Raw genomic sequence first — 56,883 nt, forward strand, 5'->3', positions numbered from 1 at the left:
ATCCTCACCATTTCCATTCCTACCCATAAAAACCGCTCTAACTATAGCCACTAATTTGAATATAGTACCTTCATGACTTGTTAGTTGAGTAGCACTCAGCCTGTTGTATCTACCCTTCAGATTCTAATCCATCCTGGCTCACTCTATGCAAGTGCTCAGATGAGACTGATAATTGACAGAGGTAAGTATGAGCGCAAGACAGAGGCTAATCCAAGCTCTGAAAGAGATGGAAGCAGAGGAAGGAATTGAAGCTGTAAGTATCACCCTGGCAGCATCGTTGCTGACCATAGCTGAACGTTCATCTAATGGACGTATTTCTTGGCAGATTGATTCAGGTATTGTTAGTGGAGATTTAGTTGCGGAGGTCAGGCAGAGAGCACTTGTCAGTTAAGACAATAGAAGTCTCCATGAATTATGTCGTAGCATTGCAATCAAGGTAATTAAGGAAGGACGACATGATGATTGAATTTGATTGGGATGTTCACAAGCCAGGGTTGAACCCGGTGGATATTATAGGAGCCAGCAGCACCACTTCCCATTCGGCGTGGCTAACGTCTGAGAACCAAATGTATTGTTATTTAGTGAAAATAACTGACTCAGACCGGTATGGGTTTCAGGGGGTTATCGAGCAGGTTATTCCTGGCCAAAACTTCCCTCGATGGGTTAGTGCAAATAGAGAAGTGCCCTTGCATACAGGACTAGAAGCTCAGTTTTTAGCTGAGCATGTGATGGAGCTTGTTGAGGAAATTTGATCCATACTTATGGGGCCACCTTGGGTCTGTACCCTCTATGGTTCCATAGCCTCCACCATAGCGCCAAGGTGGCGAACTGTTTTTCCAAGGATAGGAGAGACCATGTTCAAGAAACATCCTCAAGCCTATGAGATGATCCGGCAGGCGTTAACTTTCCTCGCTGAAACGGATGTTCCTCTCATCGAGAAAGCTGAGCATGTGGCCCCATATATTGCACCACTTAGCAGCATGTCAGACCTACCTGACTTTGTGGGTGAAGAGCTCAAGGTGTTACAGACACAGATTATGAAGTTACACATGGGAGCTCAGGATGAGTTGCTGGCAGATGATGTGCTTCAGTCGTTACTCAGTTTGTTTGAAGCAATCTGCGAGGCTGAGTTTTCGGATCGAGAGTAGGAGGTATTTATGCCAGGAAGGTTAAAAGAGCTCCCAACGGAAGAGCTTACAAGGGTCAGAGATAAGGTTGAAGCCGTTCTGAGGCAAAATGCAGGTGAATGGATGAGAGTCAAAGATGTTTCAGAGATTGTTGATATACCACCAGAGCGCACTCTACAAGCCTTAAGAGACTTATTCAATGTTGATACGAACTTTGAAAAGCTAGTAAAAGATGGTGTTAGCCTGTTTAGATACTCCCCATCAGCAGAGCTATGGAGAAAGGTCCTAAGTACGCCTCTGTGAGCACGCTATGCTTCAGGCGCTATACTACTTCACTAATTTGATAGGGGCTTGTCGTCGGGCAAAACTAGTGTATAGGAATCGTCTTTTTCAGCTTTGATTATTCGACCAGTCGGATAGAACTCAGCAGCATACTTTTTGGCCTCTTCAAGACTCCCACGCTCAAGCAAAATTTCGATGAGTTTATCCGGTGGGATTTCAACTACAACGGTGTATGTCGTCACTCTTTTACTACTCAGACTTGTTACTGTTAGATTTGACAGTAACAAGTCTGAAGAAGAATACCAAGTTGTTAGCTCTGCTATCATTCTATATAGATATATTTTTACTTCGATGCGCCCGGCCATACCGACTCATAGCATGACTCTGTGGTCGGGTATTTTTATCAGCAAACCACGCCGGGAGCCCCTCTGTATGGGGAGTGATCCGCAGGTACGACCGACCGCCTTTTATGATAGGCCCCTTAATTGAACGGATAGACTGAACCTGGCTGTCGTCTTTGATGGCACCGCACTGTACCAGGGCATCGAGTACCGCCTTGCTAAAGTTATCGCTGTCATAGCGCCTTTTGGTCGCGGGACACAGCACCAGCTCCACATCCACCAGGTCGGAGATCCGAGCGTTGTACGCCCCTGCTTCCCAGATAGAGACCTCGGCACGCTTCTGGAACCTCCGGGCCTCATCCCCTTTTCGGATCCGCAGCTTTCCGTTCTGAACGGTTGGCTTATGGTGCTTGTTAACGGATGGCGGGAAGTCGAACTTGATAGTGAGCGGTAGTTTTTCGTGTGGCATGACTGGCTCCTTTGGTGCCTATTTTACCAGTCATTCAGGGGGAAGCGCCCGTTAAAAAACCGCCAAAATGAGCGAGGTTCGAACAAGGCTAATATATACACAACCCGCTCGGGCTCCTTGCTGGGATTGGAGTTCAGGCGATTGATTGGCAAAAAAACGAACAACTTTCGTTCGGTTTTTCGTTCGGTATTGGGGCGGGAAGGATGTCAATTTCAACGGATCCTCTTCGCTTGCTCTCTTGCCTTGGCAGAATCAGACACCAGGCACCCGCAGCTTTGGGTAGCGCCCGCCCTCACCGTGGAGTTGTCTCGTACAATCTCAGCCCCACAGTCACAGCGGAAGCGGGATTTTGACTTGCCACGCTCAACAGGCACAGGCCCCAAAACAGTTAACCGGCCGTACCGCTCACCAGGTTGAAAGGACCGGCGCTTGTGAGCTGATTGTTCAGCCGTCCTCGGCCCTCGCAGTTTGCTCATGCAACCGCAACTGGTTGTGTGTCCGCCCCTGAGACTCTGCGCTGCCCTGGTGACTGTCCTCCCGCAGTCGCAGAGGCAGACGTAGTGGATCAGCCTTGATGGGTTGCCCTCATCTCGATGCAAAACAGTCAGGTGATTGAACCGGGTGCCCTTGGGGATCGCCCCTATCGCTCCCTTTTGGTGCCTGAGAGGCTTTACACAGCCACAGTGCCAGCGTTCCCCCGTGACAACTTGAGTATTCTTGAAGGTCTTAACCGATCCGCACCGACACCGGAACTCAGACAAGGACGGACCAGACTTAACCGGGACGTTCGCCACCACAGTAAGATGATTGAACACCAGCCCAGGTTCTAGGGTTTTCCTACCCGGCATCTATTCCCCTGGCTGGCTGCAATGAGCTTTTCAGCAATGCCCAGGGCAAACCCATCAGCTGTTGGCAGGCCGATTTGTTCAGCAGCAACCCACTCCAGGTACTTTGCGATCCGTTCTGCCCCAGCGTTCTCTGACACCAGCTGCATAACATCCGGCACATAAGAGCGGTATTCGTCCCTAGCGCACTCGGCATTGTCCATCAAAAATATCCTCTTAGTTAACTCTGCACCGGCAAGGGCCGGGGACCCCCGTCTTTAGGCGGGGGAGGAGGCGACGACTCAGGCATACGAATACCCATCGCACGAGTGAACCTTCGTGCAATACCTATGACTCACATCTCTTTTCCCTGCTGAATCTTGCAGGCTAAACGTACCTGTTTTTCTCACGGAGATTCGGCCTAGGTATTTGCCTGCATACTTACCAACAGGCACGACAGCTTTAACTACATCCCCAGTCCTGAACCCTTTAACCCGACTGCAACCTTTCGCTTTGGTTCTTGGGAAACCGTACTTATCAGGCAGCGTCATTTGCCGGGAGCCGTGACCGGTTGCTTTAATTGCCAGCGGCACAGCACTAGAAGGGATAAACACTTGCTGGCCAGTCTCACCCACGCAAGCAGCATCCAACCAGTGGTCTTTTTGATAACCTTGCTGCGACCGATTGAACTTGGTTCGTCCGCCACTCCAGAAAGTAGTGGGTAGGCCGGTCGCCTTCATCACATCGCCAATCCGATACCGGGTAGCATTAACTGCCGCCGCATCTCGCATTGAAGGGCTCCGGCCAGCTATGACCTTTGGTATTCTGGTTGCCCTTGCCTTGTTGAGTTTGGAGCGTGACTTGCTGACAGCTTTCAACCAATCGGATAGCAGTGTGGCCCCTTTATCCTCATTGCAGGTTCGGCATGAGGTGACTAGGTTCTTAGCGCTATCGCTGCCGCCTTTAGCTCTGGGTTGCACATGGTCGATGTTCAGAACAGGGTCACCGGAAGCGCCGCCGCAATATCGGCAAGTGTGCCCGTCCCGCTGCAACAAATACTCACGGAGTTCATAGCCATGCAAGCTGCCTTGCTGATACTCGACACCGGCAATCTTCGGGTTAGCCATGAGTTGCATATCAAAGCGAACGGTCTCAATGGCAATGTCAGTTACCGGGCAGAGTCGGATTAGCCGATAAGCCCATGTCTCGCAGTTGTGAACCCGGCTCATCAAGCTGGGAGCAAGCCAGCCTTTGGGCTTCGCTCTATTGTCGAATCGCGCCGGGCGATAGCGAGTCTTTCGGTTGCGCCTCGCTCTGCGCTGGGCTGCTCTCGATGACAAGCTTTCGCTAATCGCATGGCCGCGATGAGATAGGTTGCCAGCCCAAACAAGGCGGATGCCGTTATCCCCGTGAACAGTCAGAGCCATCCCCGTTGTCTTGCTCCCGGGGTCTAACTTCAACTCGGTCCTTTGTAGTTCCCCACCTTCCCGCTCTTTCAGGATTATCGTGAACGGGAACCGGCGAAAGACAGCCGCTTTCTTTTCTTTGAGTAGCTCCCGCGCCCTTGCCGGATGGCAAGGCATAAGCGGTTGCTTCTTACTACTCAAAACTAAAACTCGTTGCATCGTGTTACCTCTAATGCAGTCTCGGGTTTCCCCGGTAAAAATCGCATCGACAATGTTATGGAAAGGTTTGATGGCAACAGCACTGGCTTAACCTCTTACACCTGTTTAGCTGTTACCCGCAGAGCGTGGGACTTGCGAAGGTCATCCCACGGTGCCTATGGATTCTTTCCTAACGTAGCCAGTTAAGGCTTAGTCTGGTCAACATGGGCTTTTACAAGCCCGGTCCTTTAGGGCCGGGTAGTTGACCTTGGACACACCGATAGGATCCCAGTCGTAGAACAGGATTGCGTCAATTTGGTGGAACAGTTCACTGACCATGCTCGGCCTCCTGTTTCAGCCTCATGGCCAGCTCAAAGAACTCGGCCGACACCAGGTGCGTATTATCGCGATGGCGATCACCGAATAATATGATGTCGATCACCTCAACATCCCGTCTCACAGACTGGGTTATTTTTTACCCTGAGTGATCGGCATCCGTCAACTCTGCGGTGATTTTTCTCATCGATTCTCCGCATAATTCTACACGGATCGCTCCATGAACCAGACGATCCAGGATCGCATCCGCATGGGTTGATTCACCGATCATTGTGTGCCAGTGCTCCAGCGGAAGCTGGCTGCCGATCAGTGTGGCTCCGTGACCATGGCGAGCATCGATTAACTCCAGTAGATCGCTACGCTGAAGCGCATTCAGCGACTCCAGTCCCCAGTCATCGAGGATCAGAAGCGGCGTGTTTCTCAACTGAACCATCAGCTTTCGATAGCTGCCATCAGCCTGAGCCAGCTGCAGTTGCTCCAGCAGCTCTTTAAACCGGAAGTAGCGAACCCCGAGTCCCTGCAGACAGAAGTGATGGCCCAGGGCGCAGGCCAGATAGGTTTTCCCGCACCCGGTCGCCCCGGTCAGGATCAGAGTCTGCCCCAGGCTAAGCCAGTATCCCTCTGCCAGTGAGCGGATCTGGGCTCTATGCAAGCCGCGATCACTTCGATAATCCAGTTGCTCCAGATTTGCCTGCAGCCGGAATCGGGCCTGCTTGATAAGGCGCTCGATCCGCCGCTGAGACCGATCCGTCAGCTCCTGCTCCAGCAGCAGGCTGAGTCGCTCTTCGAACCCGAGTTCCTGGTAGTGCCCGGGTTGCTGATGTTGCCTTTCCAGGGCATCCCGGATACCACTTAGTTTCAGCTCCCGAAGTTGCTGTTTGAGTTGTTCTGTCATCTTTGATCCTTAGTGATAGTAGCCTGAGCCACGGATATTGAGGTGAGTGAGCTCCGCCAGACGATCCGGCTGAGTTTCGGGCAGTGGCTGGCCATCCAGCCCCTTTTCCAGGATGGAGCGGATCCCTTTCTGATAGTAAACGCCCGTTCGGTCTGCTCGCTGGCAGGCCGCTTCTAAGCGGGGGCGTCCATATCGCTTTTCCAGGTTGAGGATCCCAAGGCTGGCCCGATATCCAAGCTCCGGGTGGGACTTTCGGTAGAGCAGCTGTTTGATCACCGCAAGCGTGGAGGGGCCTATCTCCTGAGCCCAGTTCAGAAAGCGTCCCGGGGTCCATTGCATCTGCTTTTGGTGTGCGACCGGCATATGATCGGGGTGGGTGGTTTGCCCTCCCTGCTGATAGCTGCGTGGATGTGTCGCGACACAGCGACCACCATGATAGATCCGTACCAGGTTGTCGCAGATATGCGCTTCAAGCTTGCGTTTGAGCAGGGTATAGGGAACCGAGTAGTAGTGCTTGTCGAGCTCGATGTGATAGTCGATATGAACCCGAACCGCCTTCACCCGGGTGAACTGATAGGGGTTTTGAGGCAGCGATTTGAGCACCGGTTTGTCTAGCAATTCAAACTGTGATTTACGGCTTCCCGGCAGCTTCTTGAACGGGCGATTGTTCAACTCGGTGAGCAGAGCCCCGATCCGCTGGTTTAGCTGAGCCAGACTGAAGAAGGTCTCATGGCGCAGTTTTGCCAGGATCCAGCGCTCAACGATCTGCACGCCCACCTCAGCCTTGGCTTTATCTTTGGGCTTGTAAGGACGGGCAGGAAGCACTGCAACACCATAGTGTGCAGCCAGCTGCTGATAGGTAGGATTGAGATCTGGCTCGTAGCGACACGCTCTACTGACTCCGCTTTTGAGATTATCCGGAACGATCATCTCTGGTACTCCCCCAGAAATTCGAAGGCCCGTTTATGGCTCATCACCCAGTCTTCCAGCCCCTGACTCAAGGTTGCATCGGCGTAGGTGTAGCTGGATGCACCCATCACAGCGACAAAGATCTGAGCCCGACGCTCCTCCCCAGTCCTCGGATCCACGATGGGCACGGTTGGACCGCAGTAATCAACAAACAGTTTTTCACCGGCTTTATGGCTCTGACGCATTGAGGGAGACTGGCATTTACGCCACTCACGATAACGCATGCAGTAATGGTTATAGCTGTAGTGGTTCTTGGGATGTCGCTCAGCATACTCCTCCCACAGGAGTTGTAGCGTCATCCCTTTGCGTCTGAGCTCCTGATGGGCCACGGCCCAATCCGGCAGAGGAGGTGTCTGACGAACCGTGATCCGGGTCTCAAGGAACTCACGGCGCAGCCGCTCTTCATCCCACTCAGCAGGCAGAGGCCATTGGCATAGCCCCATCTGTTGGGCCCTTTTGCAGTAATTGGACACAGTCGACGGAGACACAGACAGGCTGCTTGCGATCTGGCGGTGACTCAGGCCGCCTTGGTACTTGAGTCTGAGGATCTCTTTGAGTTTTCGCATGGTGATATGCACCGTTGGCATGGCTGGCTCTCCGCTCGAGGTCAAACAGAGAGCATAGCCGGTTAAAAAAACACCTGCGAAACGGGAGTTGAAATGAATAACATTTCGGTCGGGACTGCATAATATTCATGCCGATCACCCAATAATATAAAACTCAAAAGTGATCGCCATCGATATTATTGAGCGATCGCGATCGATATTATTCAGTGATCGCTATCGATCTTATTGGGTGATCGCGATGGACCAAAAAACGCACCAGGTAGGCAACTGTCTCCCCTTTGCGCTGGATCTCCACAGGCGCATCCTGAGCGGCCCGGATCGTCTTGTTTGCTTCTCTGGCGAGCTGAGCAACGTTAATCTTTTTCAATCTTTCCTCCTGCCTGTTCGACGGCACCCGCAGCTTTTTTTATGCCCGGCAGCCACTACCGCGTTCTTGAGCACAGCCACAGCGCCGCAGTCACAGCGGAACCTGGTAAGAGATGGCCCAGACTCAACCTCGATAGACTCCAGAGCAGTGAGGCTACCGTACTTGGTCCCCACAGGGACAATCACTCTTCGGTACTGGCCACCGAAACCAACCTGCTCCCTTGCTCTTACAGGCAGTAGTTCAGCACGCAGGCACCCGCAGCTTTTCGTCTTGCCGATTAGGATGAATGCTTTTCTCTTGGTGACTACAGCCCCGCAGTCACATTTAAGATCCACCCACAGCTCACCTTTGATACTTTTAGGCTCGGCGATGGCTACCAGCCGCCCGAACCTATCCCCTGGGTGAACAGGTCTCTTAACTGTCATTTTCTATTTGCCCTTTGATTTCGTTACGTTATCAATGCCGCTGGTCTTGAATGTTATGTGTTGCGGCTTACCTTTCAGGCTCCGGTGGAACACTGGCTCACTCTCGACGGGCTGATAGTTATTGTCTATCTCATCGGTCTCATCCAAGTGCCGGATAAGCTCCCTGATAGTGCCCTGGTACGCCATGGGGATCCGCATTACTGTAGTCTCCCCTCGGATAGCCTTACGTCCTGCTCCAGGGCGAGCCCCGCCTCTGCCGTCCTTTGGCTTATCAGTCATGCGCCTTGCCTCTTGTTGTTATGTTTTAGCTGTTGGCCGTCAAGGTAGGCCCAGACGGTAGCTGTCGCCCTGGCATCGGCCAGCGCCCGGTGTGCCTCATCCTTTCCCCAAGTATGGCCAGCCTCTTCTGCTGCCTTGGTGAGCTTGTGCCATTTCAGATTGCCGTCCTTTTCGCGGTACTCGTTATTGTGCTCAGCCCATCGGATCATGGCGCACTCAATACCCTCGGCCCCATCCAGAAGGGATCCCAAGAACGGCGCATCGAACTTTCTGTTGTAGATAACAATGGTACGGCCTGCTACTGCCTCCCGGATCTTTGGGGCCAGCTCTCCCAGGGTGGGAGCGCTCGCTACATCAGCTGGAGTGATACCGTGAATCGCTTGTGCTTCCGGCCATTTGGTTTTGTTGACCGGGCGAACCAATGAATTGAGGATCGGGTTTCCAAATTGGTCACAGATTGCTATCTCCAGCAGCTCATCTGTTTCCGGATTCAGGCCCGTGGTTTCGGTGTCGAGGATTGCCAAGTTGCTCATAGTTTGATTGATTACGTTACATTTTCAATAAGTGTAACACTGTGGGAGGATCAATTTCGATAAGTTTGCTGATTTACTGTACCTGTTCGCAGTGATAGCATCTGCGCTCTTTAAAAACTGAGAGCCGTTTGGGGTTCAACCAGAGAGGGACGCATGGTTAGCTTAGTGATGCTCCACTTTGATAAGCGGAAAGTCATTGTCAGGTTCACTTGTACCGGAGAGACAGCGGAGCTCTGCCCTCTCGATCCTCTTCTGGATACGCTCCTGGCCCACATGAGCAAGTCAGACCAGGGGATGATTACGAAATACCGCTATGCTGTTGCGGGAGTTTGGGAAAGGTTAATGGAGCACTCTACCTGTGATGATATGTTTTAGTAGAGGATGGCATACGAACGCCGGTAGTAGCATCATTTTGAAGCTGGTTTTGTGGTAGCGAAATAGGAACCGAGAACCTGACGCGCGATTCTGTACCACTCGTTGCCGTAGTGCTGGCCTCTACCCCAGCATTCAGCATCTTGAGCACCTTGATCCCTCCACTGCCTTTGGTTCCGCTTTCGTCATGCGTGGTGACAGCCACATCAAAATCGACACTCTCAACCAGTGAGTATGTATTATCCCCCAGGTAAGTGAGCTTGCTACCACTGTTCTTACCACTGGAACGCTCCACTGGGCAGTTCAATACGGCATTAGAACCGGACTCCCGCAAAGTGGCCTGAGCTCGCTCGACGCCCTGGGCAACCTGCACAAGAACCTTATCCACAAAATCATCTAACTCCATCAACGAACCTCGTTATTGTTTAAGTGCTGCTAATTGTTATAGCTTGCTTGATTGTTTATTTTTGAGTCATCCCGCTGATATCGGCCATATCATTCTTTGGTGCTGTTCCTTTGTCTTGGGTTTGTACCTGGGGCAGAGATTTAACTTCCTTGTGTCCAGGATTGAAGTGGAACCAGGTTGATGCCAATAGAGCAAGGCCACTGATGAGAACAGCTAACCAGGAGCGGCCAATAGCCCCCTCTGCTCGGCTCTATCCTCCCATCGTTTCTGTAGCTCCTTACCGGCCTCAAAGTCTGTGCCCTGCATGTACGGTAGATAGAAACACTTTCGGCGCGGTACATCGAACACAAGACGCTCCACTTCAAGAGCCTTTTTCTCATCGGTCGATTCTTCAAGACGCCCATAGTACCAGACCCCCATGCCACATAGGTAAGGGGGATTAGGGCGAACACTGATCCGAAAGACAGACCGCTTGCGAGCTTTGACATTGTCCCGAGTACGCCCATGCACCGGTCGGTTGTAATAACTATTCGGTCCGCACTGCTCATTCCGGCAAAAGAAATGACAGTCAGCACAGCGGTTTTTCTTAAAGATGTTTAGCAACGAAAGCTCCCTACGACTATCACTTCAGGCAATCCAACACCCGGTTTATCATCTACTCCCTACAATTGTTTGGCCAGAACTCCTGATAGAGCGGGTGGCTATCAGATATGGGTGATTTCCAAGTATTTTGGATCACTTTTTCCACCGTGTCATGCTTTGATCCTCTCAATGTTGAGTTTCCCCCATTTGTTCGAGCAACTGTTGAGCCTGACTAATCATCTCTCTACCACGTTCGTTGGCTTCAGGTCACCTATGCGCAAAATCTCCATCGCTCTCTGGTTCATTGCAGGGCTCCAGGTATACCAAAGCGAGCCATCCCTACTTGAGTTAGCTCTGTTTTGGTTATTTTTTGTGTGGATAACAACTCAGATGGATTGGTATTGGATCTTAATAATGGATCATTACTAATAACGGATCGGGGGTCACCGTTGACCTGTCCACTCCCCTGTTTTTTGTCCGATTTGACCTGTCCACTCTCTGATTTGACCTGTCCACTCCCCTGTTTTTTGTCCGATTTGACCTGTCCACTCTTGGGTGGATGGGTCACTGTTGAGCTATCCACTATTTTTGAGGTGAACTGATACTGATTTGACTGGTTTTTACGCCCATCACTGTAGTTACCAGCCCTTTTTCGTCGGGTTAGCCAGCCATCATCAACGAGTCGCTTGATACACCGCTTCACAGTGCTCTCGGACTGCGTGGTCATCTTCGCTATCGTTTCGATGGACGGCCAACAAGCGCCATCATCTCGGCAAAAATCAGCAAGGCAAAGGGCCACAATCCTTTCTGGCATAGGGATACTCGATTCCCACACAGCTCTTGTGATTGCTATCCCCACTACGCCACTAACTCCTGGCGCCTCTCTACCAGCTCTCTAACCAAATTCCGCAACTCGTCTGGATTAGATCCATTAACCATTGCTGCCATAACAGCATCAAGCTCAGTAGACACCCACGCTACTGAACGCCCACCGAGCGACACTGGGGGTGGCACAAGGCCATCATTTATCCTGCCATAGAGGACCGTGTTACTCAGGCCAAGCATTTTTAGAGTTTCGGGGCGACGGACAAATCTATAGCTCATGTTAAGTACCTAACAGCTTCAATTGGAATATAGTGGGAACATTAAAGCACGGATAAAGAACGCGTTAAAGTTATCAGCCCACGTTAACTACCCATTTAGACTAAAAATTTTTTAGTCGATGAAAACTTGAGCAATATATTTGCGAATAGAGTCTACACTTCGAGGAACCTCACCGCTTTCATATATCCGTTGAGCTATCTCACGTTGGGATAATGTTGGATCCTCGCTAAGAAGCTGAGCAGCTATCTCTTGAGCTTTCTGGACTAAAGGCTTCGCCTGTGCACTACGCTTCAACCCGCTAACAGCACCAGCCTTTGAGGCCCACTTTTGGCGGTTTTCCGGTGTGGTTTTTTCTTTTTTTAAGCCGTGTATTTCCACAGCCAATTGTGCCCAGCTCTCTTTAAGCTGATTTGTGCTAGCCTCATAACTCTTGGCTAGCCCAAGCATTTCTTCAAGTTCAATTGCACGCCGTTCCGAAATTTTTGATAACAGACTCTGTGTTGATCCAAAAGCAACCAACCTTGTGATTACGTCACAAAGGAGCTCTAGCTCATAAGTCACTTCAATCTCTTGACCCTTAAAGGTTTCCTTAAGAACCTTTTTTGCAGATTTGCTTGCCTCTACATGATCCGCACCATCCACCATTAACGTACAGAGGCTCTTACTCAGCTCAGATGCATCCATAGACATGCGCCTGTCCTCCCGACTGTTGGATGTGGTCACTCCACCATGCCATCATTGCCCGGCGTCGCTTCAGGTAATCAGCTCGATTATAAGCTCGCCTGACTTCGTTTTTGTCCATGTGACTCAGTGCTGCTTCGATAAGGTCTGGGTCGAATAGACCTGATTCATTGAGAGCGGTGCTTGCTAAGGACCTCAAACCATGCGCTACCAGTCTATTTTTGTAACCACATTTCCTAAGCATCTTGTTCACCGTTGCAGATGATGCGCGCTTGTTTAGGTCAGAGTCCGACACAAAGATCCACTCTGTGTGCCCACTGATAGGGCGTACTGTATCCAGTATTTTTAAACACTGCGGTGTCAGAGGGATTGTGTGTGTCTTGCCCATCTTCATTTTGCTAGCCGGGATAACCCAGACATTGCGTTCAAGGTCTAGTTCATCCCATCTGGCAGTGGATGCCTCCCCCGGACGAGACATGGTGTGCAGCTGCCACTCGAACATGGCCTTAGTAATAATCCGTGACTTGGATTCAGAGACTCGCTTCAATAGCTCACCCAATTCATCGGGCCTAAGTGTTGGCAGATGCTCTTTCTTCGGTGATTTGAATACCGAACGGATCCCCATCAAAGGGTTGGCTTGAATAAGGCCAGCATTAACTGCATACGTCATCACCTCATTAGCTCGCTGGCAAAGGCGTTTCACGCTCTCCAACTTCCGTTGCTTTGCTAATGGCTGTAGAGCTTCGATAGCTAAGGGAGCTGTGATTTTATGAATGGGAACATCACCAATCATTGGGAATAGATGATTTTCAAGTGAGCTCCACACATCAAAAGCATAGTCTTCAGTGAGGCTCTCTCGTTTCACCTCAAACCATAGCGAAGCGATATACTGAAAGGTATTTAGATGGGCTCCCTCCGCCTCCCTTCGTTGTCTATCTCGGTGCTCTTTCGGATCAACGTCTTGAGCCAGAAGCACCCTATACTCTCGCCGGAACTCTCTAGCTTCAGACAATGATGTTTCTGGAAAAGAGCCTAACCCTATCTGTGTGCGCTTTTTTATGAAGGGGCGCTGATAATTGAACAGCCATTTTTTGCTACCGTTTGGGTGAACACGCAGGCGGAGACCTTCGCCATCAACCAGGACATACTCTTTGTCCTTTGGCTTAGCGGCCTTAATCTCTGTTGTTGTGAGCGGTTTTGTTGTCCTGCCCATAACTTTCTCCAGCAAAGGTACACAGAACCCGTGTACCAATTCATGTACCCAAAATTGTAGGATGTCAGCACATCTCTACGGACGTTCTGGTAATAAAAAAGCCCGCAAAACCAAGCGTGAGCTCAATCTTGCGGGCCTCTCCGACCTTGGTCAGGTCTGTAGGTGGTGGAGCTGGGGGGAGTCGAACCCCCGTCCGAAAAACCTACGCCTTCGGTACTACATGCTTAGCCCAATCTTGACATTCGCCGGCAAGCTGCTGATGGGCAAGCTACTGACCGACTAGCCTAATTCGATTTAACGCTTCAGACCCTAGGCAAGGTATCCACGCGATCCTGTGAGGGATGACCCTCAAAGCCCCTAAGTCACAGGCAAGTTAGGGAAGAGGGGCCTTTGCAGGTTATTAAGCTGCTAGAGCGTAGTTGTCTTCGTTTGCAACTATTAGTTTGCGGCTTTTTTACGAGGCCAACCGCACCTCGGCATGCACCTTGGGTTTCGTGAATTCCGTCGAGTCCTGAATCAGCCCCAAGTGACAGGCGATATACTAACGAAAATCGCCTTAAAATCAAGGGAAAAGATAACAAAAGTTATCTTTTCTCAGTGTTAACGCACACTATTCTTCATCATGCGTTCTTTTTGTACTTTCCACTCCCTATCCTTAGTGGAAGTGCGCTTATCGTGGGATTGTTTACCCTTGGCAAGGCCAATCTTGAGTTTGACCCATGCCTTACTCCAGTATAGCTCCAAAGCAACCAGAGTATAGCCCTGGCGCTCAACCAGCCCCTGCATCCGATCGATTTCACGACGGTGCATCAGGAGTTTGCGGGTTCTCTCGGGATCGCATACCACATGACTAGATGCAGCATCCAGCGGGGTAAAGGTTCCTCCCAGCAAAAATGCCTGCCCCTGACGCAAAATCACATATGCGTCACTAATGTTGCCTTTTCCGGCGCGCAGCGACTTAACTTCCCATCCCTGAAGCTCAAGGCCTGCCTCATAAGTCTCTTCAATAAAGTACTCATGACGCGCCTTTTTATTGAGGGCGATGGTACTGGCGCTCGCCTTTGATTTTGATTTTTTCTTTGCCATAGGCAGGCTATTATACGCGGCGCCGCCACTGAGTAAACCGCCAGAATCAAATTAGGATTTTCCGGTTGAGGCTTTATGCCCTGGGGATTATTTTTTGCTCTGCTCTGGCTCTAGCTGACCACTGCGAGACATAAAGATCAGCTGATTGAGTCGACCTCTGGCCTTGAGTTTCTTAAGACCTCGGTTAAATTTATCCAGTAGCGATTGAGCGTTAGCCCCCTTCTTGGAGAGCAGCAGATAACTCATCTGAACCATCGCCGCCTTAGGGTGATTGGTAAAGAGATCAACCGTGTACTGGGGATACCACTGACGTAACGAGTAGTAACCGACGTCAATCGACTCAAGGGTTGCATCTATCTTACCCGCCAACATTAGATCGAAGCTCTGCTTGAGGCGGTCGACAAACAGCACATCAATCTCTCCCTCTTCAATCGCCTTATAAAAATCGGCACTGTAAGTATAACCATTGATGGCTGCAATCCGTACCCCCTTGAGATCGCTAAAGCTGTTCCAGTTCAGGGGGTGCCCCTTCATATGGAACCAGACTATGGTTTCACTCATCAGAGGATCGCTATAGAGATGATCTTCGCGGCGAGCCTTGGACTCATACCAGTGGGCCGTCCCGCTTACCATTCCATCGCGGGATTGATTGTAAGCCTGAGTCCAGGGCATAAACTTGTAGTCAACCTCTACCCCCTCATAGCGAAATGACTCAGAGACAATCGCCGGGACAAGTCCCTTGAGCTTAAAGCGTTCGGAGTTTAGGGGAGGAAACTCGCCGGTCGAAATGGTGATGGTTTCTGCCGAGGCCAAGCCAGGCAGGAGATTTCCAAGGACAATCAATAATCCAATCCAAAGCAATCGATACAGCCGCCCCATCATGATCCATCACCCTATTGCTTCCCTCTCCCATAACCATAGCAGAAGCATCTGCGGCGATGATCTTGTTCACGGGTGGGAATAACCTGAACCGTCTCCGTTAGCAGCCTGACAGCTTAATCAAAAAACAGGGCATTGGCTTCCAATTCGGGAATCGCATCCGTGACCCTATTCTCAACCAGCAGCACCTTGGCGACCCTCAGTAACAGGCGCTGGATCTCACGCATCGTCTGACAATCATTCATCAAAGAGCTGGCAACCAGGGGATCGACTCTGTTACTCAAGATCAGCAGCTCCAGATCATCCCGATCCTGACTGGCATCATGGCGTAAGCGTTTTTTTTGCTCCTCTGCCCAGCGCTGCCGGTCTTCAGGATCCCCAACTTTAGGCAGGTGATGCATCCCTCGCAGTAAGCCAATTAACCGCTCCTGAAGCTGATGGTATTTATCACGCAATGGCCGTGCGCCGGTCAGGATCGCCGAAGACATATTATGCTGAATGTTGCGCTCCAGCCGGATCACCTCCACTATGGTCCGGCAAACCGAGACCAGCTGATCGATACGTTCTATATCCTTTTCACTCATCCCCTCTTTGCAGGTCGCAGCAAAGGTCAGGATCTCGCCGAACAGGGTCTTGGCTCTCTGGTAGTAGAGAAGTTTCACCGAGGGCCAGACATTATCCGCAGAGCGAAGCACCTCATTGGTCGGCTTGGTCGAATAAATTGCATGGCGCGGCACCCCCACTAACCCACGGGCTGTGATCTTCTGAAACTGGTGAAACAGGTGCGCCGTCTCCCGAACCAGAGACTCCAGGGCTGAGGCCGAGGTGCCGCCCGCCATCTTGGTCAGATAACGTGCGTGAATTACGTTATCCTGGGTCTTACGCCTGGGCAGGACCCACTGAATAAAACGGATCAGGGGATCGACAAAGGGCACCAGCAGCAACACACCCAGCAGATTGAACAGGGAGTGAAAAAGGGCCAGTCTCAGGGTGTAATCACCCGAGTTAATCTGCAGCAGATCGGCCAGCATGTTATTGAAGGTCAACAGGGGATAGAAGAGAGAGATCACCACAACACTAGTGATGAGGTTAAACACCAGGTGGGCTAACGCGAGCCGCTTTCCCTCCAGGTGGGCCTGAATCGAGCCAAGAATCGCGGTGATGGTGGTTCCAAGATTTGAGCCAATCGCCACCGCCAGTGCATTCACATAGCTAAGCTGTCCCGTGCTCAGAGCGGCAATGGTCAGCAGCAGGGTTGCGTGACTCGACTGCAATACCAGGGTGATCAGGATCCCGATGGGAATAAAGATCAATAACCCCTTCCACCCGTGAAAGTGATATTTACCCAACTCTATGGTCTGGCTGAAACTTTCAAACCCCTCCTTGATAAAATCGATTCCAAGAAACAGAAATCCCACCCCGGCCAGTACAAAGCCACAGCCACGAATGGTTCTTTGATTGAATGAGATGAGAACGATCGCCGGGACCAACAGGGGTAAGGCGTAAGCCGCAACCTTAATTTTCAGGCCCAGGGCCGCAATGAGCCAGGCCCCTGTGGTGGTTCCAAGGTTTGCACCAAAGATGATGCCGATCCCCGCCTTAAGGCTCAAAAGTCCGGCGCTGAGAAATGAGATGGTGAGCAGGGATATGAGTGAGCTGGACTGCGCCAGGGCCGTGGTGATCACCCCCAGAGATAAACTTCGGGGTATGGTATTGGTAAAACGTCGCAGATACTCTTTTAATTGCTCGCTACTGAGCTGAGAGAACCCCTGCTCAAGAAAATACATCCCAAACAGGAATACCGCGATCCCTGCGGTGATCAGCTGCACATGATGATTGCGCGACACCAACCAAATCAAAGCCAGAACCGCAATCACCAAAGAAACAAACGTGAATTGGCGATTATTAAACATCCCTGAACTACCTTCGTCCGCTGTGATTATTATTTTTGTTCTCCTCTTTAAGGTTAATACAGTTTGAGAGGTTTCTTTGGAAAATTAACACTTTAGTTTAAATTCTTGGGATAGTTCACATAACTCAAGCTTTGCTTGTCGCTCTCTGGCTGCGTTGGCCTTTTGGATCCGGGCACAATCTCAACTCTCTCTTTCGTTTTGTGGTGCAACTCGCTACCATCAATCTCATCTGGGTATGTCTAAGGAATTAAGATGGAGAAGACACGAGTCTGTATTATCGGTTGTGCCGGACGGATGGGGCGCGCCCTGCTGGAGGCTGTCTATCAATCAACCAATGCCGTCATTGGTGCGGCTATTGAAACCCCGGGAAACGAAGTCCTGGGACTGGATGCAGGGCAACTGATCGGCCCGGAACGGCTCGGGGTGCCTGTGGTCAGTAGCCTGGCAAGTGTTGTCGACTCAGTGGATGTGATCATAGATTTCAGTGAGCCCTCGGCGACCCTGGCCCACGGTGAGATCGCCGCACAAAGCAAGGTCCCTATGATTGTCGGAACTACGGGCTTTAGCAGCGAGCAGAAAAAGCGTTTACACGCTTTGAGCGAGCGGATCCCCCTGGTGATCTCCTCCAACTACAGCATTGGGGTTAACCTGCTGTTCCGTTTGCTCCGAGAGGCCGCTGCCGTGATGGGAGATGAAGCGGATATTGAGATCATCGAGGCCCACCATAGATTTAAGATCGATGCTCCCAGTGGGACGGCGCTAAGTATGGGCGAAGAGATTGCCAAAACATTAGGCCGTGACCTTCAGCAACATGCGGTCTACGGCCGTGAGGGGATCACCGGCGAGCGAGACCCCAAGACCATAGGTTTTTCAACCATCCGCGCCGGGGACATAGTAGGCGATCATAAGGTGCTGTTTGCCACCCTGGGTGAGCGGATCGAAATCTCTCATAAGGCCAGTAATCGCCTGACCTTTGCCGCAGGCGCGGTGCGTGCAGCCTGCTGGGTAGTCTCTCAGCCACAGCGAGTTTATGATATGCAGGATGTATTAGGGTTTAACAAAGGCTAAACTTATAGCAAACCCTGATCTCAAGGGGTCTGGGCCCCTTGTCACTGCCAAGGATCTGATGATGAAAACATTGATTACAATGCTGGTAACCCTAATGTTTTGCGCCTCTGTATCCGCCGCCTCTATGCGCTGTGGGAGCAAAATAATTCAGGAGGGAACCTCCGCAGCCAAGGTTCTGGAGTATTGCGGTACGCCATTGGAATCAGGAGCAGCTTCTGTATCGGCCTCTGATAATAACCAAACCTGGACCTATGATCATGGCTCAACTCATATGATTCATCAGCTCCACCTGACCAATGGGGTCGTAACAGCCATTCGTGACCTTCCACGTAACTAATTAATCACGGCTCCCGTACCACAGAATTATTACAAGCGGGAGTTATGAAATTTACAGGAGAGTATCTATGCGCCTGCTCATTATGCTAGCCCTGCTATTGAGCTTTGGTCTTCACGCTCAGGCCTTTCGTTGCAGCGGCCATGTGATTAAACAAGGAACCCTTACCAGTCAGTTGCTAGAGTTTTGCGGTCAACCCGCCAGTAAGGAAAAAGTCACGACGAACAAAGGCTCAAACTATATCCGCAAGCAGTGTAATGCCAGTGGCCAGTGCCAGCTCGTGCCATGTACCAGCAATGAGATCGGCTGCTATGCCAGCCAGAATATCGAGCAAAGCTACGAGCTATGGACCTATGATTTCGGCTATGGCCGGTTACTCTATCGACTCAAAGTCGATGATGGACAGATCCAGGATATCCAGACCTTTCCACGCCAGTAACTAAAAAGGCTCTGAGTCGGCTTTAGCTCCAGCGGATATCAATCTCGCAGAGCTCGCTTAATTAGCGCCTGACATTGGCGGCCTGTGAGGATCCCCTCTAATCTTGAATCAAAGAGGTATCAACCGAAGGGATCTCATCATGCGGATACCACTGCTGTCATCTTTGCTCCTTGGCTTGTGTCTTCCTTTCATGGTGCAATCGGCACAAGATGAACCCGACTTCAGCAAACTCAGCTACCTGACCGAGGAGTACAAACCCTTTAACTACACCGAAGATGGCAAGATCAAGGGACTGTCGGTTGAACTTCTCAAGCTGGTGTGGAAAAAACTCGGGGTCGAGGAGCAACCGATCCGCGTTCTTCCCTGGGCGCGGGGTTATTACCTGCTTTTGCAAAAACCCAATACCGTGCTGTTTGCCACCGCTCGCAGCCAGGCTCGTGAGCCGCTGTTCAAGTGGGCCTGCCACATAGGTTACTCAGAGATAGTGCTGTTGGGTAAAAAAGATGATGGGATCAAGCTTAAGACCCTTAATGAAGCGAAGAAATATAAGATCAGTGCCGTTCGCTCCGATATTGGTGAACAACTGCTGTTTGATAATGGTTTTGATGACACCCTGATCCAGGTTTCAAACCGCTTGGAAAACTCTGTCAAACAACTTCTGATCGACAGGGTGCAGATGATCTCCACCAACAAGTTGATCGCGATGCAAAAGGTCAAGGATATGGGTCTGGATCCCCACCGCTTTGAGGTCAAGTGGGAGCTGAGCAGCGAGCAGTTCTGCTACGCCTTTAACAGCAATGTGGATAACAAGCTGGTTCAAAAATTCCAAAGAGCCCTCAATCGGGTGCATGCCGAGCCCAGATCGCGTCGGCTGATGGAAAAATATAACCCGTACCAGTGACCCACTGAAATTGGATCTCTGGCTGGATGATAGCGAGGCATTTTCTGCCCCCCATACCCGTTATCGAAGGGAGCTTTCCAGCATCCGCCCTAATTCTTTAATATTGAGCGCATAACTAATAGCGAAAAGCTCATAAAACAGACGCCCCGAGACTCAATTGCATCCAAGCTATTGATTTCTAAGATTTTTACTTGCATCACCCCTGCATCCTTCGTCTAATAATCTTTTGCAATCAAAGAGTACCGGTAAGGATGTACCAACATATCATCGACAATATCCTCAGTTATGCTCAAACCGCCCCTCGCTTTTCTGAGATGATGGAATACCTCCTCCACGGCATCCAAAAGTATTGCGGCTTTGAGTCTGTAGCCTTCGCACAAAAACAAGCTGTAGGTCATCATCCTCTCTATCACTACTCCGGCTCAATGGATCAATTTCTTATCCTTAATCCCGAAGAGGCACCCGACACGGAGCAGAGCAGCACAGAGCGGACCCTCTTTGAAGCACACCGGGAGCTGCTGAAGATCTTAAGCGAGCAACCGGCTAAAAATTTTGCTCCCGAAACCACAGGCTTTCAAACCGGGCACAGCTTTTGGAGTAACCATCTTTCCCGGGAGCTAAGACAAGTCAGCCAGGCTGAGTCCGTCGGTTTGTTTGCTATTCGCTACTCAGGGATCACCCTGGGAACACTCCTGCTTTGGGATCCAAGAGAGAAGCTCTTCACCCCTGAGCTTCTCGACACCCTGCAGAAGCTCGCAAACCGGGCCGCCCCCTTAATCTTCAGCTCCCAGTACCTTCACCCTGACTCCGAATAAGCGAGTCCCCTCTCCCTATTAGCCCCCAAGACTCATCTGCCTTGCACTGCGAACTAGAATCCTCATAACTTTGACTGGCTAACCAGCCCGAAAGGGATCAATTGAGAGCGAGATCTCATTTGGAGCAGTGTTGGTTTGCTCTGAGTAAAAGGATCAAATATCATCTGCGCAAACGTTTTCCTTGGAATAAAAAAGCAAAAAAACATCTCGAATATGCTGATTAGCGGTTTTAAATACAAAGCCCGATCCGTTGAAATTCGTGTGACTCACTCAGATATTGGCCCTCAGGGGCGAACTATGGAGAGATTATGTTTACCGTTCATTCATATACGATTGCGATGGTGATGTGCATCATTACCATGATGTGCTGGGGCTCCTGGGCGAATGCAACCAAACTGGTTGATGGCAAGCGCTGGCCATTTCAGCTGTTCTACTGGGATTACGCTATCGGGATCCTGCTCTTCTCACTGGTCCTCGCCTTTACCGCAGGCTCCATGGGACAGGAGGGGCGCCCCTTTATTCTGGATCTCCACCAGGCAGACTGGAACAACCTGGGATCGGCACTTCTGGGGGGATCATCTTTAACCTGTCCAACATTCTGCTGGTTGCCGCCATCGATCTCGCAGGCATGGCCGTTGCGTTCCCGATCGGGGTGGGACTGGCCCTGGTTCTTGGGGTGATCACCAACTACATAGGCACGCCTCAGGGCAACCCAGAGCTGCTGTTTGCCGGGGTTGGCTGTGTGACCCTGGCGATTGTGCTGACGGCTCTGGCATACAAGCGGATCCAGACGGGTGAAAACTCCAATAAGCTCAAGGGAATGATCACTGCGATTATTGCCGGGGTGATCATGGGCTGGTTCTACCGCTTTGTAGCCTCCTCAATGGCTCTTGACTTCAGCCACCCGGCCTCAGGGAAACTCACACCCTACACGGCACTGGTGCTATTTTCCCTCGGTGTTTTCCTCTCCAACTTTGTATGGAACCTGTTGGTGATGAAAAAGCCGATCTCGGGTAAGCCGGTGAGCGGGCGAGCCTATTTTAAAGGTAGCCGCAAAGAGCACGGTTTCGGTATCCTTGGCGGGGTGATCTGGAGTGTCGGCATGTCCTTTAGCATTCTGGCCTCTGGGGTCGCCGGTTATGCGGTCTCTTACGGATTGGGCCAGGGGGCCACCATGATCGCCGTGATCTGGGGAGTGTTCATCTGGCGGGAGTTCTCCTCGGCACCAAAGGGAACCAACAAGCTGCTGGCCCTGGTGTTTGCCTTCTACATCTTAGGGATCATCCTGATCATCGCTGCCAATAGCTAAACAGAGGATAAAAATAATGACTCAAAAAAATATCGTAGTACTGGGAAGCGTCAACCTGGATCATGCGGTGCAATCCCCTCGCCTGCCTCAGCAGGGTGAAACCATCATGGGCCACAGCTATCAGCAGGCTCGCGGAGGCAAAGGAGCCAACCAGGCGGTGGCAGCGGCCCGACTTGGGGCAAAGCCAAGCTTCATCGCCTGTGTTGGAGACGACGCAGCTGCCCATGAGGCCGTTGAGAGCTTTCGTTCTGATGGCATAAACACGGATCACGTGCGGATTTGTGAAGGTGAGTCAACCGGGGTCGCGCTGATCCTGGTGGATAGTGAAGGTCATAACTGCATCTCGATCGCGCAAAATGCCAACGCCAAACTCAGCGCCGACGTTGTCGGTGATAAACAGGAGGTGATCCAGCAAGCAGACTACCTGTTGATGCAGCTTGAAACTCCTCTTGATGGCATTGAGCGTGCCGTTGAGATCGCGAGCCAGGCCAACACCCGGATCGTCCTCAACCCGGCTCCCGCCCGTCCCCTCGACGATGAGCTGCTTTCACAGCTGTATCTTATTACCCCCAACGAAACCGAAGCGGAGATCCTGACAGGAGTCAAGGTGACAGATACCGCCACGGCTCAGCAAGCTGCCGAACTCCTGGCGAGCAAAGGGGTCGAGATGGTGATCATCACCATGGGGGCCCAGGGAGCCTACCTTTACCAGCAGGGCCAGGGAGAGCTGATCCCGGGCTTCAGGGTCGAAGCAAAGGATACGACGGCCGCCGGAGATACCTTTAACGGTGCTCTGCTGGTTGCCCTGAGCCGGGGAGACGCCATGAAGGATGCGATCCGCTTCGCCCACAAGGCCAGTGCCCTATCCGTCACCCGGATGGGGGCTCAAAGCTCGATCCCATATCCTGACGAGCTCACCATTTTTGATGACAAGTAGGTAACAGCAAGCTGGCTCAGCAAGAGCCAGCTTATAACCTGCTTGCACCTTATTCGTCACCATCCGCAGCCAGCTGATTATTCTGTCCACATTAACTGTGAACTGGCTGTGGATAACACTGTGAGAATCCAGTTCCCACAGGCGCTGATGCCGATGATTAAATTATCGTCTCAGTCGCAGCGAAGGTAGACAAAGCAGAAGTGCGGATACCCGCTTCCCGCGAATCCACAGTTTTTTGCCGGCGCTCCCCCACAAAATTGTCCTTTAGGCCCCTTTAAGCCTATTTCCTTACTATTTATGCTCGCTTCTGTCGGAAGCTTTTTTTAAAATAGCTCTCCCAACGAATTAGCAAGGAATCGGCCATGAGCGATATTCGCCTGACCCAATACAGCCACGGCGCAGGTTGTGGGTGCAAAATTGCACCCAATGTACTCGAAACTATTTTAAAAAGTCAGCTGCCTACCTTTAACGATCCCAACCTGGTCGTTGGTAACAGCAGCAAAGATGATGCAGCCGTCGTTGATATTGGAGATGGAAAAGGAATTGTTTCAACCACAGATTTTTTCATGCCCATTGTCGATGATCCCTTTACCTTTGGCCGTATCGCGGCGACCAATGCGATCAGTGATATCTATGCCATGGGTGGCACCCCGATCATGGCGATCGCGATTCTTGGCTGGCCAATCGAAAAACTTCCTGCCGAGGTGGCTCAGCAGGTGGTCGATGGTGGACGTCAAGCTTGTCGTGATGCCGGGATCTCCCTGGCTGGCGGCCATAGTATCGACTCCCCCGAGCCGATCTTTGGCCTGGCGGTGACCGGTATCGTCAACCTGGATCGACTCAAGCAGAACGATACCGCTGAAGCGGGTTGCAAACTGTACCTGACCAAACCCCTGGGGATCGGGATCCTCACCACGGCCCAGAAAAAAGGCGTTCTGCAAGCCGAGCATGCCTCTCTCGCCCCTGAAGCCATGTGTGCCATCAATAAGATTGGCGGACAGCTGGCTGAACTTCCCGGAGTCACGGCAATGACCGATGTGACAGGGTTTGGCCTGATGGGTCACTTGCTGGAGATGTGTGAAGGCTCAGGAGTTCGCGCCCGAATTGAACTGGGCCGCCTACCCACCCTGCCCGCCATCGACCACTACCTTGAGCAGGGTTGTGTACCCGGAGGAACCTGCCGTAATTTTGCATCCTACGGGCACAAGGCCGGTGAGCTGACCGAGCGCCAGCGCAACCTGCTGTGCGATCCTCAGACCAGTGGTGGCCTGCTGGTCGCGGTTCGGCCAGAGGGCGAAGAGGCATTCCTTGAGCTGACCCGGAGTCACGGATTGGATCTCAGCCCGATCGGTGAGCTGCTGCCCGCAGGTGAGGGGTCACTGGTTGAGGTTGTGGATGAGTGAGCTGTTTAGCGATTTCGAACGATTAATTGTCGAAAATCGCCCCCTGATCGATGTTCGGGCGCCTTGTGAGTTTTCACAGGGCGCTATTCCGTGCAGCATCAATCTTCCCATTCTGGATGACGATCAGCGCGCCGCCGTCGGAACCTGTTACAAAAAGCAGGGGCCAGAAGCTGCGATGGTGTTGGGACATAAGCTCATCAGTGGGGAACTCAAGCAGCAACGGCTCCAGGGGTGGATCCGGGAGCTTGAGGAGCACCCGGATGCCATCCTCTGCTGTTTTCGTGGCGGCGATCGTTCACGGATCACTCAGCAATGGCTGGCAAACGAGGGCTACTCCCGTCCACGAGTCCAGGGGGGCTATAAGGCCCTGCGTCGCTATCTGATCGATACCATTGAGCAGTCCTGCGTCAGGGATAACTGGTGGGTCCTGAGCGGAATGACCGGAAGTGGTAAGACCCACCTGCTCCACCAGCTGAAGATGGCGATCGATCTTGAGGGACTGGCCCATCACAGGGGATCCTCTTTCGGACGGATGATTGAAGAGCAGCCCTGCCAGATCAATTTTGAAAACGCCCTGGCTAAGTCGATTCTGGAGCAGTACCAGCAGGGACAGCACAGCTTTATTGTTGAGGATGAAAGCCGCCTCATCGGTCGCTGCTGCCTGCCCGATACTCTGTATGACACCATGCAACAAGCTCCGATCGTGGCGCTGGAAGCGACACAGGAGGAGCGAGCCCAGCAGATCCGTGAGGATTATGTCGATGACATGTATCAGCGCTACCTTCGCCACTACGGAGAGACATCCGGGATCCCGGCCTATCGTCAATACCTGACCGATAGCCTGACCCGCCTCAAGAAACGCTTAGGCGATCAGGGGCTTCGCAGCATCAATGATAAGTTGCAATCCGCCATTGATACCCAGCTCGACAATGGTGATACCCAAGCTCACCTGGCCTGGATCCATGAGCTACTGGAGCGTTATTACGATCCCATGTACAGCTACCAGCAGCAGCGCAAAGGCTCACGGATCACGTTTCAGGGCGATCGCCAGGCCTGCCTTGAGTTTATCAGGGAGAAACTGAGTTAACTCCAAAGCCGGGGCCCAGGCTCCGGCCACTTATTCATTTTGCCAACATAGGCGATTGTTATGCTTGAATATCAAATCATTCCGGTTACCCCATTTCAGCAGAACTGCTCCTTAGTCTGGTGTACCGACACCATGGAAGCGGCGATCATCGATCCCGGTGGTGAGCTTGGAAAGCTGGCTCAGATCATTGCCGACAAGGGAGTCAAACTCACCAAGGTGCTACTCACCCATGGCCACCTGGACCATGTGGGCGCGGCCAAAGAGCTGAGCAAACTGCTCGATTGTGAGCTCATCGGGCCTCATCAGGCGGATCAGTTCTGGTTAGAGCAGCTGCCGGAGCAGGCAAAGATGTTTGGCCTGCCAAGCATTGAATCTTTTACTCCGGATCGCTGGCTCAGCGAGGGTGAAACTATCACCCTGGGTCAACAGCAGCTTCAGGTTCTGCACTGCCCGGGACACACCCCAGGCCATGTGGTGTTTTTTGCAGCCCAGCCTCAGCTTGCCTTTGTGGGTGATGTGCTGTTCTACCGCTCCATCGGTCGCACCGACTTCCCCCAGGGCAACCACGCCGAACTTATCAGCTCGATTAAGAACAAGCTGTTCCCGCTCGGTGATGAAGTCACCTTTATTCCGGGCCATGGACCCAACTCAACCTTTGGCAATGAGCGGCTCTCCAATCCGTTTGTGCGCTAACTCATATCCCGGGGACCCGCCGATATCTGTGGTCCCCTTCTTAGCCGACCAGGGCAAATCTATTCTCGGCCAGCAAGTTCAACTCTCAGGCTTGTGCAACACACTCCTGCCACTTTGCCTCTGTCGACAAAAGAGTGCTCTCCGCTTAACCCTGAACAGCTGAACCAAGCCCTGGCTTGTTATTCACTTAAGATCTTGCATGCTATGGTTAGCAAGTAACAAACCCAAAATCCATGGGAAGGATCACGACATGAAACAGCTGGCACTCCTTGGGATCCTGTTAACCACCCTGCTAAGCTCTCCAACCCGGGGCGCTGAGGCTGAACTGTTCATAGAGTTCCTTCCCGCAAAAGATCGTCAGGAGCAGCTTATCCGCCAGCAGCTGGAGGGAGCTGAAGCTATCCGCCAGTTTCGCGCCCTTGTCGATGAAACCTTCAAATTATCTGAACCCCTCACCATCAGCTTTGGGGCAACCGATGGTCCTCTGTACGATCCCGAAACCAACCAGATCGAGATCCCCTACGCCTTTATTCTTGAGGTCACTGAACGATTTGAGGGCATCGGGGAAAAGCAATTGGGGATCCCGGTCAGTGAAGCCACCCAGGATGTACTGATGCATACCCTGTTTCATGAGCTGGGCCATGCGCTGATCTCTGCCTATCAACTTCCGGTTGTGGGCCGGGAGGAGGATGCGGTCGACGGGTTAGCCACCTGGATGCTAATCAACGAGTTTGAACAGGGCTCAGAGATCGCCATCAGTGCCGCCCAGCTGTTTGAGCTTGAAAGCGAAGATAGCGACGAGATTGACGATGTTCAACTCCAAGGGGAGCATAGCCTGGACTTGCAGCGCTTTTTCCAGACGCTGTGCCATGTGGTGGGGCATGATCCTTCGCATTATCAGGAGATGGCCCAGCAAGCAGGACTGTCCCGGGAAAGAGTCGAGTCATGTATCGACGAGTATCAACAGCTCGATGACAGCTGGATGACGCTACTTGCTCCCCATCTCAAATAGGCTAAGCATCCCAGGTCCAGCCCGGTTCGATCCGCTTAAAAACGGATCGGCTTACGCCCGGTAGATGGCTTCTTTTTATCCACCTTAGATTTTGCAGGCTTTGTGGGGGCTTTCTGCTCCCGGCTCATAGCCGCTGGCTGCTCTGGTAACTGCTGAGGGCTATCCTGGGGTGACTGCTCACAGATCACCAGGTAGAACTCGCCATTAAAGGTGATGAGATCGCCATCGTATATTTTGCGACGCTTGCGAAGCTCCTGCTCGCCATTGACGCCTACATAGCCTTGGGAGATCGCCTGCTTTGCCTCTCCGCCCCCACTGACCACATCAGCAAGCTTGAGTATCTTATACAACTCAATCGGTTGAGAGGAGATCTCAATCCCGACCGCTTCTACCTCAAATTCATCTTCAGACATGCTTTCACTCACCAAAAAGTATTAACGTCAGTCTACCTCAAAGGCAAACCCAGGCTCCACCTGTGTTTGCATGCTTATCCCCGAGGGCTTCCTGGCCCGGGGAGCCGCTCGCCTGCTCATCATCGAAAATGCGGGCCTGCTGGTTACTGACCACAACACTTTTTATATTTTTTACCACTGCCGCAGGTACAAGGCTCATTACGGTTTGGTTGTTTCTCAAACGTCTGAGTTTGGGGCTTGTTGAGGATAGCTTCCAGCTCCAGGATATTCTCCTGCGCCGAGGCCTCAACCTTGATCTGGCCCACCAGATCATGCTCCAGCAAGATAGCTTGAACCTCAGCCTTACGCTCTTCATCTGGAACCGTCAGCTTCAGAGGGTTGGTCTGCGAGCCCGCTTTGGCTGAGCGCTTGGTGTTATACCCGTAGCTCTCGTGTTTGGGCTTTTTTTGCTTACGCCCTTTATAGAAAAACTTATCCGACATGGGGATCCTGTATACTTGGATAGATTGGAGCGAAGCTTATACTACAAAATGCAGTCGGGATAAATCACTATCTGCACTGAGCCCGTCCTATCCTGACAAAGGGGTTCCCCCTTGGATCCACCACCACACCATCATTTCGAAGATGCAACATCACGGCTCCGGGACCACTTGAGTTTGAACTCCACTGCAAAGCAGCCTGATTTCCCTGAGTTGCGATCTGCCAGCGCCCCATATCCTGAACCGGGGTACATTGGTAACCCTTGGCAATGATATTGGGCCGGCAGGAGCGGCCGCCACTGTAATAAAGGCCGCTGGCACAATAGTGAACCTCAAGTTCGACCCTGGGATTGTTGGAGGAGGTACCACTCCCGTAGCCAAATTGAATGGCTGAACCCGAGAAGTATTGATTCAGGTAGGATTTAAGATCGGCACCACTCACCCCTAGGGAGATAAGGGGCAATGAGATGCTCAAAAGGATCCGTTGCAGTAGAGTGCTCATGCCAGACTCTCCTTGTCCTTAACACGGCTTAAGTATAGACGCCTGCCTTTTAAGGGGTCAGCTGACGGAGGCTCTATCAATGACCACCACAGCTCAGGCCCCGGATGTCTTGGCCTGCTCCCCGGGCTGCTTTTTCGGGGGCTGTTTTTTCGCCTCCTCAATAGGTGTTATCACCTGAGTCCCTTCCGATTCTTTGGTTTCCCCCACAAAATGGCCGCCCTTTTCGATACTGAGATCGCTGGAGTAGATGATCCCTTTGACGGTTCCGTTGCTCAGGATCTCAATCCCGTTGGCGGCACATTCGCCCTCGATCAGGCCACTAACAAGTACCCGTTTGGCACATATATTCCCCTTCACCCGCCCCTCTTTACCCACAATCAGGGTTTGGCTGGTCTCAAGTTTTCCTTCAACATAGCCATCGACATGGATATCACACTCTAGGGAGAGGGCTCCCTGGATGCTACAACCACGGGCGATAACAGTTGTTGTGGAATTCTCACCGTCTGGTCGATCACTGCGACTAAAGATGCCCATTTGACTCGCTTCTCCTTGCTAAACAACTGAGAAAAATTGGTCGATGACCAATTCATGAAGTTCACCGGATCCAGCACCCGCGATAAAAAACGTACTTCATAATGGAGGTGAGGTCCAGTAGAGTCCCCGGAGTTTCCTGACCAGGCGATCAGATCTCCTTTATGCACAAATTTCCCATAGCTGACATTAAATTTGGACAGATGCCCATACAGGGTGGTAAAGCCAAATGAGTGATTGAGGATCATAAAATTACCATAGCCCTTTTTTCCCCGGCGCATATACTCCACCACGCCATCGGCGGGCGCATAGATGGGCGTCCCCATCGAAGCCACCAAATCGATCCCCGGATGACGCTCGCGCTTTTTGGTGATCGGATTCTCTCTCATGCCAAACTTGGATGAGGCGTATCTATACTCAAGGGGCTTTCCACTGGGGATCAGCTCCAGCATGACGGCGCGCAACACGGAGTCCGTTGCCAGGTTTTGTAATCTCAACTCAACTTCATGGCTATCGGGCTGGGCCTTCTTCTCCTGCTCTCTAAGTTCCCGCTCACTGCGTAACCCAAGGGTCTGTTCGAGTTCATCCATTCTCAGGTTAAAGTGCACCAGCTCGGCCCGTTTATCATCCAGGCTGTTTTCTATCTCGCGTTTCTTGCTCATCAGCTGTGAGATATCACCCTTGAGCCCGGAGACGGTATGCTGCTGGATCACAACCTGTTGCCGGGCAAGATCGACCCTGTGAGACAGATAAGAGATGATGGCGGTGCCTATCCCAAGCAGCAACAGGGTGAAGATCGCCGCATAGGCCAGATAACGAAACATGATCTTTTTTACAGAAAAGTGCCGCGTACCATGAAGATCTGAGATGGTGATCCGATAACTATTTTTCATTGACCCCGACTGCCATGTGGGTAGCTTTTATCCCCTAAGTCTGACACAGATGCTGTCTTTTTGATATTTAGCCGATTTTTAGCAATTGAGCATTACTTTAAGAAAAATGGAAATTTTTCAAAAATCGCTTTGAGACTGGCCCGGGTGCTTTTAAGATACTCCGGTCATCGCCTGCGAAACCACAAAGAAGTATCCAGGTGCATGACCCAAGGAAAGATAGTAGATTGTGCTAGAGCGCCCTTCTCAGGTTGGGCGTCTTTTTTTGCCTGCTGCCTGCCTTCCGGGCTGCGTTGAGGTTTCAGAACGGCTTGTGTCGCTGGCAATTTGTCGGCCAGACAGAAGATGGGTGGAAGCATAGCCACTGGCCTATGGATTGCGCCTGAAAAAGTCCTGCTCATTGCTGCTTATCACTCATTTAGAACCTCTGAACCTGGTAACTCAGGTCACGAACAGACCATTTCGGGGGCAATAGCTCCAACATTGGAAGGGTCAATAACGCCTAAAAATTCCACGGGAATTTTCACTGCAACTATACTTATAGTGTCCTTCGAAGCGGCTCTGGTCTTAGCCTTTGACTGGAGCGAAGGACAGCCTATTTGTTATCGATTTGATGCAAGCCCTCTTCGGAGGGCTTTTTTTGTAAGTCTCGGGTTATGAGCCGAAAGATAATGAGCAAGGCTCACCAATCCAGCAGAATTAGCTCGCTATTTGTCACAGGCGGAGCCTTGCTTAAGCTTAGGAGCTGTAATCACCCTTCATTGTGGACGAGCCTGAAGCAGACAACTCCCGCAACTGGGATTGTCGGGCAGACTTCTGGCCAAGAGTTAGCTCAATCAGCTCAGGAGGACAAGCATACAGATCATCAATCAGATAAGACTCTTCATCAATGATGCTGTCATAAGAGAAATAACGGGCAATATTTTTTGCCAGATCCCTATTTATTTTTTGCATAACAGATCCCCTTAGATAGAAATGGTGTGCCTGAAGCCGAATACTCATCTGAGTTTAAAGATGCCATAGCCAGGCCTCCAGGCATATCCAGTTGTTCCTTATGCTCTGTTTGTCCGGGACAAACACCTCAAATCCCACCCTTTTATCATTATGCTCAATGAGTCTGTGTCATCAGGAGTGTCAGGAGACAAACACAGAGCAAGCCCCCCACGGCAAAAAGACAGCACTTCATCACTTTAGAAAAGCGCTCAGCAATAAGTGTGGCCTCAACTTCATCCCTGCCCATCGCTTGTAAAAGATGATTAACTTGCATCGGTATCTCTCCCCTGTCGTGCTGTAGAGGCACTATGGCAGATAAATATGAAATTAATGTGACAGTAAAAATAACCGCTGAGAATGGTGTGAGAGATCAATCGCTAACTCTGGTCGATTGAACATCCAGCATCTTGCTTAAAAGTGAGGAGTTAAGGCTGCTTAGCGCTTAAGAGGGATCCAGGATGCCTCCCGTGGAGCAAGCATATATTTTATTAACAGCGCTTTACCTGAGCTCTCCCTGACTTTGGTGATCTCGTCCCAAAACTGCTCCGCTTGCTCAGGGCTCTCCTGATAGTACTTTCTTGAAAAGATCAGATAGAGTTTACTGTCGATGAAAAGCCTGGGCAGTACCTTAAGGCTGGATCCCAAACGATACTGGGAGATCATCTCCCGGGCACTGTCTTCATTGAGGATATAGCCATCGATACGCCCCAGAGCGACCATCTTGAGTCCTCGCTCTCCATCCGGAAGATAGATGTTCTTAGCATAAGCCCCCATAGATTTTAGCCTCTGAGCCGCAATGTATCCGGGAGGAGAACCGATCCCTGTGGTGAGACCACTGAATTGCTTACCATCCCAGCTGACCTTGGAATCGAACCGTACATAGATGGGGTAACGCAGCTGCCAAAAGTAGCGCCTGCTATCAAGATCTCCCGCAGCATCCCTGGGAAATACAGCAAATCGCTCACGATCAGAGCTCCAGATCGCAGCAAACATCCCATCCATTCGGCTCAACTCAACCTCACGCAGGCAGCGCTTCCAGGGGGAGCGATGAAACGCCACCTCCAGCCCGCTTGCTCTGGCGGCCAGCAACACCATCTCAACGGCCAGCCCGGGATGATCGGGTATATAGTTGTCATACCCCAGAATAAAAGGCTTTAGCTCTGTATCCTCATAACAAATATTAACCCGCTGACCCGCAAAAGCCGCGACCTGAAACGTGAGCAGGATAATGAGCAACAGGATTTGCATCTGAATTACCACTAGATGACTTACCCGAAGTATAACAGCCGCTTCACTCATCAAATGATCAATGCCCAGAGCGCTCTCAAGTCGCAGCCCCCCTTTACACCAATTACAGATAATTAAGCTTGCCCTCCCTACAGCAGATGCTGAACCGCTTGCCACCAACAGTCGTGGTCTGAAGACTTGTCCCTGAAACAGCGTTTGATGATTTTACCAAGGTCTATCGGATGCATTCTTCATCCAGCGGTAATCGCTCATTAAGATCAATTAAACTTAACGATTCACGTCACCCACAGACCATTTTCAGAGGCAACAGGATTAAAATTGGAAACCTCAACTGAGCCTAGGTACACTGCCATCCTTTGAACCCTTAATCTCCCGGAGATAGTCGGCATGTTGCCAACCCAGCTCTGTGTTACGGTCGCGGCTTTGTTTTCCCTGCTTCTCAGCCTGCCCGGCTTTGCCAAAACCGGCCCCCAGCAAAATTTTCGTTCGGCGAAGCGTGAGCTGGTGCGCCTCTACCAGCAACACCCACAGATCCCAACCTTCTATTGCCGGGCTCCCATCAGCTGGCAGGGCAAAAAAGGGATACCTGAGCTCAAGGAGATCGGTTATAAGGTTCGCAAGCAGCAAAAAAGAGCCAACCGAATCGAGTGGGAGCATGTGATGCCCGCTTACTGGTTTGGTCACCAGCTCAAGTGCTGGCAACAGGGAGGACGCAAGGCCTGTGAAAAGCACTCGGCCCGGTTTCGACAGATGGAGGGAGACATGCACAACCTGGTTCCCTCCATCGGTGAGGTGAATGGCGATCGCTCCAACTACAGATACAGTGACTGGCAGGGGCCCAGCATGTATGGTCGCTGTGAAATGGCGATCGACTTTAAACGAAAACAAGCCAGACCTCCCCGTTACACCCATGGATTTATCGGCCGAGACTATCTCTATATGCAACAGCGCTATGGGATTAAACTATCCAAATCACAGATGAAGATGATGCAGGCCTGGGCACAACAGGCACCGAGCTCGTGGGAGTGTCAGCAAAACAAGCTAATCACCAAGCTTCAGGGAAATGATAATCCTTTTGTCACCCGGGCCTGTCATAAGATAGGTTTGGGTTAATATACAATCGCAACAAACCCGCTCGCAGAGAGATACTATGGATAGCACAGACTTAAAAAGAAAACCGGGCAGAGTGATTCTGCTCCTTGCCCTGGCCTGCTCTATTGTTGCCAGTTATATCCTGATCTCCCCCTACCTTCAGCCAATCGTGATCGCTCTGCTGTTTGGTCTGATGGCGCATCCGCTGCATCAGCGGATTCAGGATAAACTGGGAGGCAGAGCCAATCTTGCCGCAACTATCAGCTGTCTGCTCCTCACCTTTGTGATCCTGCTGCCCCTGCTGTTTGTGCTGATGGCGATCCTGAGTCAGGCCGTCGTCTACTCAACGACCCTGTTGCATTGGGTTCAATCCGGAGGGTTTGATCAACTATTGGCTCACCCCTGGGTGAGTAAACTGCATCAGCTGGCTCTGGATGTTCTCCCCCTGGATAAGCTGAAAAACACCAGTATCTCCCAGGATCTGATCGCAGCAGCATCCAAGATGGGGAAAAATGCCTTGGGGATCAGTGCCGAGATCGCCGGTGATGTCACCCACTTTATCTTCAGCTTTGTGCTGATGCTGTTTGTGCTGTTTTTTATTCTGCGCGATTACGACAGCATAGTGCGTTTTTTCCACCATGCCCTGCCCCTTTCCCGCAGTCAGGAGGAGATCCTGATGCGTGAGATCAAAACCGTTTCCAAATCTGCTCTGCTGGGCTCCTTTCTGACGGCCGTCACTCAGGGAATCGCCGGTGGTATTGGCTTTTGGATCGTTGGGATCCCTGGGTTGTTTTGGGGCAGCATCATGGCCTTTGCCTCACTGATCCCTGTGGTAGGCACAGCTCTTATCTGGGTTCCTGCGGTGCTATTTCTGTTTATCACCGGTCAATGGCAGTGGGGGATCTTTCTGCTGGCCTGGAGCATTTTAATCGTCGGCTCCATCGATAACTTCTTAAGACCCTGGTTTATGCAAGGCGCAGCATCGATGGGAACCGTGGTGATCTTCTTTTCATTGATGGGAGGGATCAGCATGTTTGGCCTGATGGGCCTCATCTACGGGCCGCTGGTGATCGCCATCACCCTGGTGCTGTTTCATCTGTATGAGACCGAGTTTAAAGATTTTCTCGATTATCAGGACAGGCACTGATCGCTCAAACTAAAAAACCCTCCGGACTCGGAGGGTTTTCACAAGGATAAGATAAGGCTCACTGTCAGCCTGGATAAACCCTAAGCCTCGATGTCAAAGTAGTTGGCCGCCACATATGCGGCTCTGCGGGTCGCTTCTCCATGATCCCGGTACTTCTGCTCAAGAAGATCCCTGAAATCCTCCAGCATATGATCGATACGCTCCCAACTTAAGTTCTGATCGCCATTTTGAATATGATGTTCTTCGAGTTTGAGCCTGAACAGATCGCGGTCGATACGATATTCAGCATCCGATGGATAAGGTGACCGGGATAACTCCTCTTCCCTCTCCTCATGAGCAAGTCCCCATTTACCGTCTCCCTGACGTAACAACTGCAGATGTGCAATGGTATGGTCCATTATCATTGTTCTCCTTTACAATCGATTGGGACAGAGCTCATCTTAATCAAACTGACCACCGCTGAACAGGAAAACAGGGTCATCGCCTGTGTATGTCGGATCAAATGTGACTAAGCTCCCAGCCAGAGGGGATGACTTAACAGAAATCGGTACAGTCGGCGATCAAAAGATCATGAGGCAGGCTCGAGAAAACGTCTGGCCAATTTACGAATATACCCGCTCTGTTTGAGCTCCTGCAGGGCCCGGTTCCAGCGTGCGACCTCACTGGAAGCAATATTTTTGGACATCGCAATATAGTGCTGCCCCTGTAACACCACCACCGGAGTCTTGCGGACCAACTCGGGAGAGATTTCATGGGCACTTAGCTTATGCTCGATAGAGTCTTCTGAAGTGATCGCCAGGGCAACCCTGCCACGCTTGAGCAGCCCGAAACAGGTGGCATAGTTTTTATTTCTGGACAGCGCGGTAAACCCCATCCCGGTCAATAGCCGGTCATGAACCGAACCATTGAGCACACAGATTTTAAGGTCCCTGGCATCACTCAAAGAGCGGATCCCGGTCGGCCGACTGCGCCACTCGTAAAAATAGTCGGTCCCTGCGGAGATGGGCCCCACCCATTGCACCGTTTTCTCTCGCTCGGCCGTGCGCTGTACCGCAAAAAAGACGATATTTTTTCGGGTTTGTACGGCGTAAAGACCCCGCTTAAACGGAACCTCACGCATCGGTACATCATATCCGAGTTGCTCAGCCAAGGTGTTAACAACCTCCACTTGAAAGGCTCGCTTCCCCTGCCGGGGGATCCCTTCGCACCAGTGCTCCATGCAGGTTACCTGTCGGGATAGGTTGTGGGTGTAAAAGGTAAATGGATCGCCATAGGCTCTGGGTGATAAACCGAAGCAGGCCAGTAACAACAAGCCTGGCCAGCCAGTGAATGTAACAAACGCTCTTTGCAAACAAGCTTTTACAGCAACGGGTTGAGCCAACAGTTGCCCAAACAGACACCCCAAAGCCCAGCTCCGATAGTAATAAGAACTATTATCAGTTTAGTTGAGCTTTAGTCGGAATTCTAACCCCCGCAATGGCTTCACTTTGCCCAAAGCTACTCAGAAACCCACAGCTCCAGCAGATCTCGGGCGATGGCATCTCGTCTGGGCAAGGTAAAAGAGCTATCGGCTCCTTCGGTGAGAACCGCTTTGACCGTCTGTTTATCCACCCAGATCGCATCGGCCAGCTCATCAGAATCCAGAGCCAGGGCTCGTGTTTTGGCTTCAAGGCGCATTCCCGCCATCAGTGCACAAGGAAAAGGCCAGGGCTGAGAAAAGAGATAATTAACCTCCTCCCCCTCGATTCCGGCCTCTTCATAGAGCTCTCGCAGGGCTGCATCTTCGAGGGTTTCTCCGGGTTCAACAAACCCCGCCAGGCAGGAGTAATGATTTTCAGGAAAATGTACCCCACGTCCCAATAAGCAGTGATCTCCCTGGGTCACCAGCATGATGACTACCGGATCGACTCTGGGAAAGTGTTTGCTGTCACATTCACTGCAGTCCCGGCGCCAGCCCCCATGGGTCACCCGGGTTTTCGCACCACAACGAGAACAACAGGGATTATCCCTGTGCCAGTTCAGCGCACTTGCTGCCTGGGCCACAATCCCCAAAAGATATTCTGAAGCCTGAGGAGTATGGGCAAACTCGCGAATTGGCATTGGGCTTATCTGTGCCTGAGGAGCCCCCCTACTACTTGCCGCAAAATAATTTACTCCCTGGTAGGCGCCGAGCAGGATCAGCTCATCTTCAGTAATCTGGGCCTGCCGGATGATAGCCGCAGAAAAGAGACAAGAGCCACTTGAATCGTCGACCATCACACAAGCCCCATTCAAAAGCAGGAACCGGGAGCTATCCAGTTGACTCAGGGTCCGGATCTGCTCCGGATCAGACCGGACCTTGTCCAAGCGGTCCAGGGGGTTTTGACTAAAGAAGGGGTAAGGTCTTTTCATGCAATCGACACCGCAGTGATGGATTAAGAATGGATGCAGGATTATATCTGAGTCATTATGACTCAAACAGCCCCAATCCAAGTTCAGCTGCACATCCACCATAGCGAGTCATGACTATTAGGAACCACTCGGGCAGCGAAGATCCTCTTTACCCTGAAAAAAGAATCGAGTACATTGGGCGCTCCTTAATACCCTATCACAGTAGTCAGGTATACCGTTCATGGCCAGTCTGAGAGTTTTCGTTTCCACCTCAACCAACCCCTGGTTTAACCTGGCCGTTGAAGAGTGTATATTTCGCTCCATGTCGACGGCTCAACGGGTGCTTTTCCTGTGGCGTAACGCTGACACTGTTGTGATCGGGCGAGCTCAAAACCCCTGGCGGGAGTGCAATACCCGCAAGATGCAGCAAGATGGGATCACCCTGGCTCGCCGGCAAAGTGGCGGGGGAGCCGTCTTTCAGGATCTGGGAAACAGCAACTTTACCTTCATGACCGGCAAGCCCGAATACGATAAATCGGTCTCAACCCGGATCATCCTTAGTGCCCTGGAGCAGCTTGGGATCCAGGGCAAGGCCACCGGCCGTAATGATCTGGTGGTTGAGGACAGCCTCGGGGAGCGTAAATTTTCGGGATCCGCCTACCGCGAAACCCTGGATAGAGGCTTTCATCACGGTACCCTGCTGCTGAACGCCAATCTATCCCGCCTTGGCAACTACCTTACCCCGGATCCAAAGAAGCTGCAGGCCAAGGGGATCACCTCGGTGCGCTCCCGGGTCACTAACCTTTGTGATCTTAAGCCTGAGCTCGATCATCAAAGCGTCTGTGATGCGATCATGGAGGCGTTTTTTAACTTCTATGGTGAACGCGTAAAGCCTGAACTGATCACGGTCGACAAGATGCCCGAGCTCCCCAAGTTTGAAGAGACCTTTGCCAGGCAGAGTCAATGGGAGTGGAATTTTGGAAAAACCCCTGAGTTCATGTATACCCTGGATGAACGCTTTAGCTGGGGCAACGTCGAGCTACACCTGGATGTCAAACAGGCGCAGATAGAGAAAGCCCGGGTCTTCAGTGACAGCCTCAATCCTGAGCCGCTTGAGGCATTTGCGGATGCCTTGTCTGGCCAGGCCTACCGGGCGCAGGAGATCACAGCAACCGTCGCACAAATTACCAAGCGCTATCCAAACCGCCTGGGTGAGCTGATGGAGCTTCAGAGCTGGCTGAAAACCGCTGTCGCCTAAGAGGCCCCTTGTACCACATAGCTTAAATAGCTTGATCAGGTAATGGGGTTGCGTCGCTCAGAGTCACACTATTTAGGGGTGACTGCGCAGTGGATGTCTTCGGAACAATTATCCAGCCTCTGAGCAGCTGTGAAGGCGAACTGTTCAATGCTCTTTTTCCGAGACAGGGTGTAATTGCTCCCAGAGCAATGAAACGCGAGGTAGGGATACCGAGCTGGGAGGGTTATCAGGGATGGTAACCGTCGAGCTGCGTAGTTCTGTGGAGGGACTCACAGTACGGAGCGAGTTTTTGATTACTTTTGGCGATACAAAAGTAATGTGCTGCCGGCACCCCGGCATTAATGCAGCTTAGCTGAAAATCGCAATACTCAGATAAGTGGTATAGATAATAACGTTAGCGCCCCTAACCCCACACATAACCAAACTGGCTAAACATCTCAGAGAAGCCTTGGGGATTATCCCCAAAATAGAAGAAGGTTTGTCCCTTGTTGGGGTTTCCGCCCACCTCCCCGGTTGGCCGGATAAAGCGGATCCGCTTACTGGGGAAACACAGGGCTGAGGCTTTAGACAGCATCGCCTGGTAAGGCTTGGTTTCGGTTCCCGAGTTCACCAGGACGATCGCTTGTTTGACCCTGCCAGCCTCTAGCTCTGCTAGTAAGCGGCTACAGAAATCACCGAGAAGCCCCCGGCTATAGGGCGGGTTCATCCACAGGTTTCCTCGCCAGTTTGCCTCAGCAGCCAGCCCTGAGTTCTCTCGGCTATAAAAGCGTTTGGCGCGCACCGAGAGCTGTGCTACCGGATTACTCGCCGGATCAACATCAATTGAGCCCATCACCTTCCTGGCAGCCTCAATATATTGAGCCGGGGTATTCCATTCATCGTTATTCAGCGCAGAGTGATTGCCGATATGCATGGTGACTGCTTCAGTCATGGAAAACTCCTAAGGTGATGGGTGTCATGAGCGCTGGCAAGTCGTTGTCTAGCTCAACGTTAAGTGCCTGACCTGTTTGGATGAAGCATTTAATCGGCAGTGCTGAGCATGCAGTCATGGGCTGAGCGGCTTATCGCAGATGAATTACCGAACGCCAGATAGCAAAAAACCACGTCGAGCGTGGTTTGATAAGCCATTTGGCTTGAATGATGGTGCCCGGAGACGGACTTGAACCGTCACGCTGTAACCAGCGAGGGATTTTAAATCCCTTGTGTCTACCAATTCCACCATCCGGGCAAACTGGAGGCGCGTCCCGGAGTCGAACCGAGGTCCACGGATTTGCAATCCGCTGCATAGCCACTCTGCCAACGCGCCTTCATATTGGAGCGGGAAACGAGACTCGAACTCGCGACCCCAACCTTGGCAAGGTTGTGCTCTACCAACTGAGCTATTCCCGCTTTGCATTTCGTTTCAGATGTTGTTCTGTCCCGAGTGCGAGATGCATTCTATCTTTCTGGGGGTGAGAGTCAACTCCCTTTTTGTAATTCCTTGATCGTTCGGCCAAATTCCACACAAAACGCTTCTCTATTGCCCATTTTGTCGAAAATAAACGCCAACGCCTGCTCCCGTGGCAAGCAGCGAAACAAATTCAGGATACTCAGAACTGAGACCCCACCCAATTAAACCCCTCACAAGCACTGCAAGCACTGCTTCTAACTCTGAACATGACGATCCTCCCAGGATATCTCGATACGACAAGCCAATACGCCGATAGCTCCGACGGGTATTCCTCAAGAGGTACGCCCTGATTCATAGGGTAGAGATGCAGGGCGCATGATAGGTTTTGCTGAGCGGTCTAGACTTAACGATGAGGAAAAATAGCTACTGGGTCCTTAGTTCACCCGGGCATGAGTAACAAGGATTAGGGAAGCATATGAAATATAACATCTTGTTTTTATTAATCGTAACAAGTTATGTTAATGCAAAGCTAACCCCTATTGATGTTAATGTCGGTGTGACGGATGGATTTCCTATCTATTATTATGATTCAACATCGAAAACGGCTCATGGCCCTATGGTCGACTCTTTTAAGGCTATCTGTGAACATGCAACTCTAAATTGTAGCTTTCATCCACTTCCAAAGAAGAGATTAGAAAATGGCTTAATCTATGGAACGATTCACTTCGGCTCTGTAGTCAACAGCCCGGTACAAAAAAAGATACTGAGAAATCGTGCTTATTTTACACAGTTTAATATGCCCGCAAAGATAGGCATCTACTCCACCCTACCCGAGAGCCAAATACCCATAGATACTAAAGGGTTTTATGGAAAGAGTATCATCGCGGTTTTGGGCTGGAGCTTAGCGGTACTGCCGGGCGTGTGGCAGGCAGAGACTGAAGGAAAACTCACGATCTATAAACCTAAAACGATTGAATCAGCAGTAAATATGTTACTTAAACATCGCTCACCATTCCTATATGCTAATAAAGCAAAGATGGATATGTTTTTATCCGATAGTGATCAGGTCTACTTCAAAGAAATAAACTATGTAAATCAAACATTCGCTCTATCAAAAAGTTCAAATAATTATGATGAGATAAAAAATAGAGTTGATGCTGCTATAGCAATATTATTTTCATCCGGAAAGATTGATAAAGAATCCGGAATGCTTAAATCTTCAGAGAAATAGGCCGTGTGCCACTAACATAGTAAGCATAACTAAACCCCTATCCTTAGCATCTACATATATGTAAATCTGCCCTATTTATCACCAATGAAGGTATCTGAAAGCTTCACTTGTTCGGTTGCTCATACCTACAGTGCGCTTCAATCCCTTAGAGGTTCTTCCCCATCAAAAAGTACCCCACCAGAATCACTCCTGATGGGGTATCTCTCACAGCTTAAAGCCCTCTACACCAACTTAGGGGCAAGTCGCCTCCCCGATATTCACCCAAACCTCATGAACCCCTGGCTCATTACCCTGAGTCCACCATTTGGCTCGCCAACGCGCTCCATCGTGATTCACTTCATCACCACCGTTATAGACCACTGCCGACGCCCAGCCAAGCTCAACCTCACTCACCAGCTCCCATGGACCACTGGTGCGAGAGGGTTGGTTATTCTGGGTCCACCACTTGGCCTGCCACACCAGTCCGTCGTGACTCACCCTATCTCCCGTGTTATAGATGGTGGCTGAGCTCCAGGGAGACTCAGCTCCCGCCCCGGGATCTGTGGTCGCACATTGCTCACCTGAGCCAGCCGCGGTTACCAGTACCCGGGTCGATGCCAGGGCATCTAACGCACCGTCCGAGACCCGCACACTCAAGGTAAATTCAGTGTCTTCTGAGAGCTGTGGCGCGGTAGCAACCAGGGTTGCACCAGTAAGATCATCGGCACTCCAACCTGCGGGAAGGGTCCACTGATAGCTAAGCGGATCATCATCTGGATCACTAGCCTGGGCTGTGATATTGAGCTGCTCACCTGATTTCACACTCAAGCTCTCTGTCAGAGAAACTTGTGGTGCCCGATTGGGCTCAGGCGCCTGATTGATAATAGTCACCAGATCTTTTGCTACCAGCTGGTGATCATCGGTCACCGTTAGCTCAAACTGATAACTCTGCTCTACTGTGGTTGCTCCCAGAGTGACCTTCGCCCGGGCCTGTTCGGCATCGCGCAGTTCGACTTCAGGACCGGAGAGCTGCTGCCACCGATAGGTCAGGGCCCCCTGCTCCGGATCCCGGGAGGAAGAGCCATCCAACACCAAATCTACCGGCCCGGTCACACTCTGATCGGCTCCGGCATTGGCAATCGGTGGCTGATTTTCAGGAGGTGTATCCCCACCATGGCCAAGGCCCTCATGCATCGCATTGAGGATATCCCCATTGTCGGCATCGATCTCCCAGGCAAACAGGCCTCCCAGCTGAAGATTGAGCACATATTGCCCCTTGGCTTTCACCGAGGGGGGATCATCAAAGGTGATAAGGTCCCCGGTTGAGGGGTTAAACACATAGGGGGCCTCGGCAACCGTATCATAACGATACTCCCAGCCACTGCCCATATACTCATTGACGATCTGCCGATAATCCACCACCCCATTTTCCCAGGTCCCCTTGACCGGCCCGGTTGCGGTTCCGGTAAAGGGGTTGTCATTGCTGTAACCATGAACTCCGGTCCAGCCCCGTCCATACATGGCAGCCCCGACCACCAGCTTGGATGGATTCACCCCCTGAGCCAGCAGCGCCCGGATCCCATTGTCCGTGGTGTAGCTGGTGCTGGGATCCCAGTTGGGAGCATAGATCGCCGTCTGATGCCCCAGCTCGGTATTGCTCCAGGCCCCGTTGAAGTCATAGCTCATCACGAAGATGTGATCCATATGGGACTGGACCGCCTGATAATTGACTTTGGCAATCTTATCATCCCCGGCACCGACCGCCGATGTCAACTCATAGTAACGTCCGGTCTCATCCCCCAGCTCATTGAGCATGGTGCGCAGATCCTGCATCAACAGCAAGTAAGTCTGACCATCCGTACCACTTCCCAGGCTCGTATTCGCCCCCTTACCTCCCGGGTACTCCCAATCGATATCCACCCCATCGAAAAACTTCCAGGTCTTAAGAAACTCTTTAACAGAGGCCACAAAACGATCGCGCTTACTCTTATCTCCCATAAAGAAGAAGGGATCGGAGAGGGTCCAACCACCGATGGAGGGTAAAATCTTAAGATCAGGGTAAGCCTTCTTGAGCGCCATCAGATTGCCGAAGTTTCCCTTGTAGGGCTCGTCCCAGTCTTTGAGATCTCCCTGAGGCATCTGCAGAGCAGCCCAGGGATCATGGATGGAGACCTTAAAATCCTCGCGTCCGGCGCAGGAGCGCTGCAGGGCCTCAAAACTACCACTAATCGACTTGAGGCTGTCGTTGATCCCATCGCCGCCACAGATGGGAATAAACCCATACAGGATGTGGGTTAGATTTTGCGCCGGGATCTTATTGACCTCAAATTTTCGTCCGTAGACCCCCCACTCCACATAGTAAGCCCCCACCACCTTGCCCGAGGTGTTGGTATAGGGTTTATTATTTTCCCGCAGTGGCACATTGAGCGGTGCCAGGTGACTACCATCTGTATCCGCGATCAGGATCTCTTTGGGATCGCTGAGGGTACAGCCCTCCTCGTTGCACAGGGCGACTTGCATCTGATAGCGTCCCCCCTTACTCACCTCAAAGGTGGCAGAGCCAGAGGCTGATGCAGGCCCTGACCACATCTCATCACCATCGAGTAGCACCTTGACGGTTTTGCCGATGTTGCCGGACCATAGATTCCAGCTCACGGTAACATCGGCGGCCTGCTTCACTGTGACCAGCTGCTCATAGGCACTTGCAGATTGATCGACCTCAATGATAGAGAAATTGGTTTCCCCCCAGGCGATAGAGGGCTTTCCGGGAAGCTCGGCAAACGCAGCACCAGAGAACAGGCCACCGGCAAGAATCGCCAGAGCAGAGGGCTTAGGATTTAGCATATCTAATCTCCTTATTAGAATGGTGTCCACCCACTCGTCCATGGTGAATAATTGACCAACCTATTGCAACAGCCACCCAAGGGGTGTGGGCTTACTTCCAAAAGTGGCAGTCAGGAGCAATTCGTAGAGAAAACAGCTCATTGATGTGATGAGTAACTGTTTTTAAAGTGGTTTCGTAAAACTTCAGTTTTATTGAAAAGACAAACACACTAGGTTACCTGGGGTTACACAAAGTAACTAAACGCGACAGAAGCTGTCCAAAATTAAACCAGCATGGGACCTAGCGGGGGGAGAAATAGGGCAAATAGAAAAGGAGTCCGGATCGGACTCCTTTAAAAGGGGAATCGCAGGCTGCTGGATAGTTAGCAGAGTCGTTCGCTCATCTGAGTCTCAAGCAGTTTCGCCTCATGGCGCGCAAGCTCACTCAATCGCGGCTGCCACTCATCTCCTGCGAGCTCCCGAGCAAGCTCAAGGTAACGCGAAGCAAGCTCCTGCTTGCGCTCTAACAGCTCACTCATCAACCGGGTGATTGCAGGCTCGCAGTAACAGAGCAAGCTCTGCAGCCGCTCACAACAGCGGCTCTCCAGCAAACCCGCGATCAGCAGAAGATCGATGAGCCTCGAAGGCTCCTCAAGCCGCTGCGCCGCCAACAGTTCAACTTGATAGCAAGAGGCCTCAAGGGCCTGGTAGTCAATCTTGAGCTCAAGCATCAGGCCAATTAACCGCTCATAACGACGCTGAGCCTGCTCCGCCAGCTGCTCCAGTGATAGCAGCTGTGGGTATTGCCAGTAACCAAACCCGATCCCCTGAAGTCGCCGGGCACTGTCCTGCTCCCAGCTTGCCAGCTCCATCACCCATTGGGATAGCCGGGGTGCCATCTGCTCACTCCAGGCGACCGAGGTCCTGGCCTCAAGGAGCTCCTTAGACTTTTCGAGCGATTTGGGATCCTGCTCCGATTGTGTCATCTGTGCCATTCTCAACAAGGGCCGGAGATCCGGCCCGTCCAATCAGGTGCCTTCGTTATAGAGATCCAGCATGGTTTTCTCTTCACGCCAGCCCTCCAGAGCCTTGGCGTCATCATGGCGCAGCTCGTTGAGATACTCCAGATAGGCGTTATCCACATCTTCGGTCACATAACGTCCGGTAAACACCGAGGTTTCGAAGGTGCGGATATCCGGGTTCTCCTCACGTACCGCCTCTTCAAGATCGCTTAAGTCCTGGAAGATCAGGCCATCGGCGCCAATCAGGCGACAGATCTCATCGACCTCACGACCATAGGCAATGAGCTCGTTAGAGGTTGGCATATCGATGCCATATACATTGGGGAAACGGATCTCCGGCGCCGCCGAGGCAAAGTAAACCTTGTTGGCTCCTGCATCTCTAGCCATCTGGACAATCTGCTGTGAGGTGGTCCCCCGCACGATGGAATCATCCACCAGCAGAACATTTTTCCCGGCAAATTCAGAGCCGATGGCATTGAGCTTCTGGCGCACCGATTTTTTGCGGATCTGCTGCCCGGGCATAATAAAGGTACGGCCGATATAGCGGTTTTTCACAAACCCCTGGCGATAGGGAAGCTCAAGCTGCTGTGCGATACGCAGCGCTATATCACAGGAGGTTTCCGGAATCGGGATCACCACATCGATATTCAAATCATCCCATTCGCGAGCGATCTTAGCTCCGAGCTTCTCACCCATATGCACCCGGGCACCATAGACAGAGATCCGGTCCAGGTAACTATCGGGTCTGGAGAAGTAAACATACTCAAAGATACAGGGACAGTACTGGGGTTTCTCAGCACACTGCTCGGAGAACATCCGGCCGGTATGATGAATATAAATAGCTTCACCAGGAGCCAGATCGCGTACCCTTTCGAAACCGTTTACATCCAGAGCCACACTCTCCGAGGCAACCATGTAATCCTGACCGCCGGCGTCGTTGGTCCGTTGACCCAGGATCAGGGGACGAATACCATTCGGATCTCTGAATGCCAGTAAACCATGACCTATGATAAGAGCAGCCACAGAGTAGGCACCACGCACCTTCTGGTGAATGCTGCGCACCGCAGTGAACAGATCCTTAGCGTTCAGCTCGCTCTTATCCTGCTTGTCCAGTTCATGGGCCAGCACATTGAGCAGGATCTCTGAATCAGAGGAGGTATTGATATGTCGCTTGCCGTTACCCATGATCTCCAGCTTGAGCTCGCGGGCATTGGTCAGATTACCGTTGTGAGCCAAGGCAATCCCGTAGGGGGAGTTGACATAAAATGGCTGGGCTTCTGCCGCACTGGAACTTCCCGCGGTGGGATAACGCACATGACCGATCCCGAGATTTCCCTTGAGGCGGCACATATGCTTGGCCTCAAAAACATCCCGTACCAGCCCGTTGGCCTTGCGCTGGCGAAACATATCATCGGCAACAGTGACAATGCCCGCCGCATCCTGCCCGCGATGTTGCAGTACAGTCAATGCATCATACAGGCCCTGGTTGACAGGGGTTGAACCTACAATTCCTACTATTCCACACATATCCTAAACGACCTCTATAACTGTCCTGTTAAGCCCGGTGAAGGAAGCTCGACGAATTTTGAATAAACTCAAAAAACCAGTGGATGATAAAACCAAATCTGGGGATCAACAGCGAGCTGTTCCACCAGCTGGTCTGATCCACAGTGGTAAATGCATCCATAAAAAATAGCAGTGCACTCACAATCAATACGCCGCGTATTGCACCAAATACCAATCCCAATATTCGATCGGTTCCGGTCAGACCCGTCTTGGAGACCAACTGCCCTATGATATAGTTGATCACAGCCCCGATGATCAGAGTTGCGACAAACAAGATAGCAATGGCGAGGGCTTTACGGACCAGGGGGTCATCAAATGCGGTTAGGTAGGTAGCGAGCGGGGCGTAAAAATGGCTTGCGATAAAGAAAGCCGCAAACCAGATCACCAGAGAGAGAGCCTCTCTGACAAATCCACGAAACAGGCTGATCAGAGCGGAGAGCCCGATCACAGCCAGGATAAGGTAGTCAATCCAAGTCATTGAATGCCTTCGGTTGATTTGAATTCGCGCGAATTCTAGCAGAAACAGGGGCGAAAAGCTTGCCCTGGATCGTAACGAAATGCCGCTCAACCCTGTGGTTGGCTACTTTTAAATCAGGCTTTGAGTCACCGCATTGACGAATTTTGGCCTGGCCATACACTTAACACAGAGCAGCACAGGGGAAAGCCCATGTTAACCCTTCACGGATTGGATCATCTGGTCCTGCGCAGTAACAATGCACAACAGCTGAGTGAGTTCTACTGTAATAAACTTGGTTGCACCCTCGAAAGAGAGCTTGCGGAAGCCAATCTCATCCAGCTGCGTGCCGGCGCCTCTCTCATCGATATCCAGCAGATCCCCTCTCATCAGGCGTCCCATCCCGCGACTCATAATCTGGATCACTTCTGCCTTGAGATCGCCCCCTGCGATCTCAAGGCTCTAAAAGTTAAGCTACAGAGCCAGGGCATCGTTTGTGAAGAGATTGCCGAGCGTTACGGGGCCAGCGGCTTTGGCTTATCCCTGTATATCCGGGACATGGATGGCAACCGGGTTGAGCTCAAGCCCAAGAAACAAGCATCCTGAAATCAAACGTCATCTCCTGAGATAGATCCATTCAAGGCCAGATCTGCAATGTAGTCTAACACTGAATCAACAGAGAGGTAACAATTCGTATCGGTCGGGTCAACCTTCGAATTGATCATTAATTAAACGTTTTACAATACAGGGAAGCCACCCTATCATCTGCGCTGTTGCTGGTTAACACCTGGCCTCTTGCCACAAAACTCCTCAGAGGGGAGCTGTGCAAGATCTGTTGACTCTACCTATACAGGTAGCGCCTTATTCATAAGCTTTACAGCTTCTCTTTTATTTTTTCAGTCATTTAGAGGTTATAAAATGATTAACTATATCGGCTCCCATGAAATCACCCTCATCCCCCACCTGATCGGTATCGTCTGCCTGCTGGTTGCCCTGCGTCAGTATCGTAAACAACAGGACGCGTAATTAGGGTTCAGCCTGCATCCGGGCTGCTAATGGCGAACATTGGCAGCCTCACTCCCACCTTTCCCGAAAACCATGATCCCCAAACTCGCCCCTGACTATCCATGGAGCATGAGTCACTCAAAGATTTGGTTTATTCAAGGTAACAGACAAGGCAATAGCAGGTTCTCAGGGACACTATGCTGACTCTGACGAAGAGGCTAATATCTTCCCGCAATTACTTCTGTTCATATCATCATGCGGATCCCAAGCTGGATGAGAACCAGGATAAGGATCTGGACCAGCAACCAGGCTGCCACGACCTTAAACACCCACTTATGATAACGAAGCCCGGCCGCCATCAGGGCAACCCTCTGTTGAAGATATCTCATGCCAGCCTCCTCGCTAAATACTATGTCTCTATAGCGACCCACCCCGCTAAAACTTAACCCGAAAAAATAAAAAATCTCAGGGCGTGACTGAGTTCAAAGTTTGGGGCGAGGATTGTGAACAGGCATGAAAAAGGGAGCACAAAGGCTCCCCTAAAAAATCAGTGTGACTAAATTCAGGTCTGAGCGCGCAGATCTCCCCAGGCCGCAGCTAGATATTGGAACATCGACCAAAGCGTCAGTACCACGGCAACATAGAGCAGCAGATAGCCGGCCCAGACCATCCAGATGCTCTGTTGCCAGATAAGCCCCACCAGTGCCAGCATCTGGATCATGGTCTTCCACTTGCCCAGGGAGCCGACGGCCACATTGGAGCGCTTGCCCAGCTCAGCCATCCACTCGCGCAGTGCAGAGATCAGGATCTCCCGGCCAATCATAAACAGAGCCGGAATCGTCACCAGCGCGGAGTGGTAATGATCCACGATCAACACCAGGGCCGAGGCCACCATCACCTTGTCCGCCACCGGATCAAGAAAGGCTCCAAACGGGGTCATCTGCCCCAGCTTACGCGCCAGGAAGCCATCAAACCAATCCGTCCAGGCAGCAATCACAAAGATCAGAGCCGCCCAAAAATAGGCCGATTGCATCGGAAGGAAAAACAGAATAATAAAAACCGGGATCAGACAAAGCCGAAAAAAGGTCAGAATATTGGGTATTGTATTCATGGAGCTGCTCAACTGCTGTAGGCCTTGCGCCTATGGTGCATGATGGCTGCTAATGATGCAATGCATGAAAGATTTTTTCTGCCATTGCCGCGCTGATCCCAGGGACTTTGGTTAAATCTTCCACGCTTGCTGCCATCACCTCCTGGATCCCCCCAAGATACTTCAACAATGCCTGGCGCCGTTTAGCCCCCACCCCGGGGATCTGCTGCAGAGCACTCGAGGTTCGAGCCTTGCCGCGTCGCTGCCTGTGCCCACCAATCGCAAATCGGTGGGCCTCATCGCGGATCTGCTGTATGAGGTGCAGGGCCGGGTGATCCGAATCCAGATTTATCTTCTGGTAACTCCCCCCGAGGATCAGGGTTTCCAGTCCGGGCTTGCGCCCCTCTCCCTTGGCGATCCCGATAAGCAGAGGCCTGGGTTCAGCCAGGGAGTCTAACCAGGGACTCAGCACCTCTTCGGCACTGCTGAGCTGCCCCTTGCCACCATCGATCCAGATGATATCCGGCAGACACTGATCTTTTGTGCCCTTGAGGTAGCGGCGCTGAAGGACCTGGCGCATCGCTGCATAATCGTCTCCCGGCGTGATCCCCTCGATATTAAAGCGCCGATATTGAGAGTTCTGCGGACCGTTACGATCAAACACCACACAGGATCCCACCGTCTTCTCCCCCATGGTGTGGGAGATATCAAAACACTCCATCCTCGAAACCGGCAGCTTCAACTGGAGTAACTGCTCCAGTTGGCGATAGCGCTCATTCAGGGTCGCCCGGCTCGAAAGCCGTGTCGCCAGGGCACTGCTGGCATTGGTGACCGCCAGCTTAGTCAGCGAAGACTTATGAGGACCTCTGGCGAGCTGCAGCCGTACCGGATGCCCCGCCTGAGCACTCAAAGACTCAGCCAACAGTGTCATCTCATCCGCCGACTCAGAGAGTAGCACCCGCCTTGGCAGCTGGCGCTTGTCCCCCTGCTCCAGATAAAACTGCAGAATGAAGGCGCGTAACAGCTCCCCATGATCGGTATCGGCTGGGATCTTGGGAAAGTAGCTGCGACTTCCCAGCACTTTCTGTTCACGAATGAACAGCAGGTGAACACAGGCGAGCCCCTGGGAGCTTGCAACCCCGATCACATCCAGAGCTTCCTCTCCATAGCCTTCAACGCTCTGCTGTTGTTGGAGCTGGCGAAGCATCTGGATCTGATCGCGATATTGAGCGGCCTGTTCAAACTGCAGGGCCTGACTGGCCTGCTCCATCTTCTCCACCAGCAGGCCGATCAACTCCTGACTGCGCCCCTTAAGAAACACCCGCGCCATCTCAAGCTGCTGCTGGTACTCCTGCTCGGTTATCTTGTCGACACAAGGTGCGCTGCAGCGCCCCAGCTGATAGCTGAGACAGGGCCTAGAGCGGTGAGAAAAAACCGAATCCGGACAGGGGCGTAGCTTAAACAGCTTCTGCAGAAGCTGCATGCTGTCGCGGGCAGCGCCCCCATTGGGATATGGACCAAAGTACTGGTGTTTGCCTTTACGTGGCCCGCGATACAGGCTGATCCTGGGATATTGATGGGCACTGAGAACGATGAAGGGGTAGGATTTATCATCACGCAGCAGAATGTTATATCTGGGCTGGTAACGCTTGATGTAATTCTGCTCTAGCACCAGCGCTTCGGCTTCGGTGTGAGTCACTGTGACATCGATGGAGGCTATCTTTGAGACCAGAACCTGAGTCTTGCCCCGGTCGACCCGCTCCCGAAAATAGGAGGCCAGGCGCTTTTTTAGATCTTTTGCCTTGCCGACATAGATCGCCTCACCACGCTCATCATACATGCGATAAACGCCACTTTGATGAGTGACAGTGCTTAGAAATGTCTTGGGATCAAACACGCGTGTGGAGTTTCCGATTCAACTGAAAGGCTCACAGGCCATCGGTACTTAACATTCCATAGCGGATCGCCAGGTGAGTCAGCTCCACATCGCCACCAATATTCAGTTTATTGAACAGCCGATAGCGGTAGCTGTTGACGGTTTTTGGGCTGAGGTTTAGCTGCTCAGAAATCTCGGTGACCTTCTGTCCCTTGGTGATCATCAGCATGATCTGCAGCTCGCGCTCCGAGAGACTCTTGAAGGGGTTATCCTGAGGCGCGTCAAACTGGCTGAGTGCCATCTGCTGGGCCACCACAGGTGAGATAAAGCGTTGACCACTATGGACCTGACGAATCGCCTGGATCATCTCACGGGGGGCGGCGCCCTTGGTCAGGTAACCGGCGGCTCCCGCCTGCATCATTCGGGTGGGAAATGGATTCTCGGTATGCACGGTCAGGACGATGATCTTGATGTCCGGGTTGAAACGTAAAATCTTACGTGTTGCTTCCAGTCCACCGATCCCCGGCATATTCATATCCATCATCACCACATCGGCAGGATTTTCCCGGCACCACTGGACCGCCTTTTCTCCACTATCCACCTCACCGGCAACTTCCATGCCGCGAACATCTTCCAGGATACGACGGATCCCGGTCCGGACCAGTTCATGATCATCAACCAGTAATACACGAATCAAAACGATAATCTCCACATGAACTAAAACAGCTTTATGCACCCGAAAAACTTAGCGGCCTGCTTAGTTATAATAGCGAATGTTGCGAAAAGAGAAAATGGTCAACTCCGACAGGAAGCTGACCATTTTTAAGGCATGCTCACTCTGGCTCAGAGCAAGCAGGCAAGCGGATCACTGCGACGACTCAGAGTCTGAGGCAGCTTTATCCGGATAGCTGATCTCGGCGTTCTTACGCAAGGTCTTGATCAGCGCCTGATAATCGGCTCCCTGACGCATCTTAAGAATCTGCTGAGTCATCACGGCCGCAAGCTGAGGCTCATTCTTACCCGGAGTCACCTTCAGCAGCTCAACCAGGGCTTCATCACCTCCGGGCAGCGAAATCACCTGGATGGAGCGATGCTTATCGCTTGGATGAGGCATGGTAAACAGGGTCTGCACCAGATTGGCAGGTAGCTTGTTATCAAAGCGCGCAACATTGTTCGCGGTCTTGAGCTCCCAGCCATGCTGTTTCAACTCAGCTGCAATCGACTTACCAGATTGCAACTTCACCAGCAGCTGATTTGCAACTTCGGTCGCTTTGGCCGCCGCCTTCTGATCGGTTAGCTGGCTCTTCGCCAGATCCTTTACTTCAGAGTAAGGTTTCACCGCCTGCTCTTTGTAGCCAACGATATGCAGGACCAGTACCTGATCGTCGGAGATCTGCAGTGCATCTGAGTTGGTATTATCCTGACGCAGTGACTCGGAGAAAGCCGCCTTGAGCGCCTTATCACTGTTCAGGGGTGCCGGTGCATCACCACGGCTGAAATAGCCCGTCTTCTGAACCTTAAGGCCAACCTGCTCTGCGGCATAATCCAGTGAGTCCGGGTTCTCAAAGGTCAGATCCGCAAGCTTTTGCTGGGTATCATAGAACTTGTCTTTTGCCTTGTTGAGCTTCAGGGTCTGCTCTACGTCTGCTTTGACCTCAGCAAATGGCAGAGTCTGCTTAGGACGAACGCCCAACAGCTTGATGATGTGATAGCCAAACTGACTCTTCACAACCCCGGAGAGCTCCCCTGGCTTATTCAGAGCAAAGGCCGCCTTCTCAAAGGCCGGATCCATCACGCCCTTACCAAACCAGCTCAGATCGCCGCCCTTCTTAGCTGAGAAGATATCCTGAGAGTCTTTTTTGGCCAGGGTTGCAAAATCGGCGCCCTGCTTGAGCTCTTTTAGGATCGTCTCGGCCTTTTGCTCGGCTGCCTTCGGATCTTTGCCGAACTTCACCAGAATATGCGCGACATGGATCTTCTCAGGGCGTACATATTGGCTCTTGTGCTGCTCATAGTACTGCTTGGCATCGGTAGTGGCCACCTTGATGGTGCTCGCCAGATCCTTTGCATTAAGCAGCAGGTAATTGACCTTCACCTCTTCGGGACGCATGAAGCGCTGATGATTGGCATCATAGTAGGCTTTGACATCCGCATCGGTCAGCTTCACCTCTTTGAGGAAAGGTTTATGCGGGATCATCAGGTAGCGGATATCCCGAGTCTGGCGCAGCAGGGTCTCCAGAGATTTGGCTTCATCGGGCAGTACAAAGTCATCCTGCACCATGCCATTGATGAACTGCTGGCGAGACAGATCATGAATCATGCTCGCGGCAAACTGATCGGGCGTTTGATTACTGCGGGCCAGCAGTAAACGGTAGCGTTCGTTATCGAACTGACCATCTTTTTGAAAAGCAGGCATAGAGCGGATCAGCGCTTTTACCTGTGCATCACTGACACGCAACCCCATATCGGAAACGGTTTGGTTGAGCAGGGTCTCATTGATCATGTTCTGCAGCACGTTCTCACGCAGCTGCTTGAGGTATTGAGGGTTGCCCGCCAGTTTAGAAAATTCACTGCCCATCTGCTGTTGCAAGTTAGAGCGCTCATTCTGATAGGCACGCTCCAGGGCCTGAGATGAAATCGTATCCCCATTGACCTTGGCTGCATCCGTATCCGCAGGGCGATTCATGTAGCTGCCAACACCAGCCAAAGCAAATGAGATAATGATCAAAGACAGGATGATCTTAACAAAGATGCTGTTCGTGCCTTCGCTTAACTTCTCCAACATGTTAATTCAGACTCTTGTGATGTGAGATGGCGACCAATAAAAAAGCGCATCCAGTCGATGCGCCTCGTTCTACGGTCGGGAATCTAATCACTCGGTGCATCAAGAATGAGATGTTGCTCCACTGATGCACGAGTAGCCAGGTTCCGATTAATTGACAGCGTCTTTCAGCGCTTTACCAGCTTTGAACGCAGGCACTTTGGCTGCAGCGATCTGGATGGTCTCACCCGTTTGTGGGTTACGGCCACTGCGAGCAGAACGCTCACGAACGCTGAAAGTACCGAAGCCAACCAGAGCAACCTGGTCATCCTGCTTCATCGCTTCAGTAATGGCTTCAACAAATGAATCCAGAGCGCGGTTGGCCGAAGCCTTAGAAATATCAGCGCCTTCAGCGATTCGATCGATCAACTGTGATTTATTCACGTTTTCTTCCCCTCTTGACTAACTATTGCCACCGGAAACTTATCTCTCCCTGGCCGGGACAAGAACTTGAACAGCAACAGACTCAAGAGCCTGTTTCAAGCTAATAACTAAGCAAAACTAACCAATACAACAGCCAATCAACAATTGCCGATCGGCATCGGCTAGGTCCGGTTAGTAAGGCTACTGCCGATTCGTCTTTGTGACAAGCCCTGAAACCCTATCTAACCGGTGATTTTTGCACTCTATCAAGCATTCCCTGTCGATTCTGCCGGATTTTCAACCAGCGCCAGCTTCAGAACCTCATCGATGCGGCGAACGCAACGAATGTCAAGATCCTGTTTAACATTATCTGGAATATCTTCCAGGTTCCGCTCGTTCTCGTGAGGGATCAACACGCGTTTGATCCCACCACGATGTGCCGCCAGCAACTTCTCTTTGAGACCGCCGATCGGCAACACCTCGCCACGCAGAGTGATCTCCCCCGTCATGGCTACATCTGAGCGTACCGCAATTCCGGTCAAAGAGGAAACCAAAGCGGTGCACATGGCAATCCCCGCACTCGGACCGTCTTTCGGCGTTGCACCCTCAGGTACGTGAACATGAATATCCTGTTTCTCATAGAAATCCGCAGGAATATTAAAGCGCTCGGCACGCTCCCGAACCACTGTCATCGCCGCCTGGATCGACTCCTGCATCACATCCCCCAAAGAGCCGGTATAGGTGAGCTTACCCTTGCCCGGTACCTTGGTCGTCTCTATGGTCAGCAGATCGCCGCCCACCTCGGTCCAGGCCAGCCCGGTCACCTGACCGATCTGGTTCTCTTCCTCGGCCTTACCAAAGTCGTACCGACGAACGCCCATATAATCTTTGAGGTTCTCGGCCGTGACTGTCACCGCCTTGAGACTCTTATCCAGCAGGATATCTTTGACCGCCTTGCGACAGATCTTGGAGATGGAGCGCTCCAGGCCACGTACCCCGGCTTCACGGGTGTAGTAGCGGATGATATCGATCAGCGCATCATCCTGGATGACACACTCACTCTTCTTGAGACCATTACGCTTCTTCTGCTTCTCAATCAGGTGCTGCTTGGCGATATTGAGCTTCTCATCTTCCGTATAACCGGACAGACGGATCACCTCCATCCGATCCAGCAGCGGCGCCGGAATATTCATCGAGTTGGAGGTTGCAACAAACATCACATCCGAGAGATCGTAATCCACCTCCATGTAATGATCGTTAAAGCTGTTGTTCTGCTCCGGATCCAGCACCTCCAGCAGGGCTGAGGCGGGATCGCCACGCATATCCGATGACATCTTATCGATCTCATCGAGCAGGAACAGCGGGTTACGCACCCCGACCTTGGCCATCTTCTGGATCAGCTTACCCGGCATCGAGCCGATGTAGGTGCGGCGATGACCACGGATCTCCGCCTCATCTCGCACCCCGCCCAAGGCCATCCGTACATATTTACGGCCGGTGGCACGGGCAATGGACTGACCCAGGGAGGTTTTACCCACTCCGGGAGGCCCTACCAGGCAGAGAATTGGCCCCTTGAGCTTGTTGACCCGGCTTTGAACCGCCAGGTATTCGAGGATCCGCTCCTTGACCTCTTCCAGTCCGAAGTGGTCGGCATCCAGGATCTCTTTGGCCTTATCGATCGCCTTTTTCACCTTGGTGCGCTTCTTCCAGGGCACCTGGATCATCCAGTCGATATAACCGCGAACCACGGTCGCCTCAGCAGACATCGGAGACATCATCTTGAGCTTATGTAGCTCAGCCTCGGTCTTCTCCCGCGCCTCCTGAGTCATCCCCGACTCATTGATCTTATTTTGCAGCTGCTCAAATTCATCCGGGGTATCTTCCAGATCACCCAGCTCTTTTTGAATCGCCTTCATCTGCTCATTGAGATAATACTCGCGCTGGCTCTTCTCCATCTGCTTTTTAACCCGCGAGCGGATCCGTTTCTCAACCTGCAGAATGTCGATCTCAGATTCCATACGCGCCATCAGGTACTCAAGACGCTCGGCAACATCGGTGATCTCCAGCACCTGCTGCTTCTCATCGAGTTTCAGTGGCATGTGTGCCGCCATGGTATCGGCCAGGCGCGCCGCATCATCGATGGCAGAGATGGAGGTGAGCACCTCGGGTGGGATCTTCTTATTAAGCTTGATATAGCCTTCGAACTGGCTGATCGCCGAGCGGATCAGTACATCCTGCTCAGCATCCTGCAGCTCCTGGGTCGGCATCAGCTCGATCTCGGCGGTGAAATACTCCTCATCACCCTGCAGGCTCTTGAGCTCTGCCCGCTGAACCCCCTCTACCAGCACCTTGACCGTGCCATCGGGAAGCTTGAGAAGCTGTAAAATATTGGCCAGAGAGCCGACCTGGTAGAGATCATCTCCGGTCGGTTCATCTACGGAAGCATCGCGCTGGGCGATCAGTAATACCTTCTTGTCCTGCTCCATCGCCACTTCAAGGCAGCGGATCGATTTCTCGCGTCCCACAAACAGTGGGATCACCATGTGCGGATAAACCACCACATCCCGCAAGGGAAGAACAGGAAGCTCGTTGCGTTCTTCAAAACGCTCTGAATTCATAGACATCCTCTTTGAATAGCTCAGCTTCAGGCTTTGAACGACTATATGAGGGCATAATTTGGAAAATCAATGATGATTTTTCTTCGAATGACGACCACAGCTGTCAGCTCAGAAACTCTATCTCTATTTTTTGTTGGGTGTCCGGGTCACAACCAGACTCGAATCACACCATTGTAACCGATAACAACCGATCTTATCTGCCAAATGCTCCCGTAAATTTTCATCGGGTACATATCCAAGTTCAACACTCAGGGTTTCGAGAGAAAACTCGGCCGCAAGACGGATCAGGATCTGCAAATTCTTATGATCGGCGAGCTTTACGGAAAGCAGGGCTGCGGCTTGCTGCTCAAAATCCTTCTGCAGATCCTCACAGACTAACCAGCGCCACCCCATACCAAAGATCGGCGAGACCTTTTGAATGATCCCCTCCAGGGAGAAAAGTTTGCGATGAGAGGTCTCCAGTAGCTCAGG

Annotated in this window: 59 protein-coding genes, 3 tRNA genes, 1 other RNA gene and 1 pseudogene (1 of these 64 cut by a window edge); 21 read left to right on the top strand and 43 right to left on the bottom strand. The window is 51.8% G+C overall.

Annotation, left to right across the window (positions count from 1 at the left end; all coding sequences use genetic code 11):
• Window positions 1-187 precede the first annotated feature (187 nt).
• The 4 genes from DB847_RS13900 to DB847_RS13915 all read left to right on the top strand — a co-directional run bounded on the left by DB847_RS13900 (window position 188) and on the right by DB847_RS13915 (window position 1,430).
• Window positions 188-391, top strand: coding sequence for a hypothetical protein (locus tag DB847_RS13900; protein WP_108651239.1), 204 nt, complete (start codon window positions 188-190; stop codon window positions 389-391).
• Window positions 392-455: 64 nt separating this feature from the next.
• A complete protein-coding gene (locus DB847_RS13905; RefSeq protein WP_108651240.1) occupies window positions 456-752 on the top strand; it encodes a hypothetical protein in 297 nt (98 codons plus the stop codon).
• Window positions 753-854: 102 nt separating this feature from the next.
• Entirely contained in the window at window positions 855-1,148 is a 294-nt protein-coding gene (locus DB847_RS13910) for a hypothetical protein (protein WP_108651241.1), read from the top strand.
• Between the two features lie 9 nt (window positions 1,149-1,157).
• On the top strand, window positions 1,158-1,430 hold the full coding sequence (locus tag DB847_RS13915; protein WP_108651242.1) for a hypothetical protein: 273 nt from the start codon (window positions 1,158-1,160) through the stop codon (window positions 1,428-1,430).
• A gap of 306 nt (window positions 1,431-1,736) precedes the next feature.
• On the opposite strand, the gene DB847_RS13925 is transcribed toward DB847_RS13915, so the two are convergent.
• The 17 genes and pseudogenes from DB847_RS13925 to DB847_RS14015 all read right to left on the bottom strand — a co-directional run bounded on the left by DB847_RS13925 (window position 1,737) and on the right by DB847_RS14015 (window position 17,253).
• Window positions 1,737-2,219 (bottom strand): RusA family crossover junction endodeoxyribonuclease, encoded by a 483-nt coding sequence (locus tag DB847_RS13925; protein WP_108651244.1) that lies wholly within the window; start codon window positions 2,217-2,219, stop codon window positions 1,737-1,739.
• Between the two features lie 826 nt (window positions 2,220-3,045).
• Window positions 3,046-3,267 carry a hypothetical protein gene (locus tag DB847_RS13930; protein ID WP_108651245.1) on the bottom strand — a complete coding sequence of 74 codons (222 nt, stop codon included), beginning with the start codon at window positions 3,265-3,267 and terminating at the stop codon, window positions 3,046-3,048.
• Between the two features lie 78 nt (window positions 3,268-3,345).
• Window positions 3,346-4,668, bottom strand: a complete 1,323-nt coding sequence (gene iscB, locus DB847_RS13935; RefSeq protein ID WP_108651246.1) for an RNA-guided endonuclease IscB — start codon at window positions 4,666-4,668, stop codon at window positions 3,346-3,348.
• A 454-nt stretch (window positions 4,669-5,122) separates the two neighbouring features.
• Window positions 5,123-5,878 carry an IS21-like element helper ATPase IstB gene (gene istB / locus DB847_RS13940; protein WP_108649424.1) on the bottom strand — a complete coding sequence of 252 codons (756 nt, stop codon included), beginning with the start codon at window positions 5,876-5,878 and terminating at the stop codon, window positions 5,123-5,125.
• A gap of 9 nt (window positions 5,879-5,887) precedes the next feature.
• Window positions 5,888-7,434, bottom strand: a pseudogene (gene istA / locus DB847_RS13945) (IS21 family transposase).
• Window positions 7,435-7,612: 178 nt separating this feature from the next.
• Complete coding sequence (locus tag DB847_RS24430) at window positions 7,613-7,780, bottom strand: hypothetical protein (protein WP_159084628.1); 168 nt, start codon at window positions 7,778-7,780, stop codon at window positions 7,613-7,615.
• Between the two features lie 700 nt (window positions 7,781-8,480).
• Window positions 8,481-9,017 (bottom strand): 3'-5' exonuclease, encoded by a 537-nt coding sequence (locus DB847_RS13960; protein ID WP_108651249.1) that lies wholly within the window; start codon window positions 9,015-9,017, stop codon window positions 8,481-8,483.
• A gap of 352 nt (window positions 9,018-9,369) precedes the next feature.
• Complete coding sequence (locus DB847_RS13970; RefSeq protein ID WP_108651251.1) at window positions 9,370-9,795, bottom strand: hypothetical protein; 426 nt, start codon at window positions 9,793-9,795, stop codon at window positions 9,370-9,372.
• A 213-nt stretch (window positions 9,796-10,008) separates the two neighbouring features.
• Window positions 10,009-10,398, bottom strand: a complete 390-nt coding sequence (locus tag DB847_RS24435) for a hypothetical protein (RefSeq protein ID WP_159084629.1) — start codon at window positions 10,396-10,398, stop codon at window positions 10,009-10,011.
• Window positions 10,399-10,678: 280 nt separating this feature from the next.
• Window positions 10,679-11,236 (bottom strand): helix-turn-helix domain-containing protein, encoded by a 558-nt coding sequence (locus tag DB847_RS13980; RefSeq protein ID WP_159084630.1) that lies wholly within the window; start codon window positions 11,234-11,236, stop codon window positions 10,679-10,681.
• Window positions 11,236-11,481 carry a helix-turn-helix transcriptional regulator gene (locus DB847_RS26675; protein WP_108651254.1) on the bottom strand — a complete coding sequence of 82 codons (246 nt, stop codon included), beginning with the start codon at window positions 11,479-11,481 and terminating at the stop codon, window positions 11,236-11,238. The genes DB847_RS13980 and DB847_RS26675 overlap by 1 nt, the downstream gene beginning before the upstream one ends.
• 111 nt (window positions 11,482-11,592) lie before the next feature.
• Window positions 11,593-12,171 carry a hypothetical protein gene (locus tag DB847_RS13990; protein WP_108651255.1) on the bottom strand — a complete coding sequence of 193 codons (579 nt, stop codon included), beginning with the start codon at window positions 12,169-12,171 and terminating at the stop codon, window positions 11,593-11,595.
• Window positions 12,152-13,375: an integrase domain-containing protein gene (locus DB847_RS13995; protein WP_108651256.1), complete on the bottom strand. Its 1,224-nt coding sequence runs from the start codon at window positions 13,373-13,375 to the stop codon at window positions 12,152-12,154. Before DB847_RS13995 ends, DB847_RS13990 begins: the two co-directional genes overlap by 20 nt.
• A gap of 163 nt (window positions 13,376-13,538) precedes the next feature.
• Window positions 13,539-13,899: a transfer-messenger RNA gene (ssrA, locus tag DB847_RS14000) on the bottom strand.
• Window positions 13,900-13,975: 76 nt separating this feature from the next.
• Window positions 13,976-14,461, bottom strand: coding sequence for an SsrA-binding protein SmpB (gene smpB, locus DB847_RS14005; RefSeq protein WP_108651257.1), 486 nt, complete (start codon window positions 14,459-14,461; stop codon window positions 13,976-13,978).
• A gap of 87 nt (window positions 14,462-14,548) precedes the next feature.
• Complete coding sequence (locus DB847_RS14010) at window positions 14,549-15,343, bottom strand: substrate-binding periplasmic protein (protein WP_234418406.1); 795 nt, start codon at window positions 15,341-15,343, stop codon at window positions 14,549-14,551.
• Window positions 15,344-15,456: 113 nt separating this feature from the next.
• Window positions 15,457-17,253 (bottom strand): Na/Pi cotransporter family protein, encoded by a 1,797-nt coding sequence (locus tag DB847_RS14015; RefSeq protein ID WP_108651259.1) that lies wholly within the window; start codon window positions 17,251-17,253, stop codon window positions 15,457-15,459.
• A 252-nt stretch (window positions 17,254-17,505) separates the two neighbouring features.
• Here DB847_RS14015 and dapB point away from each other — a divergent pair, with 252 nt between their 5' ends.
• From dapB to DB847_RS14070, 12 genes are all read left to right on the top strand, one after another.
• Window positions 17,506-18,321, top strand: coding sequence for a 4-hydroxy-tetrahydrodipicolinate reductase (gene dapB / locus DB847_RS14020; protein ID WP_108651260.1), 816 nt, complete (start codon window positions 17,506-17,508; stop codon window positions 18,319-18,321).
• A 61-nt stretch (window positions 18,322-18,382) separates the two neighbouring features.
• Window positions 18,383-18,658 (top strand): DUF2845 domain-containing protein, encoded by a 276-nt coding sequence (locus DB847_RS14025; protein ID WP_159084631.1) that lies wholly within the window; start codon window positions 18,383-18,385, stop codon window positions 18,656-18,658.
• A gap of 67 nt (window positions 18,659-18,725) precedes the next feature.
• Window positions 18,726-19,094 carry a DUF2845 domain-containing protein gene (locus DB847_RS14030; protein WP_108651262.1) on the top strand — a complete coding sequence of 123 codons (369 nt, stop codon included), beginning with the start codon at window positions 18,726-18,728 and terminating at the stop codon, window positions 19,092-19,094.
• Between the two features lie 139 nt (window positions 19,095-19,233).
• Window positions 19,234-19,995, top strand: coding sequence for a substrate-binding periplasmic protein (locus DB847_RS14035; RefSeq protein WP_108651263.1), 762 nt, complete (start codon window positions 19,234-19,236; stop codon window positions 19,993-19,995).
• Between the two features lie 251 nt (window positions 19,996-20,246).
• Window positions 20,247-20,810: a hypothetical protein gene (locus DB847_RS14040; RefSeq protein WP_108651264.1), complete on the top strand. Its 564-nt coding sequence runs from the start codon at window positions 20,247-20,249 to the stop codon at window positions 20,808-20,810.
• Between the two features lie 308 nt (window positions 20,811-21,118).
• A complete protein-coding gene (locus tag DB847_RS25675) occupies window positions 21,119-21,490 on the top strand; it encodes a hypothetical protein (protein ID WP_234418407.1) in 372 nt (123 codons plus the stop codon).
• On the top strand, window positions 21,424-22,119 hold the full coding sequence (locus DB847_RS14045) for a GRP family sugar transporter (RefSeq protein ID WP_234418621.1): 696 nt from the start codon (window positions 21,424-21,426) through the stop codon (window positions 22,117-22,119). The genes DB847_RS25675 and DB847_RS14045 overlap by 67 nt, the downstream gene beginning before the upstream one ends.
• A 16-nt stretch (window positions 22,120-22,135) precedes the next feature.
• Window positions 22,136-23,056: a ribokinase gene (rbsK, locus tag DB847_RS14050; RefSeq protein ID WP_108651265.1), complete on the top strand. Its 921-nt coding sequence runs from the start codon at window positions 22,136-22,138 to the stop codon at window positions 23,054-23,056.
• A 362-nt stretch (window positions 23,057-23,418) separates the two neighbouring features.
• Entirely contained in the window at window positions 23,419-24,459 is a 1,041-nt protein-coding gene (selD, locus tag DB847_RS14055; protein ID WP_108651266.1) for a selenide, water dikinase SelD, read from the top strand.
• Window positions 24,452-25,546: a tRNA 2-selenouridine(34) synthase MnmH gene (gene mnmH, locus DB847_RS14060; protein WP_108651267.1), complete on the top strand. Its 1,095-nt coding sequence runs from the start codon at window positions 24,452-24,454 to the stop codon at window positions 25,544-25,546. The genes selD and mnmH overlap by 8 nt, the downstream gene beginning before the upstream one ends.
• Window positions 25,547-25,606: 60 nt before the next feature.
• Window positions 25,607-26,239, top strand: a complete 633-nt coding sequence (locus tag DB847_RS14065) for an MBL fold metallo-hydrolase (RefSeq protein ID WP_108651268.1) — start codon at window positions 25,607-25,609, stop codon at window positions 26,237-26,239.
• Between the two features lie 250 nt (window positions 26,240-26,489).
• Window positions 26,490-27,251, top strand: coding sequence for a DUF4344 domain-containing metallopeptidase (locus DB847_RS14070; protein ID WP_159084632.1), 762 nt, complete (start codon window positions 26,490-26,492; stop codon window positions 27,249-27,251).
• Window positions 27,252-27,286: 35 nt separating this feature from the next.
• Here DB847_RS14070 and DB847_RS14075 read toward each other — a convergent pair whose 3' ends face one another.
• The 7 genes from DB847_RS14075 to DB847_RS14110 all read right to left on the bottom strand — a co-directional run bounded on the left by DB847_RS14075 (window position 27,287) and on the right by DB847_RS14110 (window position 32,307).
• The gene (locus tag DB847_RS14075; protein WP_108651270.1) at window positions 27,287-27,664 is read right to left on the bottom strand and encodes an RNA-binding S4 domain-containing protein; all 378 of its coding nucleotides are present in this window, start codon (window positions 27,662-27,664) and stop codon (window positions 27,287-27,289) included.
• Between the two features lie 143 nt (window positions 27,665-27,807).
• Window positions 27,808-28,146 (bottom strand): PBPRA1643 family SWIM/SEC-C metal-binding motif protein, encoded by a 339-nt coding sequence (locus tag DB847_RS14080; protein ID WP_108651271.1) that lies wholly within the window; start codon window positions 28,144-28,146, stop codon window positions 27,808-27,810.
• Window positions 28,147-28,213: 67 nt separating this feature from the next.
• Window positions 28,214-28,645: a hypothetical protein gene (locus DB847_RS14085; protein WP_108651272.1), complete on the bottom strand. Its 432-nt coding sequence runs from the start codon at window positions 28,643-28,645 to the stop codon at window positions 28,214-28,216.
• A 93-nt stretch (window positions 28,646-28,738) separates the two neighbouring features.
• On the bottom strand, window positions 28,739-29,179 hold the full coding sequence (locus tag DB847_RS14090) for a bactofilin family protein (RefSeq protein WP_108651273.1): 441 nt from the start codon (window positions 29,177-29,179) through the stop codon (window positions 28,739-28,741).
• Window positions 29,083-30,069, bottom strand: a complete 987-nt coding sequence (locus DB847_RS14095) for a peptidoglycan DD-metalloendopeptidase family protein (protein WP_108651274.1) — start codon at window positions 30,067-30,069, stop codon at window positions 29,083-29,085. The genes DB847_RS14090 and DB847_RS14095 overlap by 97 nt, the downstream gene beginning before the upstream one ends.
• Before the next feature lie 735 nt (window positions 30,070-30,804).
• On the bottom strand, window positions 30,805-31,020 hold the full coding sequence (locus DB847_RS14105) for a hypothetical protein (protein WP_108651276.1): 216 nt from the start codon (window positions 31,018-31,020) through the stop codon (window positions 30,805-30,807).
• A gap of 474 nt (window positions 31,021-31,494) precedes the next feature.
• Complete coding sequence (locus DB847_RS14110; protein WP_159084633.1) at window positions 31,495-32,307, bottom strand: substrate-binding periplasmic protein; 813 nt, start codon at window positions 32,305-32,307, stop codon at window positions 31,495-31,497.
• 387 nt (window positions 32,308-32,694) lie between these two features.
• Between DB847_RS14110 and DB847_RS14115 the strand changes: the two genes are divergently transcribed.
• Both DB847_RS14115 and DB847_RS14120 read left to right on the top strand, forming a co-directional pair.
• Complete coding sequence (locus tag DB847_RS14115; RefSeq protein ID WP_108651278.1) at window positions 32,695-33,420, top strand: endonuclease; 726 nt, start codon at window positions 32,695-32,697, stop codon at window positions 33,418-33,420.
• Window positions 33,421-33,457: 37 nt separating this feature from the next.
• On the top strand, window positions 33,458-34,546 hold the full coding sequence (locus DB847_RS14120; protein ID WP_108651279.1) for an AI-2E family transporter: 1,089 nt from the start codon (window positions 33,458-33,460) through the stop codon (window positions 34,544-34,546).
• Between the two features lie 80 nt (window positions 34,547-34,626).
• Here DB847_RS14120 and DB847_RS14125 read toward each other — a convergent pair whose 3' ends face one another.
• From DB847_RS14125 to nudC, 3 genes are all read right to left on the bottom strand, one after another.
• Entirely contained in the window at window positions 34,627-34,944 is a 318-nt protein-coding gene (locus DB847_RS14125) for a hypothetical protein (protein WP_108651280.1), read from the bottom strand.
• Between the two features lie 170 nt (window positions 34,945-35,114).
• Window positions 35,115-35,765: a substrate-binding periplasmic protein gene (locus tag DB847_RS14130; RefSeq protein ID WP_159084634.1), complete on the bottom strand. Its 651-nt coding sequence runs from the start codon at window positions 35,763-35,765 to the stop codon at window positions 35,115-35,117.
• Between the two features lie 278 nt (window positions 35,766-36,043).
• A complete protein-coding gene (nudC, locus tag DB847_RS14135; RefSeq protein ID WP_159084635.1) occupies window positions 36,044-36,937 on the bottom strand; it encodes an NAD(+) diphosphatase in 894 nt (297 codons plus the stop codon).
• A 220-nt stretch (window positions 36,938-37,157) separates the two neighbouring features.
• On the opposite strand from nudC, the gene DB847_RS14140 reads away from it, so the two are divergent.
• Window positions 37,158-38,174: a lipoate--protein ligase gene (locus tag DB847_RS14140; RefSeq protein ID WP_108651283.1), complete on the top strand. Its 1,017-nt coding sequence runs from the start codon at window positions 37,158-37,160 to the stop codon at window positions 38,172-38,174.
• 403 nt (window positions 38,175-38,577) lie between these two features.
• Here the strand turns inward: DB847_RS14140 and DB847_RS14145 are convergent, their stop codons facing one another.
• From DB847_RS14145 to DB847_RS14160, 4 genes are all read right to left on the bottom strand, one after another.
• Window positions 38,578-39,105 carry a DNA N-6-adenine-methyltransferase gene (locus DB847_RS14145; RefSeq protein ID WP_108651284.1) on the bottom strand — a complete coding sequence of 176 codons (528 nt, stop codon included), beginning with the start codon at window positions 39,103-39,105 and terminating at the stop codon, window positions 38,578-38,580.
• Window positions 39,106-39,315: 210 nt separating this feature from the next.
• Window positions 39,316-39,402 (bottom strand) — tRNA-Leu (locus tag DB847_RS14150).
• Between the two features lie 4 nt (window positions 39,403-39,406).
• A tRNA-Cys gene (locus DB847_RS14155) sits at window positions 39,407-39,480 on the bottom strand.
• Window positions 39,481-39,487: 7 nt separating this feature from the next.
• A tRNA-Gly gene (locus tag DB847_RS14160) sits at window positions 39,488-39,563 on the bottom strand.
• A 476-nt stretch (window positions 39,564-40,039) separates the two neighbouring features.
• Between DB847_RS14160 and DB847_RS14165 the strand changes: the two genes are divergently transcribed.
• Complete coding sequence (locus DB847_RS14165; RefSeq protein ID WP_108651285.1) at window positions 40,040-40,795, top strand: ABC transporter substrate-binding protein; 756 nt, start codon at window positions 40,040-40,042, stop codon at window positions 40,793-40,795.
• Window positions 40,796-41,026: 231 nt separating this feature from the next.
• On the opposite strand, the gene DB847_RS14170 is transcribed toward DB847_RS14165, so the two are convergent.
• The 4 genes from DB847_RS14170 to DB847_RS14185 form a co-directional block, all read right to left on the bottom strand.
• Window positions 41,027-43,618: a glycosyl hydrolase family 18 protein gene (locus DB847_RS14170; protein ID WP_108651286.1), complete on the bottom strand. Its 2,592-nt coding sequence runs from the start codon at window positions 43,616-43,618 to the stop codon at window positions 41,027-41,029.
• A gap of 362 nt (window positions 43,619-43,980) precedes the next feature.
• The gene (miaE, locus tag DB847_RS14175) at window positions 43,981-44,583 is read right to left on the bottom strand and encodes a tRNA isopentenyl-2-thiomethyl-A-37 hydroxylase MiaE (protein WP_159084636.1); all 603 of its coding nucleotides are present in this window, start codon (window positions 44,581-44,583) and stop codon (window positions 43,981-43,983) included.
• Between the two features lie 42 nt (window positions 44,584-44,625).
• On the bottom strand, window positions 44,626-46,146 hold the full coding sequence (purF, locus tag DB847_RS14180) for an amidophosphoribosyltransferase (RefSeq protein WP_108651288.1): 1,521 nt from the start codon (window positions 46,144-46,146) through the stop codon (window positions 44,626-44,628).
• A 28-nt stretch (window positions 46,147-46,174) separates the two neighbouring features.
• Entirely contained in the window at window positions 46,175-46,663 is a 489-nt protein-coding gene (locus DB847_RS14185; protein ID WP_108651289.1) for a CvpA family protein, read from the bottom strand.
• Window positions 46,664-46,852: 189 nt separating this feature from the next.
• On the opposite strand from DB847_RS14185, the gene DB847_RS14190 reads away from it, so the two are divergent.
• On the top strand, window positions 46,853-47,245 hold the full coding sequence (locus tag DB847_RS14190) for a VOC family protein (protein WP_108651290.1): 393 nt from the start codon (window positions 46,853-46,855) through the stop codon (window positions 47,243-47,245).
• Window positions 47,246-47,889: 644 nt separating this feature from the next.
• Here DB847_RS14190 and DB847_RS24440 read toward each other — a convergent pair.
• From DB847_RS24440 to DB847_RS14225, 8 genes are all read right to left on the bottom strand, one after another.
• Entirely contained in the window at window positions 47,890-48,033 is a 144-nt protein-coding gene (locus DB847_RS24440; protein WP_159084637.1) for a hypothetical protein, read from the bottom strand.
• A gap of 173 nt (window positions 48,034-48,206) precedes the next feature.
• Window positions 48,207-48,755 (bottom strand): CDP-diacylglycerol--glycerol-3-phosphate 3-phosphatidyltransferase, encoded by a 549-nt coding sequence (pgsA, locus tag DB847_RS14195; RefSeq protein WP_108651291.1) that lies wholly within the window; start codon window positions 48,753-48,755, stop codon window positions 48,207-48,209.
• A 49-nt stretch (window positions 48,756-48,804) separates the two neighbouring features.
• Entirely contained in the window at window positions 48,805-50,649 is a 1,845-nt protein-coding gene (gene uvrC / locus DB847_RS14200) for an excinuclease ABC subunit UvrC (RefSeq protein ID WP_108651292.1), read from the bottom strand.
• 13 nt (window positions 50,650-50,662) lie between these two features.
• On the bottom strand, window positions 50,663-51,307 hold the full coding sequence (uvrY, locus tag DB847_RS14205; protein WP_108652982.1) for a UvrY/SirA/GacA family response regulator transcription factor: 645 nt from the start codon (window positions 51,305-51,307) through the stop codon (window positions 50,663-50,665).
• A gap of 168 nt (window positions 51,308-51,475) precedes the next feature.
• Window positions 51,476-53,395 (bottom strand): peptidylprolyl isomerase, encoded by a 1,920-nt coding sequence (ppiD, locus tag DB847_RS14210; RefSeq protein WP_108651293.1) that lies wholly within the window; start codon window positions 53,393-53,395, stop codon window positions 51,476-51,478.
• Window positions 53,396-53,542: 147 nt separating this feature from the next.
• Complete coding sequence (locus DB847_RS14215; protein ID WP_108651294.1) at window positions 53,543-53,815, bottom strand: HU family DNA-binding protein; 273 nt, start codon at window positions 53,813-53,815, stop codon at window positions 53,543-53,545.
• Between the two features lie 245 nt (window positions 53,816-54,060).
• Complete coding sequence (lon, locus tag DB847_RS14220) at window positions 54,061-56,412, bottom strand: endopeptidase La (protein WP_108651295.1); 2,352 nt, start codon at window positions 56,410-56,412, stop codon at window positions 54,061-54,063.
• A gap of 123 nt (window positions 56,413-56,535) precedes the next feature.
• Window positions 56,536-56,883, bottom strand: partial view of a hypothetical protein gene (locus tag DB847_RS14225; protein WP_159084638.1) — the 3' portion only. It continues 42 nt past the right edge of the window; 348 of the gene's 390 nt are visible here — the last part of the coding sequence; its start codon lies beyond the right edge, outside the window — the gene reads right to left on this strand; its stop codon occupies window positions 56,536-56,538.

Source organism: Dongshaea marina, from assembly GCF_003072645.1.
GTDB classification, from domain to species: domain Bacteria; phylum Pseudomonadota; class Gammaproteobacteria; order Enterobacterales; family Aeromonadaceae; genus Dongshaea; species Dongshaea marina.

Coding starts and splice junctions, on each gene's coding strand:
- smpB (WP_108651257.1), bottom strand. CDS start 14,461: ATGGCAAAGAAAAAATCAAAATCAAAGGCGAGCGCCAGTACCATCGCC.
- DB847_RS14105 (WP_108651276.1), bottom strand. CDS start 31,020: ATGCAAAAAATAAATAGGGATCTGGCAAAAAATATTGCCCGTTATTTC.
- DB847_RS24440 (WP_159084637.1), bottom strand. CDS start 48,033: ATGAGATATCTTCAACAGAGGGTTGCCCTGATGGCGGCCGGGCTTCGT.
- DB847_RS13960 (WP_108651249.1), bottom strand. CDS start 9,017: ATGAGCAACTTGGCAATCCTCGACACCGAAACCACGGGCCTGAATCCG.
- DB847_RS13905 (WP_108651240.1), top strand. CDS start 456: ATGATGATTGAATTTGATTGGGATGTTCACAAGCCAGGGTTGAACCCG.
- DB847_RS14165 (WP_108651285.1), top strand. CDS start 40,040: ATGAAATATAACATCTTGTTTTTATTAATCGTAACAAGTTATGTTAAT.
- iscB (WP_108651246.1), bottom strand. CDS start 4,668: ATGCAACGAGTTTTAGTTTTGAGTAGTAAGAAGCAACCGCTTATGCCT.
- DB847_RS25675 (WP_234418407.1), top strand. CDS start 21,119: ATGTTTACCGTTCATTCATATACGATTGCGATGGTGATGTGCATCATT.
- rbsK (WP_108651265.1), top strand. CDS start 22,136: ATGACTCAAAAAAATATCGTAGTACTGGGAAGCGTCAACCTGGATCAT.
- DB847_RS26675 (WP_108651254.1), bottom strand. CDS start 11,481: ATGAGCTATAGATTTGTCCGTCGCCCCGAAACTCTAAAAATGCTTGGC.
- DB847_RS13915 (WP_108651242.1), top strand. CDS start 1,158: ATGCCAGGAAGGTTAAAAGAGCTCCCAACGGAAGAGCTTACAAGGGTC.
- DB847_RS14185 (WP_108651289.1), bottom strand. CDS start 46,663: ATGACTTGGATTGACTACCTTATCCTGGCTGTGATCGGGCTCTCCGCT.
- DB847_RS14140 (WP_108651283.1), top strand. CDS start 37,158: ATGGCCAGTCTGAGAGTTTTCGTTTCCACCTCAACCAACCCCTGGTTT.
- DB847_RS14145 (WP_108651284.1), bottom strand. CDS start 39,105: ATGACTGAAGCAGTCACCATGCATATCGGCAATCACTCTGCGCTGAAT.
- DB847_RS13925 (WP_108651244.1), bottom strand. CDS start 2,219: ATGCCACACGAAAAACTACCGCTCACTATCAAGTTCGACTTCCCGCCA.
- DB847_RS13970 (WP_108651251.1), bottom strand. CDS start 9,795: ATGGAGTTAGATGATTTTGTGGATAAGGTTCTTGTGCAGGTTGCCCAG.
- DB847_RS14090 (WP_108651273.1), bottom strand. CDS start 29,179: ATGGGCATCTTTAGTCGCAGTGATCGACCAGACGGTGAGAATTCCACA.
- DB847_RS14125 (WP_108651280.1), bottom strand. CDS start 34,944: ATGGACCATACCATTGCACATCTGCAGTTGTTACGTCAGGGAGACGGT.
- lon (WP_108651295.1), bottom strand. CDS start 56,412: ATGAATTCAGAGCGTTTTGAAGAACGCAACGAGCTTCCTGTTCTTCCC.
- DB847_RS14030 (WP_108651262.1), top strand. CDS start 18,726: ATGCGCCTGCTCATTATGCTAGCCCTGCTATTGAGCTTTGGTCTTCAC.
- DB847_RS14110 (WP_159084633.1), bottom strand. CDS start 32,307: ATGCAAATCCTGTTGCTCATTATCCTGCTCACGTTTCAGGTCGCGGCT.
- DB847_RS14095 (WP_108651274.1), bottom strand. CDS start 30,069: ATGAAAAATAGTTATCGGATCACCATCTCAGATCTTCATGGTACGCGG.
- DB847_RS14065 (WP_108651268.1), top strand. CDS start 25,607: ATGCTTGAATATCAAATCATTCCGGTTACCCCATTTCAGCAGAACTGC.
- istB (WP_108649424.1), bottom strand. CDS start 5,878: ATGACAGAACAACTCAAACAGCAACTTCGGGAGCTGAAACTAAGTGGT.
- DB847_RS14040 (WP_108651264.1), top strand. CDS start 20,247: ATGTACCAACATATCATCGACAATATCCTCAGTTATGCTCAAACCGCC.
- DB847_RS13930 (WP_108651245.1), bottom strand. CDS start 3,267: ATGGACAATGCCGAGTGCGCTAGGGACGAATACCGCTCTTATGTGCCG.
- DB847_RS14015 (WP_108651259.1), bottom strand. CDS start 17,253: ATGTTTAATAATCGCCAATTCACGTTTGTTTCTTTGGTGATTGCGGTT.
- DB847_RS13990 (WP_108651255.1), bottom strand. CDS start 12,171: ATGTCTATGGATGCATCTGAGCTGAGTAAGAGCCTCTGTACGTTAATG.
- DB847_RS14075 (WP_108651270.1), bottom strand. CDS start 27,664: ATGTCTGAAGATGAATTTGAGGTAGAAGCGGTCGGGATTGAGATCTCC.
- ppiD (WP_108651293.1), bottom strand. CDS start 53,395: ATGTTGGAGAAGTTAAGCGAAGGCACGAACAGCATCTTTGTTAAGATC.
- DB847_RS14085 (WP_108651272.1), bottom strand. CDS start 28,645: ATGAGCACTCTACTGCAACGGATCCTTTTGAGCATCTCATTGCCCCTT.
- DB847_RS14190 (WP_108651290.1), top strand. CDS start 46,853: ATGTTAACCCTTCACGGATTGGATCATCTGGTCCTGCGCAGTAACAAT.
- DB847_RS14120 (WP_108651279.1), top strand. CDS start 33,458: ATGGATAGCACAGACTTAAAAAGAAAACCGGGCAGAGTGATTCTGCTC.
- DB847_RS14025 (WP_159084631.1), top strand. CDS start 18,383: ATGAAAACATTGATTACAATGCTGGTAACCCTAATGTTTTGCGCCTCT.
- nudC (WP_159084635.1), bottom strand. CDS start 36,937: ATGAAAAGACCTTACCCCTTCTTTAGTCAAAACCCCCTGGACCGCTTG.
- DB847_RS13900 (WP_108651239.1), top strand. CDS start 188: ATGAGCGCAAGACAGAGGCTAATCCAAGCTCTGAAAGAGATGGAAGCA.
- DB847_RS14010 (WP_234418406.1), bottom strand. CDS start 15,343: ATGATGGGGCGGCTGTATCGATTGCTTTGGATTGGATTATTGATTGTC.
- DB847_RS14170 (WP_108651286.1), bottom strand. CDS start 43,618: ATGCTAAATCCTAAGCCCTCTGCTCTGGCGATTCTTGCCGGTGGCCTG.
- DB847_RS14070 (WP_159084632.1), top strand. CDS start 26,490: ATGAAACAGCTGGCACTCCTTGGGATCCTGTTAACCACCCTGCTAAGC.
- mnmH (WP_108651267.1), top strand. CDS start 24,452: ATGAGTGAGCTGTTTAGCGATTTCGAACGATTAATTGTCGAAAATCGC.
- DB847_RS14035 (WP_108651263.1), top strand. CDS start 19,234: ATGCGGATACCACTGCTGTCATCTTTGCTCCTTGGCTTGTGTCTTCCT.
- miaE (WP_159084636.1), bottom strand. CDS start 44,583: ATGACACAATCGGAGCAGGATCCCAAATCGCTCGAAAAGTCTAAGGAG.
- selD (WP_108651266.1), top strand. CDS start 23,419: ATGAGCGATATTCGCCTGACCCAATACAGCCACGGCGCAGGTTGTGGG.
- purF (WP_108651288.1), bottom strand. CDS start 46,146: ATGTGTGGAATAGTAGGAATTGTAGGTTCAACCCCTGTCAACCAGGGC.
- DB847_RS14080 (WP_108651271.1), bottom strand. CDS start 28,146: ATGTCGGATAAGTTTTTCTATAAAGGGCGTAAGCAAAAAAAGCCCAAA.
- dapB (WP_108651260.1), top strand. CDS start 17,506: ATGGAGAAGACACGAGTCTGTATTATCGGTTGTGCCGGACGGATGGGG.
- DB847_RS13995 (WP_108651256.1), bottom strand. CDS start 13,375: ATGGGCAGGACAACAAAACCGCTCACAACAACAGAGATTAAGGCCGCT.
- DB847_RS14115 (WP_108651278.1), top strand. CDS start 32,695: ATGTTGCCAACCCAGCTCTGTGTTACGGTCGCGGCTTTGTTTTCCCTG.
- DB847_RS14130 (WP_159084634.1), bottom strand. CDS start 35,765: ATGGAGCACTGGTGCGAAGGGATCCCCCGGCAGGGGAAGCGAGCCTTT.
- pgsA (WP_108651291.1), bottom strand. CDS start 48,755: ATGAATACAATACCCAATATTCTGACCTTTTTTCGGCTTTGTCTGATC.
- DB847_RS13910 (WP_108651241.1), top strand. CDS start 855: ATGTTCAAGAAACATCCTCAAGCCTATGAGATGATCCGGCAGGCGTTA.